We start from the raw sequence: 57671 nt of genomic DNA on the forward strand, positions 1-57671 counted from the left end.
TTGCGCCGAAACCTTTTACATATAGACTGTCCAGTTGTCCCGACTGTTAAGAAAATGTAAAGGCCCGCAATATAGCGGGCATTCACATTTTGTGGGACGTGTTCTTCCGCCCAGCCCCCAATTTAGGGCTTTGTGTTGTGGTGGGAATCAAGGAACGTTGACCCAGCCTATAACCAAAGCCCAATTGAAAAACTAAAGATAAGCTGATTGTGCCGCCGGGAACTGCAACATTACATACATTACAAAGTCTTCAGCAAATGCTTCCGTTGCCTGCTTACAGGTACATTCATACCGTTTTGCATACGCAGATACCCTCCGTCTTCCCGTTTGTAACTTTCAAGTTTATGAGTGTTCACTAACCACGACTGATGTACCCTGAAAAAACCGTAAGGCTGCAGCAGCGTTTCGTATTCTGCAATAGGTTTGGAAACAATGACCCCCTGCTTACTGTCACCAATGTAAAAAGTGGTATAGCTGTTTTCTGCTTCGCAACATACGATATCGTTAATGAGTACATATTTTATTTCGGTTTGGTCGGCAAGTGCTATGCGTTTCTGCTGGCTATTCGGCAGCATGTGCGATTGTAAAAGCAGCTGCATTTGTTCCAGTTGAATCTGTTTGCGTGTTGTCACTTTGTGAATAGCAGCAATAAGCTCCTGCGGATTCACCGGTTTCAGCAGGTAGTCAGTTGCCGAAAACTTAATAGCCTTTATGCCATACTCATCAAATGCAGTAACAAAAATCAAATGAAAGTTCGGTTCTTTCAACTGCTTCAAAAGGTCAAAGCCTGTTTCTCCCTGCATTCGTATATCAAGAAACAAAACATCAACTTCCTCTTTACCTAAAAATGCAGCTGCATCAGTTGCATTAGTGGCACTACCTTTTATATGCAGCAAAGGGCAATAAAGTTCTATCAGCTTAGCGAGACTTTCAATAGCCGCTGGTTCATCGTCGGTAATAAAACAGGTTAAAGATTTCATGCAAGCCAGTTTTTAAATGTAAAAGTAGTGGTTGTACCTTCGCCGGGTATTGATCGTATGTTCATGTCAATACGCATGTTCTGCATTTTCTCGTTGATCAGTTCAATTCTTTTTCTCACCAGTCCAAGTCCGTGGCCTTCTTCTTGTTCGTTTAAATTCCAGCCTTCACCATTATCGGTAATAGAAATGACAAGGTTGTGCATAACCAGAGATACTTTGATGTGTAAAATAGGCTCTTTATTTTTTCCAAATGCATGACGGACACTGTTTTCCAGTATTGGTTGTAGCAGTAGTGGCGGAAAATCGATTTGCGAAGCATTTATTGCTTTATCAATAACGAAATCAAATGAAAAATTTTTACGCCTTTGTTCCAGTTGCAGGTAATCTGTTTCAAGATGCAGCTCTTCCTGTAAGGAAACGAATTCTCTTTTACCATAGTCCATGCTATTGCGCATAAACCGGGCTATATCGCCAATATAATTATTCGCTTCGCTGATGCTATTGCTGTTAATGGTTCCCTGTATGGCATTGAGTGAATTAAAAAGAAAATGGGGGTTCAACTGACCGCTTAATAAAGATAAACGTGTTTCAATGTCTTTGTTTTTTCGGTTGAGTGCTGCCACCTGTTTTTTATGCCTGCGCCGTTTTAATAAATACCATCCTGCAAAAAAAAGTAAAGCGAGCATAAAGCCCGCTGTTACTTTGAAAAAAGAGGTTTGTGTAATGTCGGATACGCCTTGTATTTCTATTTTATGAATTGTTACCGGCTGGTCTTTATACCTCAGGTAGAGCACTTGTGTTTTCCCCGGTGGTATGTCATTGTCGTCAAGTAGCAGAAAAGACCCTTCCGATATTGATTGTTGCGGGCGCTGAATGGATTGCCAGTTGCTGGTTCCTGTGAATGAGTATTCGATCTCTTCCCCGGTTTGAAGCGATTCAAACAGCAGCATACCTATGCTTCCTTTGTTCAGTTTAAACTGGGCGACTGAATCGCCACGCAAAAGATCTGCCTTGTTTAATTGCACACCCAGGAAATCACGGATCACTTTTTTTACATTCGATGAAGTGATCTCTGTTTGCAAATAGAAAAAGTGTACAGGCCGATCCAATTGTCGTTTAATGATGAACTTGCGCAGAATTTCCTTTGATTTCTTTTTGCGAAGTGTTATTTCAACAACATCGTTATACATGAAATGGAGTTCGCCGGTTTGGTGACTGCTTTTCCATTTTCCGATGATAAAATCCTGTTTTTCCTCGCTGTAACTGATGCGGTTGATCCTGTAGTCTTCAACAGGTTTTAAATTACTGAGTACCTGCCAGCCAGCGTGTTGTTTATTATTTTTATTGATATTTATTTCAATTTCGTTGTAGTCGTAATTTTTATCCCATTTGAAGGATGAATTTGTGCGCCATGCACTTTCATCCTCTCCTGTAAGAAAAATGACATTCACAATACTGTCTGTAATCAGGAATGCGTTTTGCTCGAATGGCTGATCGGGGATCGATTTTTTGAACGCATAGTATTCGCTGTATAGCCTGCTGGGATTGGGTGTGGCTCCGATCAATGCATAAGGAAGCACATTGGAATAACTGAGGTTATATTTTACAACACAAGTATCGCAGGGATTGCCGTCAATAAGCTTTTGCACGGTTTTATCCTGTGCAAACAACAACATGGGGAGTAATGCCAGGAGAAATAGGATCGTTTTTTGTTTCATTGTATAGTTTTCATGCAAGATGCTTACAACAACAGCGCTAAAAATACAAAAATTGAATCCGGTATGTTTTTAACTGAATTTAGCAGCGAAGGGCCACAATCACCGAATCGGCCACGTGCAGCCGTATCTTTCCCAATAAATCAGCTTTTTATCGGAAGTCTGTCACTCAATAGATCCTGGAACAGGCGTCGCTGTATCACTGTATACCGGTTGATGATAATTCGTCAACTTTTCCAAATAATTCCCGACCTCATCTCGTCTCCATTTATTTGTAGACGTATAAATGACTGTACTATTATTATCATATTTCGCTTTATCAATTTTTATTTCAAAGGTGTCTTTAGTAGTTGTTATAAAAATCATTTTTGTTTCCCAGGCGCTAAATTTATTACCTGCGAAACGCACCTCTGTCTTTCTTAAAAACTGAGTAATTGAATCGATCTGGTTTTTGTTGGAAATAATAAAATCCCTGCCAACTAAATTTACCTTCCAGTTTGGCTCTGAGGGCTGCAGGTGTATTTCCAAAACTTCTTTGTTATTCAATGTTGAAATGGAATTCCATTTTCCCAACAATTGTCTCGGAAAAAAGGGAAGTAAAATTATGATGATCGCTATAGCAACAAGTACTATCTTAACTTTTTTAGGCAATATGCCATGTAACAACATAATTGTGACGACCAGGATCCAAAGTATTATAGGATAACCCATTCAATTTTTATTATGCGAAGGTGAAACCTCCTTCAGATTTAAACTTTTAAAATATGCGTAATTTTTTGAATTTTCAATAAATCCTCGATTCCAAACAATGTCAAAAGAGAATCGATTTCTTCTTCGCATCTCAGGGGCTCGTATAAAAGACTTCCTGCGTGATAACAAAGTGAAAGTTCACCTATGCTTATATCTTCTTTGGCTTTTTTTATTGCTTTTATACAAGTGGTATCGGTTGAGGAAATATTATCAAACTTGCTTTTATTGTCAGAATTGGTGCAACTCCCAAATGCTAAAATGAAGGGTCCAGCAAAGAATATTTGTCGCATTTAAGATTTATAGTAGGATGCAAATTCGGAAAAAGTTCATAAAATAGTAGCCAACGTCCGACGAAAATTTCCTGTGCACTACAAGTAAAATCGAACTTAACAATACAAAAAGAAGTATACTTTTCAGTTTGTTTATTCCGATTTTGTCATCCCAAATTAGACTGGCAACATTACGGCTTACAAATTCTCCTAAAGCCTTCAAATCTTGTATCAGTAGGTTCGAAATTCGTCCGGTTGTCCCGATAAAAAATAGAACCCTTAATTCTTCATTTAAAACTTCAGGGGAGAGGATAGAAAGGCAATCTGTCATCGTCCAAATCGATCCATATTCATTTGTAACTCTGGTAGCAATGATGATTTGTTTGGGGTAAAGTGTTGCAGCAATTGATTTCTCCATGTCGCTTATATTCGTCAGTTTATTCCTTTTAGGCTTATTTGTTCATCAATGCTGCATTTTTTTTACTCAGGCAAACTATCAAGAAATTGTGTGGTATTTCCATTCCAGAAACACTTGATACATCGCCCGTTTTCAAACTTGTGGGAACAATTGTCATAGCCATAAAGAAGAAAACTACAGTTAGGGCATAGTGATTCCATTTTGGATGTCTGTGAATAGTATTCACTTGCACATTCATCGCATATAGTTATTGCTTTTCCCATGATGCTTAGCTTACCAACTCGTGGCTTGCAATGGATTGCAGCTTTTCGTTCGGGCAGGCTTTTTACAGCTACCGCTCAATCCAGGCCGAATAGGTCAAATTTAATAATTAGAATGAGAAACAGGCAAGAATGCAGGTAATTATATACTTCATACCGCAGAGGCGCAAATATTGGGTGAATCCACATGGATGCTTATATTATAATCAATAAATGATATACAAAATTATGACTCATCCTGCATAGCGCATGACTTCACCCGTAGGGTATACGCTTCAACCAGGCAGGCAACTGCTTCTAACTGACCAGCAAATGACGCCACCTTCCGAGCTAATGAAACCGCCTGCCGGGTATCTGATTCCTCCTGCGTGGTGTATGATTCCACTTGCCGGGTATTCGCTTCAATCGCTCCGTCAACAGCTTCTTCCTTCCCGCCCAATGACTATTCCTTTCGTGCCAATGAAACCGCCTGCCGGTTATTTCACTCCCCCTGCCTGGTAGATGACTCCATCCGCAGGGTATACGCTTCAACCACGCTGGCAACAACTTCTTCCCGCCCGCCCAATGACTATTCCTTTCGGGCAAATGAAACCGCCTGCCGGGTATCTGACTCAGCCTGCCTGGTGTATGACTCAACCATTGAGGTATAAGCTTTAACCGTGCAGGTAACAGCTTCTTCCCGTCCGGCCAATGACTCCGCCTTTCGGACAAATGAAACCGCTCGCCGGATTTTTGACTTTTCCTACCAGGTTTGTGACTCCATATGCAGGTATAGTGATTACTCCTAACGGGCAAACGAGTCCTCTCGCCGGGCCATCGCTTCCGCCTTAAAGGCAAAGGCATCATCCTGCCCGGTCAACACTTCCATACACGTGGCCGACATTTTAAACCGCCTGGCGCTCGCTTAAAATCGCCTGATATACATTGTCTTTAAGATGGTGATCAATTCCATTCAAATGGTAATCGCTTCAGTTTACGCGGCAAGGGGGCGCACTTGTACCACAAACCCTTCAATCAGGCCTGGTGACACATTGCAGGCGAATGTTTAACATTGCAAATTAGCCTGCCAACCATATAAATATATTTCCACGGCTGCAGACCGGCCAGTACAGCGGCTGATCACTTTTACAATGGATATAGGTTGTGTGTAAATGACATGTTCATGACCGTTGAACGACTTATACCTCTTCAAAATTTCAACATGCAGGCTTTCCCGGGGTTTTATGATTTGTAAAAATTACGCGAAGCAGATAGGCTTTTATTAAAAGAAACATAAAAAGAGGCAAACTGTAACGAACATGGATAAATATAGCTCAACCTGATAATCTCGTGAACCTGTTTGCCATGTCATTTCATTTGATAAAAGTCAAATTCTAAAAGAAAATACGACACTTACGACACATGCGTCACTTGCGACAATCTCCATTTGGATTTGCCTTTCTGGCCATATTATATTTGTAATGAATAGCGGAAACCGATATGAACAAACGCTTTTGCCGGTATTGTTAATTGCATGCAAACAATACAAGGATCCTCAGCAAATCGTTTGCTTCAAACAGAAACTGCTGTTCGGGGCTAATACAATCTGCCTGTTGCGTCTTGCTATAAAATGGTCCGATGCCGACAGCCGTTCACTAAAAGCTAAAACTTTTGGGGAAGGCATCCGGCAAAAAGTAAATGGCATCGCAGGGAGCTCCGGCCTTAACGCCCAATAGCTTATGCGATAGCGTTGCATAGCTTCGGCAACAGCGCCGGCAGGCAGGTTGTTTAGTTCACTGGTATTTCAATTGTTTAACTTCAAATTCTTTTTATATGGTTATTAAAATTAAATCTACCTACCGAAAAAGCAGTGATGGTAATCTGCTTAAGTTAGGTTTTCGCGTAGTGCAAAACATGAAAGACAATGCGCACTTTCCAAATCCCAACCCGGCTATGTCTGTTATAGAAGTAGCCTGTTTGGATTTATCGATGGCCGTATCAAAAGCCGGCCGGAACGACAGAACCCTGTCATCAGCTAAAAACGACAAAAAAGCTGTTTTTATCAGGTTGCTGAGCGAACTGGCTGAATATATAACTGCGACCAGTAAAGGTGATAAAACCATGCTGCTGAGCAGTGGCTTCGATATCACAGGAATGAAAATGGAGGCGCAGTTGCTGCAACCGATCGATGAGCTTACCGTTGAAATCGGGCCGCCCGGTGAGGCTACTACCCGCGTTAAAAAAATAGCCGGAGCGCGGGCTTATATTCATCAGTATACGTCTCATCCGGTTACGCCCGATAGCGAATGGATAAGCGAAACCATTACCGAACGCCGGCATACGTTCAGCAACCTTCAATCAGTTGCCAAATACTGGTTTCGTGTAATTGCCATTGGTCGCGACCGGCAAAAAGTGTATTCGCCGCCTGTTTCAAGGGTGATTCAGTAACCGGTAATTCTTACATATTATCCCGCATTAGCTGAACACTGACGAAGTGCATCAACTTTGTAATAGTTCCACGAGCGAACATCATGCAACCCCGCATTTCGCGGGGTTGTTTTTTAGCACACTTTCAGGGCATTAGTATACCGGAAGTATGCTTTATGTATATTTTATGTATGCGAGGAGTATTTAAGGAGTATTCCAACAGTATATTTCATCTATACCTCCGGCAAGGTTCCGGTATGTCATAAGTATGCGAACAGTATCCCAACAGTATATAAACAGTATATATTTCATACGGAGCATATACTAAAAGCATACATGGTATATACATCCACACGCCCTGTTTCAGCTGAAACTTAAAACTTACTACTTAATACTTACTACTAAAAAAAAGAACCCCACCTCGCGGCGGGGCCCTTGCTTGTCATGTCAGTATACCTTCTTTATGATGAAGCTTTCCTTCCTCCCTCTCTTTCAGGAGAAGGTTGGGGTGAGGAGCTTATCTTAAAAACAACATTTCGCGGTATTTTGGTAAAATCCAGTATTCATCACCTACCAGCAGTTCAAGCTTGTCGGCGCTGTAACGGATCTTATCAAAGTATTCGCCTTTGATCTGGTCGCAATAAGCAATTGCCTTTTCGCGGGTATCGCCGATAGCATTGGCTTTTTTGCGGGCCTGAATCATAGCTTCAACAGCTTCGCTCATTTTGTTCACATGCTCAGATACTTTCTCAAGGATCTGTTTCTGATTAGCATATGCCTCTTCTTTCAGTCCGATCTCTTTCAAACCTTTGATGTTGGCGATCAGCTCATTCTGATATTTGATAGCAGCCGGTAAAATGTGGCTGGTAGCCAGCTCTCCCATGATACGGGCTTCGATCTGTACTTTCTTAATATACTTTTCAAGCTCAATTTCATGACGTGCTTCCAGCTCAACATGGGTCAACACACCATTGCTTTCGAATAAGTGTTTTGCTTTGTCGCTAACCATAGCATCCAATGCCTGCGGTGTAGTGCGAACGTTAGGTAAGCCGCGTTTTGCAGCTTCTTCGTGCCACTCATCGCTGTAACCGTCGCCTTCGAACAATACTTTTTCGCTGCTTACGATGTACTCGCGAATTACGTGCATGATAGCGATCTCTTTTTTCTCGCCTTTGTCGATCAATACATCTACATCTTTCTTGAAGTTCTTCAGCGTTTCGGTCATGATGGTGTTCAATGCCGTCATCGGGTTGGCGCAATTGGCAGTAGAACCTACAGCACGGAACTCGAATTTATTACCGGTGAACGCGAACGGTGAAGTACGGTTACGGTCGGTATTATCAAGCAACAGTTCAGGAATGCTTCTGTGCAGATCTAATTTTAAGATGGCTTCATCCTGTTCGTCGAATTTGCCGCCTACTCTTTCTTTTACATCGTTCAATACTTTAGCAAGGTATTGACCGGTGAATACAGAAATGATAGCAGGAGGAGCTTCGTTGGCGCCTAAGCGGTGATCGTTACCGGCAGATGCGATAGAAGCACGCAGAACGTCGGAATATTCGTATACAGCTTTGATAGTGTTTACGAAGAAGGTGAGGAACATGAGATTGGTCTTGGGCGTTTTACCGGGCGCCAGCAGGTTAATGCCGGTGTCGGTAGCCATGCTCCAGTTATTGTGTTTACCACTTCCGTTGATACCGGCAAATGGTTTCTCATGCATTAACGCTCTTAATTTATGACGGCGGGCAACGCGATCCATAATATCCATCAACAGGGTGTTATGGTCAACGGCTACGCTAACTTCTTCGAAAATGGGGGCGCACTCGAACTGTGCAGGAGCCACCTCATTGTGACGGGTTCTTAAAGGAATACCCAGTTTGTATGATTCTTCTTCGAAATCACGCATGAAAGCGTAAATTCTTTCAGGAATAGAACCAAAATAGTGGTCTTCCAATTGCTGGCCTTTGGCAGGTGAGTGACCAAATACAGTACGGCCGCTCATTACCAGGTCAGGACGGGCATTGAACAATGCTTCGTCAATTACGAAATACTCCTGTTCCCAGCCGAGGGTAGCAGTTACTTTGTTTACGTTCTTATCAAAGTAATGACAAACCTCAACAGCTGCTTTATTTAAAGCTTCCAGCGATTTTAACAAAGGAGCTTTATAGTCGAGTGTTTCGCCGGTGTATGAAACGAAAATGGTAGGAATACAAAGAGTTTTACCATGACCGATCTCCATGATAAAGGCAGGAGAAGAAGGGTCCCATGCAGTATAACCACGCGCCTCGAAAGTTGCACGAATACCACCGCTGGGGAAAGAAGAAGCATCCGGCTCCTGTTGAATCAATGCATCGCCGTCGAAAGTTTCAATAGCGCTGCCATCGCCTTTGATAGTGAAGAAAGAGTCGTGTTTTTCTGCAGTGGTGCCGGTTAAAGGCTGAAACCAGTGTGTAAAGTGTGTTACACCCTTGCTTTCTGCCCACTGACGCAGTCCGGCAGCAATCTGATTGGCCATCGCGCGGTCAATTTTTTTGCCACCTTTGATAGAGGCGGTCAGACTTTTGTACGCTTCATCACTTAAAAACTCACGAGCGGTTTTTAATGTAAACACATTATCACCAAATATGGCGGTAATTTTGGTTGAACCTTCAACGGCCAGTCCATTAGACTGGGTGCTGAGGTCGTTGATTGCTTTAAAACGTAATGATTCCATCACTAAAATTTTTGCTTTTTGCAAATAAACGACATATTCAGGTTCAAAAAAAAATTTTGAACTTACCCAGATGTTTTTTTGATAAAATATTAAAAAAGTGGCGTCGGTGGCGGGTTTTAGGCCAAAAAAAGGTCGAAAACTGCGATTTTTTTAAATATGTATATTTTTGTTAATTAGATGTTTTGTACGCCTTTTTAAGCCATTCGTCTGCTTTTATATAAATTTTTGTTTGCCGCAGCTGGTACAGGGCCATTGCCGCTAAAAAAGGTAAAAACAGGCTTCTGTACCTTATAATAGCGCCAATAAACGGTACAATAAAGCCAATCAGTAACAATTGAATGGTGGTAAGCAGCAGGCAAAACCAGCCAAAACCCGATATCGTTTGGTAAGCTTTGTGTTGAACAGTGTAATAAACGGCCATAATAACAAGGAGCCAGATCAATAACAATTCTACCGAAAAAGCATTGTATATAACCTGTCCGCCCTGGCCGGGCAACGGTTGAAAAAATCCGTTTATAACAGCAAAGGGTAGAGCCTGTAAAAAACTCCACGCATTGGGTTGTAACAACGGAATAAAAATGCGCGATTTCCCCTGCAGATAATAAAACTCATGCTGCCGTTGACTGATAGCGGTAAAAAAATTATAGGCAGGCTGCACCATGCCGGTTATAAACATCAGTAACAATACCACCGATGTGGTGATCAGCATATTCATCCATGTTTTATAGTTGGTTTTTGCTGTGAGTGTCCACATAAGCACGCCGGGTAACAGGCCGAATACCAGGTTTACCCGCGTTAATAAAATACCTCCGAAAAGTAATGCGCAGGTGATTATGCCGCGCACGGTAAACCGGCTGTGTAATTGCTTTTGCCAGTACCACAAAAAAAATCCCAGCAACATGTACAATACGCCGTCTTTATGTATGCAGGCGGTAAAAAACAATGCAGAAGGTATTAGTAGCGTAACAAGAGCGCAAATCAGCTGCTCCTGAAAAGCCTTTATAAAAACCCTGTACAGGGCAATGCTTCCGATGAATATGAAAAATGAAAACAGCAGCGAGTTGATATAAAAATTATCAAACGAAAAAAAGTTAAGCACCATGTTTATCCCTGCTATTAAACGGAAAGATATTTCGCTCCACAAAGCGGCCCCTGAAAGACTTGCCTGATAACTGCCCAGAAATTGCGGCATAAAAGTTTCGGGCGCATGCAACAGCACGTTTTTCATTTGCTTACCGGTTTCAAAATAATCCCATATATCGCCATGATTCGGGTAAAACCGGTAGGCTATTATATTATGTATCCAGGAAGTAATGCATCTGAGCCAGAAAAAGATCAGCAGGTAAACGGGTTTTATCTGGCTTTTTTTTATAAAGGGAATGCAAATCACTGCAACACTCAGCAATAAACCGTATGCAATCAGCAGTATTAAATGCATAGAAATTAAAAATTACAAATTAAAAATTAGAAATGAGAAAGTTGGAACCCGCGAAGCAGTTTTTCTTACTTTTTCATTTAACGTTTTTAATTTTTCATTTCTCATTTCTCAATCAGTTCTTTTATTTTATCGTGGTAAATTCCTGCTATTATTTTCTTCTCATACCGGTTAATGATCCTTTCCCTTCCTTTTAATCCCATTTCTTTTTTTTGCTGCGGGGTAAGGTGGTAATAGGCTTCCATTTTTTCGGCCAAACTTTCTGCGCTTTTTTTACCACATAAAAAGCCATTCACGTTTTCTTCAACCAGCTCGCGGCATCCGGCCGTATCGGTGGTGATAATGGCTTTGCACATGCTGGCAGCTTCGAGCAAACTCAAGGGCAACCCTTCGCTGTACGAAGGCAGTATAACGCAATCAGCGGCGGCAATATGTTTTATTACATTATCGGTTTCGCCAATATAGGTGATCAGCTTTTCGGCTACCCAGGCGTCGAGCTCATTTTTAGATACAGCACCCGGTGATTCGGCGTCGAATTTTCCGAGCAACAGACACTGCACAGGCAGTTGTTTTTTTCGCAACGTACGCATTGCATCTATCAGTTCATAAATGCCTTTATATTTTATGAGCCGGCCAATCATCAGGTAGGTAACGGGTTGGTTCGATGGTTCGTAAGGCGCCGGATAAAAAGTTTGGGTATCGATGCCTTCGCCCGGCAATACGAATGTTTTGCTTTTATCAACCAGTTTATTTTGGGTGAAAAGCTGCAGGTCGTCGTTGTTCAGGAACCATACCTGCCGGGCACTACGCAATGAAAATTTGTATAATCCGCGGGCTATTTTTTGTATTGAAGAATCTTCCATAAAAGCATATCCCAAACCGGTGATCACGCTAACCGAAGGCACCCGATTGCCAGCGGCGATGGTGCCGAATATATTGGCTTTTATGGTATAGTGAAATATTAAGTCGGGCTTGATTTTGTTGTAGGCTTTTTTTAATTCGAAGTACAATTTCAGGCCTTCGAGCGGAGAAATTTTTTTGTTTTCGAAATGCTTTAATGCTGTGAAATGAACACCGGGCAGGTTTTCGAATTGTTTGGTGTAATGATCCCGGGGAGCCAGAATAAATATGTCAAAACCGCTTTCAAGCAACTCCTTTATTATATATAACCTGAATTTATAAATACTCCAGCTTGTATTGGCCACAAAAGCGATTCGTTTATTTCCCGGCATAATAAGTTAATGTGCAAATTTGCAAATTTGAAAATTTGAAAATGCGCTGATTCTCAAACCTTCGGCATGGGATACATTTTTTAAAAGGGCGAATATAACTTATAAATTATGACCATGCAATTTGCACATTATCAACCTGGCCCGTTAATTTGAAAATGCAGGTGCGGATATTGTATTGACTTTCAGAATTTCAACAGCCAATTTTCAAATTTTCAAATTGATTAATTTTCAAATTAATCCTAAAAACTTAAGAATACCCGAACTGCGAATCTGCTTTTCCCACGCCCAATTGGAGGTGTCGGGGTGCGAAAAGGCAAAACCGCTTATATTTTCCCAGGTAAAATTCGAAAGGCCGGGTTGCAGGTAAAAATAGTTGCCGCCGTATTGCTTTTGAAAATCGCGCACCCAGGCATAATCGGTGGTGATAACAGGCAGGCGGCAGGCCGCATAGTCGATGAATTTTGCACTTGTTTGCCGGTTATAGGGCAAAATATCGGGCATATAATTAATGCCAAACCGCGCCTGTTGTATATGCGCATATATTTCATGATAAGGCACGGGGCCTTCAAAAATGATATTGCGGGCGCTGGCATATTCTTTTTGCAATGCATCGTAATTGCGCGACAGCACCAGTAATGAATGATCTTTTAACGCACCACCGGCAAAGCAGTTTAACAACAATTCGGGTTGCCGGCCTTTATCGACTGTGCCTACATAAACAAAATCGTATTTTTTTTCAATGGCGGGAAGTAAATAAGCATTCCCCGATGGAATTCCGTAATTGCGTATGCCATACGGCACTTTATCGTTGTTCCTGAATTGCTTCAGTACATATTCATTATTAAAAATGCGGTAATCGGGCCTGGTGTTGATGAGTTGTTTGATGCGATCTTTTACAATACTAAAAGGAGGAACCGATGCCGAGGCATATTCATGAATGATGATGCGGTTTTTATGGCGGCGGGTATGCCGGCCCATAAAATGCCACTCCACATCGCATTGAATGGCATCAACCTCCTGCGGTTTAATGACCCGTGTTGTTACGCCCATTGCCGAAAAAAAATCAACATAGGCTATTATTTCGGGCATGAACGCTTTATGGGGATGAATGAATGCGATGGTCATGGAAATGAAAAATGTAAAATGAAAAATGAGAAATAAGAAAGGAAAATGAGAAATAGGGTACTTGTATTCACTTTTTCATTTTTAATTTCTCATTTAACGTTTCTAATTTCTAAAATTTAAGCTCCTGAAACTTCGATTCCAAAAACTCCAGCACCCCCGATCCGCGGATCTGTTTTTCCCAGGTCCAGTTGCCGAGATCGGGTGGTGAATAAGAAAAACCGGTAATATTTTCCCAGTTAAAATTACCCAAACCAGGTTCCAGGTAAAAATAATTGCCCCCGTATTGCTGCTGAAATTGTTCTATCCAGCCATACTGCGTGCTTATAACGGGCAATCCCAAAGCCGCGTATTCAAGCAACTTGACCGACGTTTGCCGGTTAAAAGGCTGTATGTCTGGCACATAATTAATACCAAAACGGGCCTTTAATATATACGAATCCATGGTATGATGGGGCAGGGGACCCATGAACACGATATTGGTGTACCGGGCGTATATTTCTTCAAGATATTCGTATTGCTGGCCTATCAGCAGCAGGGTCCTGTTTTTTAATAAACCGGTGGCGAAGCAGTTCAGCAGGGGTTGCAGGTTGCGAACGGGCGAAAAATCGCCGGTATATACAAAATCATATTCTTTTTCGTGTAAAGAGGCATCGGCGGCAAGCCATTCTTCGGGGATACCCATATCGCGAAATCCAAAAGGTATATGGTCGTGAATACTATAAGCTTTTTTTACATATTCGCTTAAAAAAAGGCGAAAGTCGGGTTGCGCGCTAAAAAAGCTTTTCGACCAGTTTTTCCATCGGCGCCAGGGAGGTAAAGAAGAGGAAAAATAGTCATGTATCTTAAAAATGCCCTCTTTGGGTTTGGTAAGATCGGTACCCATCATCCACCATTCAACATGACGGTGCAGCAGTCCCAGATCATTTTTGTTAACTAATTCACACGTTATATTGTAGCCCGAAAAAAAACGACTGTAGGCGTCTATTTCGGGCAAAAAGGCTTTATGGTTATTGACAAAGGCTATTATCATACGAGCTGGTAAATCGGGATAAATTTATCAATTAGATGACAGACTGTTTGTACTTTTGCGCTTTCTTTTAAAAAACAGGTGCGGTAATCAGCATTTTACATCTATTTATCATGGAAATAACAGTAAAAACGGCTCAGCAACTACGTCTTACCGAAGAAGAATTTGAACTGATCAAACAAAAATTGGGTCGCACGCCCAATTTTACCGAATTGTGCGCCTTCAGTGGTATGTGGAGTGAGCATTGCAGTTATAAAAACTCTATTAAATGGTTGAAAACCTTGCCGCGCGAGGGCCAAAAAATGCTCGTAAAGGCCGGTGAGGAAAATGCAGGATTGATGGATATTGGCGACGGATTCGGCGTTGTATTTAAAATTGAATCTCATAACCACCCTTCGGCCATTGAACCCTTTCAGGGCGCTGCCACCGGCGTAGGGGGTATTCACCGCGATATTTTTACCATGGGCGCAAGGCCTATTGCCTCGCTCAACTCTTTGCGTTTTGGTAATTTAAAAGAAGCCAAAACCCAGCACCTGCTGGCCGGTGTGGTGCATGGCATTGGCCACTATGGCAATTGCTTTGGCGTGCCAACCGTAGGAGGTGAAATTTATTTTGAAAAATGTTATCATACCAACCCGCTCGTAAATGCCATGAGCGTGGGCATTGTGAAAAACGGCGAAACCATTTCGGCCACTGCAAAAGGCATCGGCAACCCCGTGTTTTTTGTAGGATCGGCTACCGGTAAAGATGGTATTGGCGGCGCTTCCTTTGCATCGGCCGATATTACCGCCGAAAGTGCTGAGGAATTACCCGCTGTACAGGTGGGCGACCCTTTCCAGGAAAAGAAACTGCTCGAGGCCTGCCTCGAAGTAATAAAAACCGGCGCAGTAGTGGGCATGCAGGATATGGGAGCTGCCGGTATTATTTGTTCTACAGCCGAAATGAGCGCCAAAGGCGAAGTAGGTATGCGCATCGATTTGGATAAAGTGCCTACCCGTCAAAAAAATACCGCCGATGGCGGCACAGGTATGAAGGCCTGGGAACTGCTGCTGAGTGAAAGCCAGGAAAGAATGTTGATGGTGGTTGAAAAAGGCCACGAAAGCGAAGTGCAACAGGTGTTCGATAAATGGGACCTGCCATGTTCTGAAATTGGCGAAGTAACTGCCGACGGCATGTTGCGTTTTTATATGCACGGCGAACTCGAAGCCGAATTACCTGCCAACGACCTGGTACTGGGCGGCGGCGCTCCTCAGTATACCCGCGATTATAAAGAGCCTGCTTATCTGGCCAAAATAAAAGCTTTCAATGCCGATAGCATTGAAGTGCCTGAAAATTTAAAAGCCGTTGCCGAGCAAATCATCAGCATTCCCAATATTGCCAACAAACGTTGGGTATATGTACAATACGATAGCATGGTAGGCGCCGGAACTGCAACGACCAATACGCCGAGTGATGCTGCCGTTGTAATTGCCAAACCTACCAATAAAGGACTGGCATTAACAACCGACTGCAACAGCCGGTATGTGTTTGCCGATCCGTTTACAGGCGGTATGATCGCTGTAGCCGAAGCTGCCCGCAATATTGTTTGCAGTGGCGGCCAGCCGTTGGGTATTACCAACTGTTTGAACTTTGGCAACCCCTACGATCCGCAGGTATACTACCAGTTTGTATATGCCTTAAAAGGTATGAGCGAAGCCTGTAAAAAATTCGATACACCGGTAACCGGCGGTAACGTGAGCTTTTATAACCAGAATCCCGACGGTGCGGTATATCCTACACCAACCATTGGTATGGTAGGATTGCTGGATAGTGTTGATGATAAAATGACGATGGACTTTAAACATGCCGGCGACCTGATATTCTTAATCGGAAAAAGCCGCGGCGATATCAATTCATCGGAGTATCTGCATAAGGTGAAACAGGTTGAATACAGTCCGGCCCCGCATTTTGATCTTGAAGAAGAAGCAACGCTGCAGAATAAAATTGCCGAACTGATAAACGCCGGCGCCATTGAATCGGCCCACGACGTAAGCGAAGGCGGTTTGTTTGTTACACTGGTTGAATCGGGCTTTAATCGCAACCTTGGTTTTGATGTGGTAGCTTCTGATATCAATATTCGCAAAGATGCCTATTGGTTTGGCGAAGCCCAAAGCCGTGTGGTAGTGAGCGTGAACCCTGCCAAAATTGAATTGTTTAAAAGAGCGCTTGGTAACCATCCCTGCGAAGAGCTGGGTGAAGTAACCGTGGGCAGCATTGAAGTAGATGGCCTGAACTGGGGTTCAATTCAATCGTGGAAAGATAAATACGATACCGCCATCGAGAATTTGCTGGCAGGTCACGAGTCGGAGCATGCATTAAGCGCATTATAAGCTTAACGCTGAACGCGAAACGCAAAACGCTCCTATGAGGTGTATTAGCGTTAGGCATTCAGCGTTCTGTGTTTAGCGTATTCACCATTGACCATTCACCATTCACGAAAAAAATGAAGAAAGATAGTACCATCGTGGTCACCGGCGCCGCCGGATTTATTGGAAGTTGTTTAACCGGGTTCCTGAATGCAAAAGGATTTACGCAGCTTATACTGGTAGATGATTTCAGCGAGCCTGAGAAAATGAAGAACCTGCAGGGAAAACAATTTCAAACAAAAGTTGAGCGTGAGGTGTTTTTCGACTGGCTGGCTACAGAAAAACCTGCTATTGATTTTATTTTTCATATTGGCGCCCGTACCGATACTACCGAGTTTGACTATTCAGTGCACCAACACCTGAATGTTGAATATTCGCAAAAGGTATGGAACTACTGCACTGCGAACAACGTTCCGATGGTATATGCTTCTTCAGCTGCCACATACGGATCGGGCGAAGAAGGCTATAATGATGACCATGCAGTGGTATATTCATTAAAGCCATTGAATCCGTACGGTGTTTCGAAAAATGAATTTGATAAATGGGCACTGCAGCAAAAAGATCAGCCGCCGTTTTGGACGGGATTGAAATTCTTTAACGTGTATGGTCCTAATGAATATCATAAAGGCCGTATGGCCAGTGTTATATGGCATTCGTTCAACCAGATTAACCAGCAGGGAAAGGTGAAATTATTTAAATCGCATAAGGAAGGATTTAAAGATGGACAGCAACTGCGCGATTTTGTATATGTGAAAGACGTGCTGAAAATTTGTTACTGGCTGATGGAACAGTGGGCAATCGGCAATCGGCAATCGGCAATAGGAAAAGTACCAAGTGGATTATATAATTTGGGAACGGGTAAAGCTCGCAGCTTTGAAGATCTGGCAAAATCAACTTTCAGAGGGCTTGATAAAGAACCGGTCATTGAGTTTATTGATATGCCCGAAGATATTCGCGACAAGTACCAGTATTTTACCGAAGCGAATATGCAAAAGCTGAAAGATGCTGGCTATAGCGAACCATTTTATTCGCTCGAAGAAGGTGTGAATGATTATGTGCGGAATTATCTGGCGAAAGGAAACTATTATTAAAGTCGGTAAGTCCGAAAGTCCGAAAGACAAATGCATCCATAGAAAAATTCTTTCTGACTTTCCTCCCGATAGCTATCGGGACGGTTTTTCAGACTATTAAAGAAAGTATATGAACAAAAAGATTGCTATCATCGGCGGCGGTAACCTGGGAACGGCCATTGCAGAAGGATTGTTGAACAGCGGATTTGCCCAGCCCGAACACATTCTGATAACCAAAAGGAATATCAAAACACTTTTGTCGCTCGAACAAAGAGGCGTGCTCATCAGCGACAATAATGTTGAAGCGGTTCGCTTTGCCGATTTGATCATACTGGCTGTAAAACCTTTTCAGGTAGATGATATATTGAGTAAGCTGAAAGCCATGCTGAACCCCGAACGGCATGTATTGGTCTCTGTTATAACAGGTGTTACAATTAATCATATGCTGCAGGCAGTTGGTAAAAAACTGTCGGTAATAAGAGCTATGCCCAATACCGCTATTGCCATTCAGCAAAGCATGACCTGCCTGGCATCGCATGAAGCAACAGGTGAGCAAATTGCCTATATCGAAGATTTGTTTAACCAGCTGGGAAAAGTAACATGGATTGATGAAAAACTGATGGATGCTGCTACTGTGCTGGGCGCATGCGGTACAGCGTATGCCATGCGCTATATACGTGCAAACATACAGGGCGGAATTGAAATTGGTTTTGATGCAGCTACTGCCAGTTTAATTGCTGCTCAAACTGTAAAAGGCGCTGCAGAATTATTATTACAAAAGAAAACGCATCCCGAACAGGAAATTGATAAAGTAACTACACCTAAAGGTTGCACCATTGCAGGATTAAACGAAATGGAACACCAGGGTTTCAGTTCTTCACTTATAAAGGGCATTGTTGCCAGCTACGATAAAATTGCCAAAGACAGTTAGTACCAGGCTGTGTCATGACGCATTTGCAAAAAAAATATATGTGTAATTGATTGTGTTATTATAACGATAAGTAGGGAATCTGCTATAGGTGTACGTAATTTTACGAATATGACATAATACTCATATATTTCCTTGCATAAACAGTAATTATTTCGTTCTTTTGCTACGCGAAAATGCTTATCCGTACCCCAAAACTCAAACCATTATAAACTTATGAAAAAAGAACGTTATAGTTTTTTCATACTATTTGTTGAAATCGCAGCTATTGTTTTTTTACATTCAGCCAAAAGCAAGCAGGAATTAGGAAATAAAGCATTTAGCGAAAAGAAGCCTGTAGTATCCACCCCCTATCAGTTAAAAGCGCTTTCAGTGACACAAATGAAATAATAGAAATTTTCATTTGTTATTTACATAATTATAAACCTCGCAACAGCGGGGTTTTTTTGTTGGGTGTTGCTTCGCCCCCCTTTGTTGTTTCAAAAACCTGTATTGAGGCATCCAGACGTAGATGAAGGATAGCTATCAGTTTAGAATTTCATATTTAGGGTTTATCTGTGTTCATCCGTGCAATCCGTGGCGAACGTGTTTTCCGCCGAAGGCGGAACTATAGAATCCCTAACAAAAAATGCATTCCCGGCCGGCGCGAAGCGGCGGCACCCCTTTTTAATCAGTTTTTAATCAACTAATCCACAACCAGCTGCCGGGTTTTCCACAACCCAAAAAGGGTTTGTTTGAACGGAACAATTTGCCGTAACTTTGCACGACCTCCCGGAATTATTCTTCCAAATAAGAGTTATAAGTTTCCGCTGGTCAAATAATATAGTGGATCAGGATAATCAGTAAAAATGTGTGTAGAAAAAGACGTGCAACGTCGGGCTAACGATGTGATGGAATGATATTTATACTCCTGATCCAATTATTTTTTAGAGGCATCCGATGGGTTTATTCAACAGGAAAACCTCCGCGGAAAATCCATCGGGTGCCCTGGTAAGCTTAAGAAACTGACTAAATAACCATACATATGGCCAAACATATTTTTGTTACCGGTGGGGTAACTTCTTCGTTAGGAAAAGGAATTATTGCAGCCTCGCTTGCAAAATTGTTGCAGGCAAGGGGATTGAAGGTAACAATTCAAAAGTTCGATCCTTACATAAATGTCGATCCGGGTACCCTCAACCCGTATGAGCACGGCGAATGCTATGTTACTGAAGATGGCGCCGAAACAGATCTCGACCTCGGACACTACGAGCGTTTTTTAAACATATTCACTTCTCAGTCTAACAACGTTACTACAGGCCGCATTTATCAAACCGTAATTAATAAAGAGCGCGAAGGGGCTTACCTTGGTAAAACCGTACAGGTAGTGCCGCATATCACCGACGAGATTAAACGAAGAATGTTGTTGCTGGGACAAACCAACGAATTTGATATTATAATTACCGAATTAGGTGGTACTGTAGGCGATATTGAAAGCTTGCCTTTTATTGAGGCGCTGCGCCAGTTGCAATGGGAACTGCCCGAAGAAGATACGGTAGTGGTGCATCTGACCCTTATTCCTTACCTCAAAGCCGCCAAGGAATTAAAAACAAAACCTACCCAGCACAGCGTTAAAATGCTTAGCCAGGAAGGCGTGCATCCCGATATAATCGTGTGTCGTACCGAAAAAGCCATGACACCCGATCTGCGTCGTAAAATTGCCCTGTTTTGTAATGTAAAACAGGAAGCGGTGATCGAGGCTGCCGATGCGCCAACCATTTATGAAGTGCCGCTGGCCATGATGCGCGAAAAGCTTGACCTTATTTGTTTAAAGAAACTGAATATTAATAGTTTTAAGGAACCCGATCTGCAGAAGTGGAAGGAGTTCCTCGATAAACTGAAATATCCGAAAAGCCAGGTAACCATCGGCCTGATCGGAAAATACATCGAGTTACAGGATGCTTACAAGTCGATTCTGGAAGCATTTGTACATGCCGGCGCCCTGAACGAATGCAAGGTGCAGATCATAAACGTGCATAGTGAATTTATTACCACAGATAATGTGAGTGAAAAACTGGCTAATCTTGATGGTTTGCTGGTAGCGCCCGGTTTTGGACATCGTGGGGTAGAAGGGAAGATCCTTGCCGTAAAATATGCCCGCGAAAACAAATTGCCATTCTTTGGAATTTGTTTGGGTATGCAAATGGCCGTTATTGAATTTGCCCGCGATGTATTGGGATTAAAAGATGCCCATTCAACCGAAATGAATGCCGATACACCCGACCCGGTTATTGACCTGATGGAAGAGCAAAAAGAAGTTACTTCAAAGGGCGGTACCATGCGTTTGGGCGCTTATTCGTGCGAAACAAAAAATGGCAGCCTTGCCCGTCGTATTTACGATAGCGAAATGATCAGTGAAAGGCATCGCCACCGCTGGGAGTTCAACAACCGCTATCTTGGCCAGTTTCAGGAAGCCGGTATGGTCGCAAGCGGAAAAAATAACGAAAGCGGACTGGTAGAAATAGTTGAACTGCCGGCTCATCCCTTCTTTATTGGCGTTCAGTACCATCCTGAATTAAAAAGTACTGTCGAAAACCCGCATCCCTTATTTGTAAATTTTGTAAAAGCAGCCAAAGAATACGCCGAGCAAAAAAATGCGGCAAAGAACCCTTTATTGCAAAGTGAAATGATATAGGTTTCTGGTTTGTGGTTTGTTGTTTGTGGTTACCAGCTGCAGGAATTCTATTAGGCTGTTGTTGCGTCGCACTCTTGTACGCCTGAATCGCTATTCAGCCAATTCGCTATTTATGCAACACATTGCAACCTGATGTTAAATTTAAGAAAAGCTTTCTGTAAAAAAATTTCAAGGATCTGATACATAACGAATTGGAATATAATAGTGACAGCTCAAATCGCGGAGCAACTACAAACTATAAACTACAAACCACAAACTGATTTGGAGCAACCACAAACCATAAACTACAAACCACAAACCAAAGAACCCCTATCTTTGCACCTCTTCTAAACTTTTAGTATAATGAATTTTGACCGCAATACGGTGATTGGCTTTGTGTTGTTAGCTTTATTACTGTTTACATATCTTTTTATTTCTACCAAAAACAGTCGCGAATTACAGGCGGTGCAACAGCGCCGGACCGATTCGCTTGCCCGGCTACAATTTGTACGCGACTCCACAGCTAAACTGAACGATACCGCAGTTGCAGCCAATGCAGTGCCCGACTCGAACCAGTTAGCTACCCGCGGAACAGAACAGTTAACAGTTGTTGAGAATGACGTAGTTAAAATTTCATTCACCAACAAAGGCGGGCAGCCTGCAAAAGTTGAACTGAAAAAGTATAAATCGCTCAACTCCAATCAGCCGGCTTTTTTGAACAATACCCCGTTTGATAAAATATCATATGGCATTAATACAGGTAACAACCAGGGTGCTCAGGTAACCGACCTGTATTTCAAAGCCCCCCGGATAGTACGTAATGCCGATAACAGCCAAACGGTTATTTATCAGCTGCCTGTGCCTAACTATGGAATGGTTACCCACCAGTATACCATTCGCCCCGATGATTATCTGATCGATTGGACGGTGCAATTCGACGGGGCCGACAAACTGTTAACCCAGGGCAATTTTAACCTGGTTTGGCAAAATCAGCCCATGCAGCATGAAACAGATGTGATTTATGAACGGCAGCAGACTACCGTTTGCTTTTATGAAGAGAACAGTTTCGACTACATGATGTCGAAATCGGGCCGAACCTTCGAAAAACCGGTACAATGGGTAAGCGTTTCGCAACAGTTCTTCAACACTACTTTAATAGCTAAGAATAAGTTCACTTCGGGCGAAGTAAAATGGACGAAGAACTTACAAGACACAACTGCAAAAATCGCCGAAGTAAGCACCGCTTTACAGGCCCGGTTACCACTGGGACCCCGCACTGAGTTCCCCATGTCGTTATACTTTGGTCCAAACGACTATAACATACTTAAAAAGCATAGAGACCAGGTGCCCGAAATGGATAAGATCGTTAACCTGGGCCGTGATATGTATGCCTTTGTGCGTCCGATCAACAAGTACATCGTAATGCCGGTATTTGGGTTATTCAGAAGTTTTATCGGCAGTTTGGGTATCGCCATTGCGTTGCTTACCTTATTCATCAGGTTGTTTACATCGCCATTGGTATACACCAGCTATCTCAGCGGCGCCAAAATGAAAGCCCTGCGGCCCGAAATTGAAAAGCTGAAAGAGAAATACGGCGGTGATCAGCAACAGGTAGGGGTTGAACAAATGAAATTATTCAGGGAAGCAGGGGTAAATCCGCTCGGAGGTTGTATACCGGCCCTGTTGCAGATTCCTATCTTCTTTGCCTTGTATAGTTTCTTTAACTCAAATATTGCTTTGCGTGGAGTAGGCTTTTTATGGGCCGATAACCTCGCTTCGTACGATATTATTGCTCATTTTCCATTTAGCATCTGGGGGCTTGGTAATCATTTAAGCTTATTTACGCTTACGGCTGTTAGTACCAGTTTTCTGATATCAATTTATAATATGAACATGACGCCCGATCAAAACAATCCGGCGCTCAAGTACATGCCGTACATCTTCCCGTTCGTATTATTATTTGTGTTCAACCGGTTACCCGCAGCCTTAACCTGGTATTATACCGTTTCTAACATTATAACCCTTATATTACAGTTTGTAATTCAGAACTATATCATCGATCACGATAAAATTCTGGCTAAAATTGATCTGAACCGTAAAAAGCCAAAATCCAAATCAAAATGGCAGGAACGGTTAGAGCAGATGCAGGAGGCACAGAAAAATGCCCAGTCTACCCGTGAAAAAGGCCAGAAGAAGTAGTAAGTTTTAAGTTGTAAGTTTTAAGTCGTTGATAATAAGTTATATGCAAATCAGCAGGGTTATAAAATGTAGTTAAAATCAAACCCTGGATTATACCTAATATAAAAAGGTGGGTCTTCTTATAAAGGAGGCCCACCTTTTTAAGTTTTTAAGTAATATGTTGTACGTAATTAGTAATAAGTCGAAGAGAAAGTAGTAATAAGTCGAAGAGAAAGTAGTATTAAGTCGAAGAGAAAGGACTTATTACTTACAACTTATTACTTAAAACTGTATTTTAGGCAGCAACTATTCTGAACCTTTATCCATCTTTATAATACAACCCTGGATTACATGAAAAAAGTTATTGTTTTACTGATGGTTAGCCTGTTTGGTATGCTGGTTACCGCAAGCGCGCAGCGCAAGGTTTCGGAGCTTACCCTCGTATACGATGCAAGTATTTCGAGCGGCAGCAATGAGCCTAAAATGGCCGATGCCCTCGACGGACATACAAAAACCATATTTATCAAAGGAAACCTGAGCCGGGCCGAAATGACCAGTGCCCTGTTTTCGTCGGCCACTATTCATGACTCAAAAGCCGGTACATCGGTTGTTTTAAAGGAAGTGAGTGGTCAGAAATTACTGATCAGGATGACCAATGAGAACTGGATAGAGAACAATAAGCGATACGAGGGCATTACTTTTACCAATACGAGCGAAACGAAAACCATAGCCGGTTATAACTGTATAAAAGCTACGGCTACCTTGCCCGAAGGCACTACTTTCACAGTATATTATACACCCGACCTTGTTCCTGAAAACAAGGAATACGATTATCAGTTTAAAAACCTCAATGGATTACCGCTTGAATATGAACTGGTTCAGGGTAAATTGACCATAAGATACACAGTATCAAAGATCAATATGAACCCTGTGCCGGCATCAAAATTCGACATACCCAAAACAGGCTATCGCGAAATGACATATGAGGAAAGTAAGAAAATGAACGTAAGTAATTGATCGGGTTATTTACGTAACCTGATCTTTAAATCGATGACGTTCAGATTGTTACGAAAATACGATCTATCAGGAGTAATATTCACCCGTGGTTTGTACGGTAAAATGAATACTTTATTACCCTGCTGATAAGTAACTACCGTATTTACGTAGTTGGTGTTGCGTTCATTGCTGAATATATGACTGCCTGTATAAACAGGGCCAGCCTTCAGCGTGAAGCCATTAGTAGTTCGGATTGGTGTGAAATCGGGTTTGCGAAGCGACTCCGCTCTTTTTTTATCACCACCCCCGCTACTGGCAATTGCAAGCGCAACAGCCCCTATCATCGCACAACTGATGACGGTTTTTTTAAGCATGTGGTTAAGTTTTAGAGTAGAGTTCACTTGCATAGTTAAAAACAAAAGTAATTAAAAAAATTTAGAATTCTTTAACCGTCTGTCCGAAAGTTTATAATTCCCTTAACGGTTAAGACTCATAAATGTTACGGATTTCATAACAAAATGGTTGGTTTTTTTTCTCACACCAGACCTTATTTTATAAAATATTGATAATCATTGGGCCCAACTTGTTCACAGATGTCAAAAATTAAAATTGGAATCCATCGTCGAATATCCTATTTTACATTAACCTACTATTTAAATTCATGAGAGAAAATCCGTTTCGACAGGATAATGAAGAAATCAGGGAGTTAGTGAAGCAATTTCAGAATCTCAAAGCGGGGCGCGGAAATTCCTTCCTGGAGGAGGAGGCTTTTGAAAAAATAATCGACTATTTTGATGATGTAGAGGACCTTCCCCAGGCTTTGGAGGCTGCCGAAATGGGCATTGAGCAATATCCCTATTCCTCGGTATTGCTCATAAAAAAGGCCGACCTGTTAATTGCCACCCGCCACTACAACGATGCGCTGAAAATACTCAACCACGCCGAATTGCTCGACAGCAACGATATCAACCTGTACATATTAAAAACCGATGTATATCTGGCGCTCGACCAGCAGGAAAAAGCAGTAGAGCTGCTTGAAAATGCCCTGCAGCTGTTCGACGGACAGGAACGCATTGAATTGCTGTTTGAACTGGCTGATGTATATGACGATTATGAAGAGTTTGACAAGATATTCGATTGCCTGAAGCTGATCCTTGAGCAGGAGCCCAATAACGAAGAGGCTTTATATAAAATTTGTTTCTGGACCGATTTCACCAGCCGCAACGAAGAAAGCATTCTGTTGCATCAGCGCATCATTGAAGAATACCCGTACAGCGAACTGGCCTGGTTTAATCTGGCCGCGGCTTTTCAGGGTCTGAAGCTATACGAAAAGGCAATTGATGCCTACAAATATGCAGTGGCTATCGACGAAAAGTTCGACTATGCATACCGCAACATGGGCGACGCCTATATTCGTTTGCGTAAATACAAAGATGCTATTGAAGTTTTGGAAAAGGTGCTGGAGCTGTCGCGCCCCGAAGATGTTATTTACGAGGCTATCGGCCATTGTTTCGACCGGTTGAAGAACTATGCGCAGGCACGCTTTTATTATCGCAAAGCCTCGCATCTGAACCAGGGCGATAGCAAACTGTATTATAAAATTGCCTGCACTTATATTCATGAGGAACAATGGTCAATGGCGGTGAAACAGCTTGAAATTGCCATGCAGATACATCGCCTGCAACCCGAATACAACCTCGCAATGGGCGAATGTAAAATGCAGTTGGGCGATTATAAAGAAGCTATACAATATTTTTCTAATGTGGTGCGCCAGCGGCCGCGCAATATATCGAGCTGGGAAGCGCTGATACGCTGTTTATACCAGGGCGAATTTTTCGAAGAAGCACTGGAACAGGTGAAGGCGGCTATTAAAATTACCGAAGCCAAACCCATATTCATATATTATCTCAGTGCCATTTACCTTGCACTGGGCAAAACCAAAGAAGGGTTGATACAACTCGAAGCAGCGCTTACTGCTTCGCCCAAATTGCTCAAAAAACTCATTCAACTCAATCCAGCCTTATTACGGCATCAGCTTGTTGTAGATGTAATTGCACGTTGTAAAAGAAAAGGCAACGAGGATACAAAAGGCAACAAGGCATAGAGGCACAAAATACAATAGTCAATAGTCAATAGTCAATAGGCAATAGGCAATAGGCAATAGGCAATGATAAAGCCCGGCCAATGGCTTTCTGTCTAAGAGTTTAACTTGCTTTTAATAACCGTTTTGTTTATTGCCAATTGCCTGTTGCCCATTGCCAATTGATACTGATTGTGGTCAGTTGTGCCAGGAGGCTGTTCCTTGTAACCTGTTTTCTCTTATTTTTGCGGCGGCTATAAAATTGTTGCACAAAATACCAAGGAATGAATTTTAACCTCACACAGATCCCTGACAGGATAAAGAAACCACGCAACAGCGGTATTACGATGGTAATGGATAAGGGCCTGAGCATTCCCGAAGCGCAAAACTTTATGAGTGTTTCGCACCCTCATGTAGATGTTGTAAAGCTTGGCTTTGGAACTTCATTTGTAACACCCAACCTGCGCGAAAAAATTGAAGTTTACAGATCCTATGATATTCCCGTTTATTTTGGGGGTACTTTGTTTGAGGCATTTTTGATCCGTAACCAGTTTAATGATTACATCAGTGTTTGCAAGGATTATGAGATATCTTATATGGAGGTGAGCGATGGTTCGATCAATATACCCCATGCCGAAAAATGCGGCTATATCGAAAAGCTGGCCAAACATGGCACTGTGTTAAGTGAAGTGGGCAGTAAAGATGCCGCTCACATTATTCCCCCTTATAAATGGATCGAACTGATGCGGGCCGAACTGAACGCCGGTTCATCGTATGTTATTGCCGAAGCTCGTGAAGCTGGTAATGTGGGTATTTACCGCGGAAGCGGCGAAGTACGCGAAGGCCTTGTACAGGAAATTCTCACCCAGATTCCCGGTGAAAAAATATTGTGGGAAGCCCCCCAGAAAGCACAGCAGCTTTACTTTATCGAACTGCTGGGCTGCAATGTAAACCTCGGTAACATTGCTCCAACTGAAGTAATTCCACTCGAAACCATGCGTATAGGTTTGCGGGGCGATACGTTCAATTTGTTTTTGAACGGCAACTCAAAACATTAGTCGGCAATCGTGAATCGGCAATCGGCAAAATGAGGTTTTCATTCACGATTGCCGATTCACGATTCACGGTAAATTACGGAGGGACAAAAATTAAACGAAAACGATGAGAAAGTACGGCCTGATTGGCTATCCGTTAAGCCATTCATTTTCTCAGAAATATTTTACTGAAAAATTTCAGCGGGAGCATATTGCCGGTTGTTTATACGAAAATTTTCCGCTGGCCGATATCAGTGAATTTCCGGCGCTTATTCAACAGCACTCCGATTTATGCGGACTGAATGTTACCATTCCTTATAAAGAAAAGGTAATTCCTTTTTTATCGGCTCAAAGCGAAGTGGTGCAGGCAATCGGCGCCTGTAACTGTATTAAGATCGAAAATGGTTTGCTTACCGGTCATAATACCGATGTGGTGGGTTTTGAAAAGAGTTTATTACCGAAGCTGCAACCGCATCATAAAAAAGCCCTGGTACTGGGCACCGGTGGCGCTGCCAAAGCGGTGCATTATGTGTTGAATAAACTGGGTATTGAATATATTGAAGTATCGCGAACAGCATCGGGCAGCAAAAAGATTTCGTACGGGCAGGTTACCGAAGCTGTTATAAAAGAACATCAGCTGATTATTAATACAAGTCCGTTAGGCATGTATCCCAACGTAGATGAGTGTCCGTTGTTGCCCTATCAGGCACTCACTTCACAACATTATTTATTCGATCTTATTTACAATCCTGCCAAAACATTATTTCTGCAGAAGGGGGAGGAGCGGGGCGCTGCCATTGAAAATGGCGCCGATATGCTGGTTATTCAGGCAGAAGAGAGCTGGAGGATTTGGCTGACCAGTTAACATGTTAACCAGTTGACAAGTTGATTAGTTAACTTGTCAACAGATCAACTTGTTAACAGATCAACTTGTTAACTTTTCAACTGCTTAGTCAACTTCTCAACTACTTCAGAGGGAACAGCCGTCACTCTTTTCTTATCATAATCATAGCACACCATGCCCGTTTTGGCAATGGCAACCAGTTGTTTGGTATCGCCTTTGTTTTTTTCGAGTTTATAATACAGGTCGAAGGCTATTTTCGAAAAGTCGGCTGCAACCACCGATACGGTCACCACATCGCCATAAAACAATTCGCTTTTAAATTCAATGGCCACATCGCTCATGATGAGGCCGGCGCCTGCGAGGGTCAGTTCGCCATAACCATAGCTGGCAAGGTATTGTACCCGCGCTTCATGTATCATCGAAAGAATGGTATCATTGCCAACATGTTTACCATAATTTAAATCGGTTATGCGAACCGGTATAGTAGCGGTAAAAGAAAAATGTTCAGGGAGCTCAACTTTAATTCGTGCCATTCTGTATTTGATTATTTGTTTCGCGCAAAGGCTAAGCCGCAAAGGTATTTGTTTTGCCTATTGCCTGTTGTCCATTGCCTATTGCCTATTGCCTATTGCCTGTTGCCTGTTGGTATCAGTTTTCCTGCAGCAGGTCCTTCAACTCCAGTATATCGGTCAAACTGGTAGCGGTTGGAATAAACGACGACTGGTTCAGCAGTTTGGTCTTCCATTCGCGAAAACGCATTTTCCACAGGCTGTTTTCCTGCATCATAAAATCAAAATAATCCTGCGGCTCCACATCATCGTTCAGCGAACTGATGATATGCACGAATTTGGAAGAGATGCGTGTTTGCTCACCATTGGGGCCGGTAATGGTAATATAACAGTCATCGGGAGAGGTAATGAGTTTTTTATCCAGAATGACCTGACCGTTGGCATCGCGAATAAGCGGCCCTTCCACGCTTGGTAAATCACTTTTGGTAAAGGGTACCGCCTGCACATCAGTTACGCCTGCATAACTGGTGGCTATGGGCTGATAATCGCTGATATATGGAGCCGGTTGAGAAGCAGTTCTGTTTGCATAACGGTTCACCATTCGGACCGGCACCAGCGATGAAAGGGCTGCACCGGATGATTTTGGCGCCGGTTCATCAGCCTGCTGATCATTATTTTCGGGAATTGCGGGTTCAGCCTGTTGCTGAGGCGTTGTATTATTGTTAGTTGATGGAGTGGTGAAAGTTTGTTTGGCAACTACTTCATTGCTGTTATTATTAGAAGAAGAATTGTTCAGAAAATACCAGGCGCCCAGAGTAATTAATACCATGGCGGCAGCAACTGCAATAGCTTTACGAACCGGAAAGGCAATTACTTTGGCCGGTTGCTGAACAGGCTGTTGTTGCGGCAGGGCAGCAGCAATATTGTTCCATGCGGCGGCCGGCGGGGTTACTTCCAGATCATACATCTTTTGAGCAACCGGTACTTCGTCTGCATCAAATTCAGTATTCAACCGGGCCGCTATTTCGGGCCACACGCCAGGCGGGGGTTGTACTTCAAGGTGAAGAAGCGTATGTTGAATATTTGTAGCCATATTACCGGGTATAGGATTTTTGCGTATCGCTTAAATATTGGGTTATCTTTTTTTGTAAAACTGATTTCGCTCGCGCCAGTTGCGACTTACTGGTGCCTTCGCTGATTCCAAGCATATCACCTATTTCTTTATGCGAATATCCCTCAACTACATACAGGTTAAACACTGTTCTGTAGCCGGGTGATAATTCCTGTACAATTTTTATGATATCTTTTTGCGCCAGGTTTTCAAGGGCCGAAATATCACTGTCTTCAATAGTGCTTTCTTCCTTTTCACTGACCATCGACAGTTTGGCCGATTTTTTACGAAAATGTTCAATAGAAGTATTTACAAATACCCGTCTGATCCATCCTTCAAAAGAACCCTCTGCCCTGAAATGGTGTAAATTCCTGTATACTTTTATAAACCCTTCCTGAAGCAGATCCTGTGCATCTTCGGCATTATTGGCATAGCGCAAACAAACTGCATACATTTTGGGAGCAAACCGGTGATACAGTTCTTCCTGCATTCGCCTGTCTCCCGCAATGCATCCCTTTATTAAGTCGGATTCAGAAATGGTATAGTTGCTTTTTTGGTTCAAAAAAACTTTTTTCTATGTATTAAAAAATTAAGCCCTGTTCAGGCATCCGATGGGTGGGTGTGTTCAACGGGTTAGTTTCCGCGCGCGTAACCCTTCGGATGTTTTTATGCATTTACCTGTTCTTTTAAAAACAACACCAGTTTGTCGGCTGCTTTTTTACGATGGCTGATGGCGTTTTTTTCGTTTAACGTCATTTGGGCAAAGGTTCTGTTGCTGCCGGCCGGTGTAAAAACGGGGTCGTAGCCAAAGCCGCCGTCGCCATGCCGTTCGCCCGAAATGGTTCCCTCACAGATACCCTCAAAAAGCCGTTCCTGACCCTGCCATATTAAAGAAATAACGGTACGAAAACGTGCCTGACGGTTGCTGTTATTGCCCAGTTTATGCAACAATTTATCAATATTTTTATCAAAAGCCTTGTCTTCACCGGCATATCGAGCGCTTTTTACCCCCGGTTCACCGTTCAGGGCGGCTACTTCGAGGCCTGTATCTTCACTAAAACAATTTTCACCCGTTAACTGATAAATGGTACGCGATTTTTCCGATGCATTTGCTTCCAGCGTATCATGTGGCTCTGGAATGTCGATATCGATACCGGCCTGTTTTAAACTGATAACTTCCAGCGCATGGCCTATGGCCGCCTGTATTTCCTGTACTTTATGATCGTTATTTGTTGCGAAAATTAACTTCATGGTGAATATGCTAAATGCTGAACGCTTAATGCTTAACGCAAATACTCCTCGTTTTAGGAGTTCAGCGTTTTGCGTTCCGCGTTCTGCTTTTTGTGAATATGCTAAACGCCGAACGCTTAATGCTTAACGCAAATACACCTCGTTTTGAGCGTTTTGCGTTCAGCGTTTCGCGTTCTGCTTTTTGTGAATATGCTAAATGCCGAACGCTTAATGCTTAACGCAAATACACCTTCATTTTGAGCGTTCTGCGTTAAGCGTTTCGCGTTCTGCTTTTGTGAATATGCTAAATGCCGAACGCTTAATGCTTAACGCTGAATACACCTCTGGTTTAAGCGTTTCGCGTTCAGCGTTCTGCGTTTCGCGTTCTGCTATAAAAACATTCTCTTTAAACAATCCCACAGCTTCCTTTTCAACAGCTTTGCGTCCTCATTTTCCTGGTTCAGCTCGTTCAACCCGGGGGTAAATAAATACGTACTGCCGGCATAAGCCTGCTCTTTAAAAGCCGGAAAACTGATGGGCAGCTGAATGGTCCCCGGTTCAACCCCGAATAACAACACGTATTTTGGCTGCAATTGCTGTTTTAACGGCTCTATAGCCACCTGAGCCACCGCATGATTTACGATGGCTACATCGGCCATATTCAGCTTGCATGCGCTTAACATTTTGGTAAGGAATTGTAAATCGGATTCCGGCAAAAACACTTCGTTCGGAAAATTTACCACAATGGCAATTTGTTGCTTATTGTTTCCAAGCGTTTTATAGCTAACCGGTTGCTGAGCCCCCGGTTGAATAGTTTCAGGCTGTTTTACAGATCCGGGTTGTTTTACAGGTTCGGGCTGTTTAACAGGTTCCGGGGTCTTCGGTTCAACAGGCGGCGGGGTTGCAACAGTATTCGTTTCAACCGCAGCAGGCCGGGAGTCAGTAGTTATTTCGCCATCGTATTCAATTAACGAATGCCGGTACAAATCAGCAATAACTATATCGGGTAATTTGATGTTTTTCAAACTCATTGAGTACAAACTGTTCTTTTAAATGGCGATAACTATATCAGTTACAAGTGAATAGAAATCGTCTTCTATTAATGCTAACGAATGTTAGCAATATTTTTGACGGCCAGAAACTTTCTTTGTTTATTTGTGCCTCAAAAATACTGGATTATGGTAGAAGCATATAGCATCCCTGTAACAAAAGTTGACCACAGCAGGTTGTCGGGGGTAAATCTTGAAAATATTCCCTTTGGCAGAACCTTTACCGATCACATGCTTGAAGCGGATTTTGAAAATGGTGAATGGAAAAATGTAGAAATAAAACCCTATCAGCCGTTGGTATTAAGTCCGTCGGTAGCGGCTTTGCATTACGGACAGGCGATTTTTGAGGGTATTAAAGCCTACAGGAGCAAATCGGGGGAGGCTTTTATTTTCAGGCCATATGACAATTTTAAACGATTCAATATATCGGCCGAACGCATGCAGATGCCTTCGGTTCCCGAAGAAATTTTTATGGAAGGGATGCGCCAGCTGGTAGCGCTTGATAAAAACTGGATACCCGCCCGGGAAAATCACTCGCTGTACATTCGTCCCTTTATGTTTTCATCCGATGAAATGATAGGGGTGCGACCGTCGGAAAATTATAAGTTCCTCATTATCATGAGCCCCACCGGGCCTTATTACAGCGCCCCCATGCGTATTTACGTTGAAGAAAAATACACACGCGCAGCGCCGGGCGGCGTTGGCTATGCCAAAGCGGCCGGTAATTACGGGGCCAGTATGTTTGTAACAGCCGAAGCTAAAAAGCAGGGATACGACCAGGTTTTGTGGACCGATGTATACGAGCATAAATATGTGCAGGAAATAGGCACCATGAACGTGTTTTTTGTGATTGGCAATAAAGCTGTTACACCCGATCTGAGCTCAGGAACCATTCTGGCCGGCGTTACCCGCGACAGCGTGATGACGATACTCGAAGAAATGGGACTTACCGTAGAGGAGAAACCGGTTTCGGTTGATAGTTTGATCGAAGCTTACCGCGCCGGCGAATTACGCGAAGTATTCGGCACAGGCACAGCCGCCACAGTTTCGTTGATCAGGGAATTGAAATACAAGGATTTTGTGATGACTTTCGATACCGACAAATGGCAGGTAACCCCCGAAATAAAAAAGCGCCTCGATGCCATACGCGAAGGGAAAACCGCAGATAAATATGGGTGGATGTACAAAGTGTAAGGTAAAAATCCTGCTTTTTAGCCTATTTTTCAGGTAATTAACATCTAAAATGAATCAATGTGAAAAAGTATCCCGCAATTTTTTGGTTATAAAATTAATACGCTTACCTTTGCCGTCCCAAAATCAAAAGGTTCATAATGCCTACTATTCAACAATTGGTAAGAAAAGGAAGAGAAATCATCAAGGCTAAAAGTAAATCAAGAGCTTTAGACTCCTGTCCTTTCCGTCGTGGTGTTTGCACCCGTGTATATACAACCACTCCCAAAAAGCCTAACTCGGCTTTGCGTAAAGTGGCTAAGGTTCGTTTAACAAATAAAGTTGAGGTGATTGCCTATATACCCGGTGAAGGTCACAACCTGCAGGAGCACTCAATTGTGCTGGTTCGCGGCGGTCGTGTTAAAGACTTACCAGGTGTACGTTACCATATCGTTCGCGGTAGCCTGGATACGGCCGGTGTAAAAGACCGTAAACAAAGCCGTTCTAAATACGGAACTAAAAAGGAAAAAGCTAAAAAATAATCGCTGACGCTCACAAATCTTTATAAATGAGGAAGACAAAAGCCAAAAAAATTCCCTTAGCGCCTGATGCAAGGTATAATGATGTGCAGGTTACAAGGTTTATCAACAACCTGATGTGGGAAGGAAAAAAGAATACAGCATTCGAAATATTCTATACTGCATTGGAGCGGGTTGCTAAAACAACCGGCGAAAATGGGTATGAAGTATGGAAAAAAGCCCTGAACAATGTTACGCCTGCTGTAGAAGTACGCAGCCGTAGAATTGGTGGTGCTACTTTCCAGATTCCTGCAGAAGTTCGTGCAGAAAGAAAAATTTCCCTGAGCATGAAGTGGCTGATTCGCTATAGCCGTGATAGAAACGGTCGTAGCATGGCTGAAAAACTGGCTAACGAAATCGTTGCTGCCAGCAAAGGTGAAGGCGGTGCTTTCAAAAAGAAAGAAGATACCCACCGTATGGCTGAAGCCAACAAGGCTTTTGCTCACTTTAGAGTATAACGCTTACTACAGCATATCTGATTATACACCCATCGGTTACGTGCCGGTGGGTTTTTTTATATCAATGGTGAATGCCCGCCCGGATGACCCGGTCGGACGGGGTCAATGGTAAATGCGCCTTCGCTACTGCTCGCCTCCGTGTTTCTGTACTAAGCTATAACACCGGCGCCTAAAGCTTCAGCTGCACACGAACAGCGGATAAAGTCGTGAAACGCCAAACGGTCCCGCTAAGGCGGGATGAATCGGCAATTACTTCTGCTTCAGTTAACCTGTTAACTTTTTAACTTGTAAACCTTCCAACTCCTGATGCCTGCTTATTACTTCATCATTCGACATTCAATATTCGACCTACTGCACCATTACCCTGCCCGCAAAATCCTTCTTCCCGTTTTTGAGTATCAGTATAAAATAGATTCCACCTTTAAGTCCGCTGAGCGGAACGTAATTTGCCGTTTCCTGTAAGTTGTATTGCAATACCTTTTGACCAGGTGAATTGTATAAAATCACCTGGGTATTGACTGGTTCTTCTTTGGTAAAAATCTGCAATGAACCGGTAGCTTTTGCCGGGTTGGGGAAAATGATATACCGGGTGGTGAGGAAATAATAAACACTTTGCTGACTGCTGTAAATGACCAACCCATTGGTTAGCTCAATTTTTAAGCGATAGGTGTTGGTGCCATCGGTGAGGTTATTATCAAACAACAGGTAATCGAGGGCGGTTACAGGTTGAACGATCTGCAGGGTTTGAAAACCGTTTTTGGTTAGCTTTTCAACCGTTAAGCTCTTAACGTTATAAAACGAACCTATTTCAATAGTAAGCTGCGCCGCCGGTGAAGATCCACCGCGATCGTCGAGATCGGCCAGGAATGTTTTCAGGTAGCAATCTACCCCCTGCATTTTGTAATTGAGGGTGTATGCTTTCAGGCCTTCTCTGTTGCCGATTACCGGTGCTGCTGTATACCAGTTGAACGAACCGGGTTGATGAATGATGAGGAAAGTATCGGTTAAGGTTGTAACACGCTGCAGGTATTTATCGCCCAAACGGTACACATTATACGCACTAACAGATGGCGCACGATTCCAGTATAACATCACTGAATCGGGACAGTTAAAACCAACTTTCACCTGAACGGGTGTTGAAATGGTAAAAGTATCGGATATAAAAGATTGACCGTTGATGGTCATGCGAAGCAGGGCCGTGCAAAAAGTATCAGGTGCATTCCAGTACGTGGTATGCGCATTCAGCGGTGTTGCATTATTGATCGCCTGCCAGGTAACACCTTTGTTTACACTGTATTCCAGAACGCCGGTGGTATTGCTGAAGGTCGATGACCAGCGAAGCAGGTTGGGGTTTGTCCCGGAGATATAGTCGGTTGCCACCGGAAACTGCCATTGAAACTGATCGGCTGCATCGGTTTGCCATGCTATAAAAAATGACTGGTTACCGGTAACGGCGAAACCTTTAACCCGTATGGTATAGGTTCCTGCGGGGGCGTTATCGATCGTTATCTGTTCAACATTATTGAGCGTATCTTTTTTACGAACAGCCGGTAATAGCAGCGAATCGATGATCGGGGCTGCACTCAGCACCCAGGGTTGCCATACCTGTGTGGTGCTGTTATTCACCAGTTCAAGATCAAGATCATTGATCAACGCTTTGGAGGCATTCGCTGCTGCAGCGGGATCGTTCCAGCACAACAATATTTTTAATAAGCGGGTATTGCCAGGTACGGTGAGTGAAAAAGTTTGGGTACCGCCCTGTGCTACTGAACCTGCATAATAGTTTCCACTGGCCAGTGTTTGTAAAGCTTTATAAGTATTCAAAATTCCGAAGCCCGATTGATAGTCGGGGCCTTTGGGGCCTGTATCATCGGCACTGTTCAGCAAAGCCGCTTTTACCAATGCAGAAGAGGGAAGTGTTCCGCTGTGTTGATTTTTATATTGTTGTTGCAGTAAAAGCACAGCCCCCGAAGTAAGGGCGGCGGCGCCTGAGCTGCCGTCCTGGCCAAAGGCAACCAGTTCGGGTTTTATCCGTCCGTCGTAAGCAGGGCCTTTTGAACTAAGAAAAGCCACAATTCCGAAAGAATCGGTAGCACCTGCGGTTATGATATTCTTAGCCATTTTAAAACTGCCCGTAATATTGGCCATGTTCATTATACCGGCATAAGGTCCCGTACTGGCAGCATTGCCCGAATTGCCGGCTGAAAAAACATGCAGTAACCCAGGATTGTTAATGGTGCTGGCATCATAGGCGGCGGCATCGGCGCCATAATAGTTTTCAATGCCCGTTCCATACGAATGGTTCTGCACCGAAATGCCGTATTGCCGGTAATCATTATCGGCATCGGGTAAAAGATTGGCAAAATTCGAAGAGGTAAGCTGTGCAGCCGGAACAGCTCCGCTGCCGGTATAAAATGAGTTTTCTCCGCCGGCAATAATGGTTGCCATAATGCTGGCGTGCGATGTAATGGCTTCAGCCGCCAGGGGGGTAGAAAGATATCTTCCTGTAAAATCAATATCCGCGGTATCGGGCTTGTTTTCTTTTACCGAAACAACCATTGAGTTACCGTTCAACTGTGGAAATTGCGCATGTACCTGGTTAATGGTGTTGAGGCTGTTATCGAACGATCCTATGGCCAGCTCTTCGTGCGGTTGGCGGGGAATATCTACAAAACGAATAAACGGTAAGGCAGCTGTGAGCGAGTCGATGGTTTGCCAGTTGCTTTTAACAATCAGCAAACCGCCGGTATATTCACCTGTAATCTGCAGCGGTAATTGCTTTTGACTGAAATATTTTTTGGCCGAATCGGTATTCGAAGTAACGATCCAGAATATTTGTTGCTGGTTTTTCGAAAAAAGCGTTTTGCTTTTTTGTAACACAGGCGAAAATTTCCGGTTAACCGGCTGAAGTGTTGGCTGTGCCTGTACGCCATGCATCAGTAAGAATAAGATAAGCAGGAAGAGCCCGGATGATTTCATCTTCACGTATTTAGGTTGTTTTGGCCCGATGAATTTTCGTATGCACAATCTACAATTTTTTACCACCTGATTAACCAAATAGCACAGTAAGTTCTTTGTGTAATATCTAACTACATGGCATAGGGTAAATTGACTATGAACAATTTCTTTCCACATATATGGATTATTCTGCAGGTTTCTGGGTAAAATGGGGGTGTTCTGCAACTATGTTGCTATTTTATGAGCTATACACTTTATGATTTTACTTAAATTGAAATAACTATTTAATTGTAAACCGTTAAATGTTGTGATTTGCTTTCAATTATTAACTGTTAAATCAAAACACTCATGAGAAATGCCCTCATCAAAACTACTGTTGTACTTGTAGTATGCGTTTTTGCACTGTATTCCTGCCGAAAAAATGCCAGTACCGGACAAACTGCGTCCATCTCTGAAGAAACCCTTGGTCAGATTTATAATCTTGGGTTTAGTAACAAAAATGTATCGTTGAACGAAGACGGAAATTATGTGGTGGAAGGCGATATTGTGCTTAGTAAAGCCGATTTAACCTCCGTTCCGTCGATGCAGTTTTTCAGAGTAGGCTCTGTTGAGCAATACCGCACGTATAACCTGGTAACAGGTTTACCACGTGTTATCAAAGTAAGCATATCCTCGCAGCTGCCTTCGTCGTATGTGGCAGCGCTTGATGAAGCGATTGGCCGTTACAATGCCCAGAACCTGCAGATCACTTTTCAGCGTGTTTCTTCGGGCGCTGCTATTTCAATTGTAAAAGGCAATGGAAGTTATCTGGCCTCTGCCGGTTTCCCTACCTCATCAGGAGATCCGTACAACCAGATAAAAGTAAATTCAAGGGCCATTGGCAATCAGCCGCAATATACCGTTGCCTCTATTCTGGCGCATGAAATGGGCCATTGCATAGGCTTCCGTCATACCGACTGGATGGATCGTTCGTATAGCTGCGGCGGAGCTGCCACAAATGAAGGAGCCTCAACTATTGGTGCTGTACAGATCCCGAATACGCCTTCTGGTCCCGATGCCGGTTCGTGGATGCTGTCGTGCATCGGTTCAGGCGATAACCGTCCGTTCAACAGCAACGACCAGGTGGCGTTAAATTATTTGTATTAAAAACTATTCTGATAATAATAAAGGTTATTAAGGCAAAACCCGCTGGTGAAGCGGGTTTTGTGTTTATGTGGGTTTTCGTAAAAATCCGAAATTACATACGTACTGTTTCGATATACTAACCTTGTTGTATAGAGTATTTTTTTAATGATTGAAAAAAGTTTTCCACCAAAAACGTTTATACTTCTGGGTAATTGGGTAAAAATGCGTTTTTCTGCGGGTGATAGCCAATTGGGTATCAAATGAACAAGATAATTTAGTAAATTGACAATTAGCGCGTGTAGTAACCATACCATTAACCACCATTAAATCTAAAAATGCACATGAGAAAGTTAATTTTCAAAACAACCGCTATTGCAGCAGGTTGTGCTCTTCTGTTATTTGCTTGTCGCAAAAATGCAAAAAATGAAAGCTCTTCAACTGTTTCAGATGAAGCACTTGCCAAAATTTACAACCTCGGATTCAGTAATAAAGACGTAATTTCTGACGGAAAAGGAAATTACATTGTTGAGGGAGATATTCTGCTTAGCCCGGCCGATCTGAATGCAAAAGCCGATGTGTCGCTTTTGCGGGTGGCCGGTGAAGAGCAGTATCGTACCACAAACCTCGTAAGAAGTTTGCCGAGAAATATTACGGTGAGCCTTGCTTCCAGCTTGTCTACCTGGTCAACAGCCCTGAATACCGCGTTGGCTCGCTACAATGCACTGGGGCTCACGATCACTTTTACGCGTGTTACCTCGGGCGCCAATATTTCCATCGTAAACGGTACAGGCAGTTTCCTGGCCTCATCGGGTTTCCCTACTTCATCGGGTAATCCCTACAACCAGGTTATTCTTGTTTCTACCGCTGTTGCAGGGCAGCCACAAAATACGGTTGCCAGCATTTTAGCGCATGAAATTGGCCATTGTATTGGTTTCCGCCATACCGACTATTTTAACAGATCGTACAGCTGCGGCGGATCTGCTGTAAATGAAGGTTCTGCCGGAGTGGGCGCTATTAACATTCCGGGAACGCCAACCGGCGCCGACCCCAACAGCTGGATGCTGAGCTGTATAGGTTCTGGCCAGGACCGGCCGTTTAACGCAAACGATAAAATTGCTTTGAACTACCTGTATTAATTTTTTATTACCAGGTTGGTTACTGCACCCAAAAAGTCCTGTCTCCGGCTCAACCGGCGCAGGACTTTCTTTTTTACCCTTCAAACCGGCGGTGCAGCTTTATTTTTACCCCCGTTCCGCTTCAAATTCCGTGGAATTGCATACCTTTGCGAACTTCATTTTCAGGGCATTTTTCCCTGGATAAAAAAACAAAAGAAAATTTAACAAGTCATGGCAGACTTACGACTACAAAGAAATTTTGGTATTGCGGCACATATTGATGCCGGTAAAACAACTACTACCGAGCGTATTTTGCGCTATACCGGTATGATCCATAAAATTGGAGAGGTGCATGACGGAGCGGCCACTACCGACTGGATGGAGCAGGAAAAAGAAAGAGGTATCACCATTACCTCTGCTGCTGTTAGCTGCCAGTGGAACTTTCCTACCGTAAAAGGTAAGGCAGATGCAAATACAAAAAAATATTATTTCAACATCATCGATACTCCGGGACACGTTGACTTTACTGTAGAAGTAGAGCGTTCAATGCGTGTACTGGATGGTTTGATCGCACTGTTCAGTGCCGTTGATGGTGTTGAACCTCAGTCTGAAACCGTTTGGCGTCAGGCTAACCGCTATAAAGTTCCCCGTATCGGTTTCGTAAATAAAATGGACCGTTCAGGTGCCGACTTTTTAATGGTGGTTAAACAGGTTAAAGAAATGCTGGGTGCAAAAGCAGTTCCCCTGCAGTTGCCCATCGGCGCCGAAGATGATTTCAAAGGCGTGGTTGACCTGATCAAAATGAAAGGTATCATCTGGCATATGGAAACAGAAGGTATGACCTTCGATGAAATTCCTGTTCCGGCTGATATGCAGGCAGAAGCTGAAGAGTGGAGGCAAAACCTCATTGAAGCAGTAGCTGAATATGATGACAAGCTCATGGAAAAATTCTTTGATGATCCAAATACGATCTCAGAAGATGAAGTACACGAGGCTATTCGTAAAGCTACCATCGACCTCAGCATCGTTCCGATGATGTGCGGTTCTTCTTTCAAAAATAAAGGCGTACAAACTGCATTGGATGCTGTTTGCCGTTACCTGCCTTCACCCGTTGATATTGAGGATACAGTAGGTACTGATCCCGATAGCGGTGAGCCGGTAACCCGTAAGGCTGATCCTAAAGCTCCGTTTGCGGCGCTGGCATTCAAAATTATGACCGATCCGTTTGTAGGTCGTTTGGCCTTCTTCCGCTGTTACAGCGGCCACCTCGATGCCGGTTCGTATGTAAAGAACATGCGTAGTGGTAAAAACGAGCGTATCAGCCGTATCATGAAGATGTTTGCCAACAAACAAAACCCAATCGATTTCATCGAGGCTGGTGATATCGCTGCAGCAGTTGGTTTCAAGGAAATCAAAACCGGTGATACCCTGTGCGATGAAAATCATCCGATCGTATTGGAAAACATGTTCATCCCCGAGCCGGTAATTGCCATTGCCATTGAGCCTAAAACACAGGCCGACGTTGATAAAATGGGTATGGCCATTGCCAAGCTGGTTGAAGAAGATCCTACATTACGCGTAAATACCGATGAAGAAACCGGTCAAACCATTTTACGTGGTATGGGTGAGCTTCACCTTGAGATCATCATCGATCGTATGAGACGTGAGTTTAAAGTAGAAGTTAACCAGGGTGCTCCCCAGGTTGCTTATAAAGAAGCTTTCAAGAAGTCGATTGAACATCGCGAGATCCTGAAGAAACAAACCGGTGGTCGGGGTAAATTCGCCGACATCATTTTTGAATTAGGACCCGCCGATGAAGAGTTCCTGAAAGAAAATCCTGATAAACGCTACCAGTTCGTGAACGATATCTTCGGTGGATCAATTCCCCGTGAGTTTGTTCCTGCTATTCAAAAAGGTTTTGAGCAGGCCATGGGTACCGGTGTACTGGCCAGCTACCCCATGGAGAATATGAAGGTGCGTGTATTTGATGGTAGCTTCCACCAGGTTGACTCTGACGCCATGTCGTTCGAGTTGTGCGCCAAGAGTGGTTTCCGTGAAGCAGGCCGCAAAGCGCAACCTACCTTACTGGAGCCTATCATGAAAGTTGAAGTAATTACGCCTGATCAATACATGGGTGATGTTACCGGTGACCTTAACCGTCGTCGTGGTATGCTCGAAGGTATGGACAGCCGCGGTGGTGCCCAGGTGATCAAAGCCAAAGTGCCGCTGAGCGAAATGTTCGGTTATGTAACTCAGTTGCGTAGCTTATCTTCAGGCCGTGCTACCAGCACCATGGAGTTCAGCCACTATGCTCCTGCACCCAACAACATCGCTGAAGAAGTGATTGCCAAGGTGAAAGGAAAAGTGAAAGTGAACGATTAATATCGGGTTCATATCTCTTATTATAGAGCCCTTCTGCCAAAAGCGGAGGGGCTTTTTTGTGTTTGCCATCTGTACTGAGCGAAGCCTGCCCGACTATTGGCGGGTTGAATTACACGGCTATTGGCAAAACTGCACGGTTATTGGTCATATTAGCGCACTTATTAATTTGTTCCTTAGCTCATAGATACAAGTGTTATTTTGCACCTGTAATAACCCAAATTACCTGATTTTTTCCCGGAGGGAGTAGCATCGACTATTAAACACTATAATCCTTTGAATCCATGCGGTACCCCTGTTGCACACAGGGGTATTTTATTTATCTGTCAGGATATAAAGAATATTCCTTTTAAACATGTTGGTTCTTTGGGTTAAATGAAATAGCATAAGGAGTCAAAGAGGTTGAATGACCTGTTTGACTCCTTTGACTTTTTTGACTGTTTTCATTTTTTTGACCTGATTGCCGTTGTTTTTATTTACGGTAATGTTTGTTTGCGTTCAATGTCTTAATTTCCTGCACCAAAATTTTCAGCATGCATTGTCAATCAGTATCGTACATGAAATGGTTATTTGTTATCATTATCGGGTTTGCTCCTTTTTCGCTGTTAGCTCAGGGAAATATAAAATGGGCTAAAACTGGTAATGGTTATTATCGTATAGAGGGAGGAGAACTTGCTTTATATACGCTTCCGCAAAATGCAAAAACGACTGTTATTTCAAAAAGCCAGTTAACGCCCCAGGGAGGCCATGCCCCCTTGTCGGTTCGCAGTTTTAGCTTTTCGGGCGATGAAAAAAAGGTGCTGCTGTTTACCAATTCTAAAAAAGTATGGCGCCTGCAAACAAGAGGCGATTACTGGGTTTTCGACAGCAATACCGGTTCACTGACCCGTATAGGCAAAAACAGGCCTGCTTCATCACTGATGTTTGCCAAATTTTCGCCCGATGGCTCCAAAGTAGCCTATGTAAGTGAATACAATTTATATGTTGAAGAGCTGGCCAATGGCACAGTGCAGCAACTTACCAAAGATGGTAACCGCAAATTCATCAACGGAACCTTTGATTGGGTATACGAAGAAGAGTTTTTTTGCAGAGATGGATTTCGCTGGAGCCCCGACAGCAAACATATTGCCTACTGGCAGATCGATGCACGCAAAACCAAAGATTATCTGATGGTGGATAACACCGATTCAGTTTATCCCTTTGCCGTGCCCGTTGAATACCCCATCGCCGGAGAACCACCTTCGCCTTTTAAAATAGGGGTGGTAGATGTTGCTTCTGCCCAAACACAATGGATGGATATTGCTACCGACCCCGTTTTACAAAGCTATGTACCCCGCATGGAATGGGCCGCCAATAGTAATGAACTGATTGTACAGCACCTGAACCGCAGGCAAAACCAAAGCGACCTGTTAGTATGCAATGTGCAAACCGGCGCTTCGCAAATCATTTATACCGAAAAAGATTCTGCATGGATTGATATTCTTCCTCTGTGGGACAACGATTACATCTGGGGTGGCTGGGACTGGATCAACGGAGGTAAAGAATTTATCTGGGCTTCGGAAAAAGACGGCTGGCGCCACCTGTATCGCATTACCCGCGATGGCAAAAAAGAAATACGCATCACCAATGGCAACTACGACGTAATGGAAATTTCAGCCATCGATGAAAAAAGCGGTTATGTATACTTTATGGCCTCGCCCACCAATGGAACCCAAAAATATTTGTATCGCACAAAGCTTACCGGTAAAGGAAAAGAAGAACTGGTATCACCGGTTGGCCAGACCGGTACCCATGAATATGCTGTATCGCCCAACGCCACTTTTGCCCGCCATGTTTTTTCGAACTATTTCACACCCTATACCGATGAATTTGTTTCGTTGCCTGATCATAAAGGATTGAATGGCGAAAACAAAGTGACCGACGCCATTGGCAAGGCCGATAAAGCTACCGGCCTGGAGTTTTTTAAAATAAAAACCGAAGAAGGCGTTGAAATGGACGGGTGGATGGTAAAACCGCTCGACTTCGACAGTACTAAAAAATATCCTGTAGTATTTTATGTGTATACCGAACCCTGGGGACAGAATGTAAGGGATCAGTATGGGGTTGAAAATAATTTCCTGTACAGAGGCAACATGGCTGCCGACGGCTACATTTATATTTCAATCGATAACCGTGGAACACCGGTGCCCAAAGGCCGTGCCTGGCGAAAAGTGATTTACCGCAAAATAGGCGACGTGAATATTCGTGATCAGGCGCTGGCCGCCAAAGAAGTGTTGAAATGGACTTTTGTTGATACTTCACGAATTGCAGTTTGGGGATGGAGTGGGGGAGGATCGGCTACCCTTAACCTGATGTTCCAGTATCCTGAAATTTATAAAACAGGAATTTCGGTTGCCGCAGTGGGCAGTATATTCACCTATGACAATATTTACCAGGAACGGTATATGGGATTGCCCCAGGAAAACAGCATTGATTATATAAACGGTTCACCCATTGCCCATGCTAAAAATTTAAGGGGCGACTTATTGTATATTCATGGCAGCGGCGACGACAATGTGCACTATCAGAATGCCGAGCTTTTATTGAATGAACTGATCAAATACAATAAGCAGTTTCAGTTTATGAGCTATCCCAACCGCACCCACAGCATATCCGAAGGAGCCGGCACATTTGAGCATTTAAGCACCTTGTATACCAATTATCTCAAAGCACATTGCGAACCGGGAGGCAGGTAAGAATTTGGGTTCAGGATACAAAACAAGGTACAAAGACACAAGCGTTAAAATCAGAAATGTTCAACATGTCTATAAAAGCGAAGCAACGGATTTACGGATTAGTGATATTGACAGGGGTTATTGTTTTGCTGTTTATTTTCCGGCTCGAAATATTATTTGCATTTCAGCGAAGTCGTTTAAATAGTTTAGGTTGTAGCCTCAGGCAAAGAACTTCACTTACAGGAGGGTTACAGAATGTACCTCCATGCGAAAAACTGTGGGCTCACCGGATTGATAGTTATGAACGGTTTATGTATATGAAGGATTATTTTGCAGGGCTTGAAACAGACGTAGTATTTGATACTGCTGCACAAAATTTTAGAGTATACCATCCACCGGCTCCTCCAATTGATTTGTTTTTAGACACCTATTTTAAAGAGCTAAAGCAGGGGAATAAAGGATTGTGGATAGATGTAAAAGAAATAGATACTTCGTCTTTTGATAATGCAGCTGATTTTTTTTCAAAATGCCATGCGTTATATGGTATTAAAAAGTACGTTGTTATTGAATCTTCGAGGATTGAGTTTATTAATTTACTGGCTCAAAAAGGCTTTGTATGTTCCTATATGGTACCTATCGAATATTTAAAACCAGGAACATCTGAACGTGTTGTTGATTCAATAAAACAAAAACTGATGCCATCTGTACAATTCGTTTCACAGGAAGATACTTTTTTACCTTACCTGAAAAAGCGATTTGGCGAGAGAAAACAAATTACATGGGCGCTGACATTTACAAACTATTTAAACCTGTCGTATTTTAAATCATTAATTAACGATACCAGCATAAGTGTGGTATTAATAAATTGTAAAAGCAAGGGGTATTTATAAGCAATAGCATTATTTGTATGATTAAAAGAACAAGATTTTTTTTTCTTTTGTATTTATGTTTGCTGGCCATTTATACGCTACTGCGAATATGTTTTTATCTTTTGTATTTTAAAGGACACGCTCAGGGTGCTAACCTGGCAGGAATGTTTTATTGGGGTATACGATTGGATTTTACTGCGTTGTTTTATATAAACCTGCCCTTTGTTTTTTATTATTTTTTCATTCATTATTGGCTGCCAGTTAAAATAAAAACAAATATTGCAGTAATATTATTGTTGTTATTGAATATTCCTTTTTTGGCTATTAATTTCATTGATCTCGCTTATTACCGGATTAATAACCGCCGTAGCACCCTTGATCTTTTATTCGTTTTTAATGATTCACTAAGTGCTGTTTCCACATTCATAAAATTGTACTGGTACCTTGTTGTATCATTTGTGGTCGTAATAGTTCTGTTAGCTATTTGCGCAAAAAAAATATTAAACAGAGAATCTGTTGTAGCCCGTAAAAACTGGTATTTGCATTATACGGCTGGTATAATTACCATTGCGCTTTTTGCTTTATTTGCCCGCGGTACGGCAGCAAGACCCATATTCCCTTCTACTCCTTTACTATATTTTGACGCAGAATATCAGCCACTGGTCGACAATTCAACCTTAAACTTTCTGTATTCGATACGTATGCGGCAAAAGCAACTAAGTATAAAGAACTATTATGAAAAGCATGAACTGGATTCGATATTTACGATACAACGTCAATATAATCAGGTAGAACCTTTTCGCCGTAAAAACGTAGTAATATTTATCCTGGAAAGCTTTTGCAGGGAGCAATTTGAACAAGGCAGCCCTCATCGGGCTAAAACGCCTTTTCTTGATTCGATTATTAAACAAAGTACCTGGTGCAGCAATGCTTTTGCCAACGGAGTAGCTTCCAATCAGGGAATTGTTTCAGTTTTGGGAAGTATGCCACCGCTGATTGACGAACCGTATTATCATTCAATTTATAGCAATAATAAAATACGGGGAATAGGTACTATTTTAAAGGAGCAGGGATATTCAACTCATTTTTTTATGGGTGCCGGACCTGATCATTTTGGTTTTGGTAAGTTTTGCAGAATGGTAGGTATTGACCATTATCATTCCCGCAAAGATTTTAATGACGACAGGTATTTTGATGGTACCTGGGGCATTTACGATCACCGGTTTTTGCAGTATGGTGCTGAGGTTATAAAAAAAGAAAGAGAACCTTTTCTGTCTGTTTTTTTTAATCTGTCTTCCCATATGCCATTTACCATTCCACCTGAATTACGTCAGCAATTTAAGTATGCCGGGAATACTCCTTTTCTCAGAAGTGTAAGTTATGTGGATTATAGTCTGCGTTTATTTTTTGAAAGTATTCAGCATACCAACCTGTATAAAAATACAATCTTTGTTTTTACGGCAGATCACTCAACAATCGGATATATTAAAAAATCATTTGATCCATTTTCCATTTACCGCATTCCTATCTTCATGTTCGATCCGTCGGCCCCTGTATACAGGGAAATCAGGAAACCGGTTCAACAAACTGATATTGTTCCTACCATATTGGATAAACTGGCCTATCGGGGCGCTTTTATGTCGTTCGGACGTTCAATAAATGATACAGTGGAAAGTTATGTGGTTAATAAGTACCAGGGTATGATTCAGGTAACCGACAGCAGTTTTGTGTTAGGGTATAACAACGCAATGGAACAACCTGCATACCTGCTGAACACCAGTAATGATAGTACATTGAAAATTAATTTGCTTGATTCCCTGAAATATGCCGGGGTAAAAAAACGCCTGCTTCGATATGATAAAGCCGTTATACAACGGTACAATAATGCGATGATTCAAAATGATATTTATGTTAAATGATATACAATAGAACTACAATTCATTTTTTATTAACCTTTTTTGCCTGTTCGTTACTGTAACTTAGGGAAAAAGTTTATGCCAATACGTTTACCCTTATCTGGTGTTATTTTACTTTTTGCTTCCTGCACCACCTACCAGTATGCCACCATTAACAGTTCTTCCATTGGTAAGAACGAAAAACAGGAGTTTATAATCGAGAACGACAGCCTGCAGTTAGTGTATAATTTTAACGGCCCTAATGCGCCGGTGAATATTACCATTCACAACAAGCTGAATGTGCCGATGTATATCGACTGGCAGCGATCGGCCATTATCGTTAATGAAAAAGCCATTAGCTATGTGCCTGATAGAGTTCATATAGAAGGCGGCTTTAGTGGTACCACCAGTACATACAATATTCCTGCAAACAACAGCAAAACCTATACTTATCACTCAGGATATGCGTCAACTTCAGGAAATATTCATGCTACCGCAGGTGTGCCCGAGCAAATTGCATTTGTGCCTCCCCAAACCTTTGTTACCAAAACGCCAACGGGTGTTACCTGTCAGCTTATGAGTGTACCCGATTCGGCTTACCATAAGATACATTATCAACTGGTTGAAGGAGCGACCGTACCTATAAAAAAAGCCACCTTTACCGAAAGCACCTCACCCCTTAAATTCAGAAGTTACCTTACGGTGATAGTTGGTGAAAGCACCGGAAAGCCGGTAATTTATGAGCATTCCTTTTATATATCTGAATTATTAACCACTACACAGGGGCCTGAAAATATTTGGCTGGCCAATGTTTACCGGGGCAATCAGTTCTATGTTTTTGGCGACGGATCAACAGCAACTAATACTGTACCGCCTTCTGGTAAGCCAAATGTGAGTGGAAGCGGCCAGTAGTTGATTGAGTATGAACCGGATAGACATTTGTTTGCACATTTTGATGTTTATTTAGTTGATATTCAGTGAATTATAAGCCAATGACGAGTGGTTGTTGCCCTTTTGGTGCCCCCTCGTTGCCCTCATGGTGCCCTTTTGGTGCCCCCGGCTTGCCCTTTTGATGCCTTCCTGTTGCCTTCCGCGTGCCCTCGCGGTGCCCTCCTGTTCGTATTTGGGTGCTTTTGCCGTGCCCTTTTGTTGCCCTTTTTGTGCCCTAAGGGGGCAGGAAGAGGGCAAGCCAATACGACCACAATACGACCACAAACCCACGGAAACCCCACCAATGTACTGAAACCGGGGGCAGAGGGTATGAGGTAATTGTGAATAAATGTTATGAAAAGCGGACTATCCGAAGTGAACAAAAAATGGCCTGCGTATGTTCCAATATCTGCTTCAAAGGAGGTCAATGTTGGGGTAGAGGTGCCAAAAAGGGCTGAAACGGTGAAAATTTTCCTCTTTTCTTTAAAATTTTATGATAATTCTTTTGCTTAATAAATATCAACCCCTACCTTTGCATCCCCATTGGAAAAAATGGGTTTTGCAATATGTCTCAGCGAATCAGAATAAAATTACAGTCTTACGATCACAACCTGGTAGATAAATCTGCCGAAAAGATCGTAAAAACCGTTCGCAGCACTGGAGCTGTGGTAACAGGACCAATTCCCTTACCTACGCGTAAAAAGATTTTTACCGTATTGCGTTCACCCCACGTGAATAAGAAAAGTCGTGAGCAATTTCAATTATGCACCCATAAACGGTTACTGGATATTTATACATCATCCAGCCGTACAGTGGATGCACTGAGCAAGCTGGATTTACCCAGCGGCGTTGAAGTTGAAATTAAAGCATGATAGTATTTGAGTGAACCCTGTCAGGGTTCTAAAAATCCTGACAGGGTTTTTTCATAAAGTTCTTTCAATCCCATCTGTAAACTCTGTTTCCTTAACCGGGCAGATAAAACAGCGCTGGGTTGTATAAAATCGGGAAATGTGAAAGGTGAAACGTGAAAATAGCTGTGAATTATATTTCACGTTTACCGTTTGCCGTTTCACGGTCAAAAATGAGATTTTAAAATTTTTAAAATATGAACTAGCCCTTCGAGGTTAGTTTACTGCCGGTACTTCTTATTCATCCCGCAGGTCGGGACATCAGAAAAGATGACGAAGAACAGGTGAAAGTGACTCCAGGGTCACCTACGCTAAAGCTTCGGTGGCTAACAGAAAAGGTCGGCAGCAAACGGAGATTGAAGTTGCTCATGGTTGTGTGCCTGTCCGCCGCCTGGTGGATAAGCTCCTTACAGAACGCCGGTTCTGCAATCATTTCGCAAATGTCTCTTCAACCACGAAAGGCACAAACCGAACAACGATGAAAGGAATCATTGGTAAAAAAATCGGGATGACCAGCATCTTCAGTCAGGATGGCAAGCAAACTGCCTGCACCATCATTGAAGCGGGTCCCTGTATTGTGACCCAGGTTAAAACTACCGAGTCAGATGGATACAATGCGATCCAGTTAGCTTTTGGAGATAAGAACGAGAAGCACACAAATTCTGCTGAAAAAAATCACTTCGCAAAGGCCAATACAGCCGCAAAGAAATTTGTAAAGGAATTCCGCAATTATTTTACTGAAAAGAATTTAGGCGATGCCATTACTGTTGACATTTTTGCCGAAGGCGAAAAAGTTGATATCGTAGGCACCACAAAAGGTAAAGGTTTTCAGGGTGTGGTAAAACGCCACGGTTTTAGTGGTGTTGGTGAACAAAGCCATGGCCAGCACGACCGTCAGCGTGCTCCGGGTTCAATCGGTAACTCATCCGATGCTTCGCGCGTATTCAAAGGTATGCGCATGGCAGGCCGTATGGGTCAGGACCGCGTGAAAGTAAAAAGCCTGAAGATTGTAAAAGTATTTCCTGATAAGAATTACATCCTGGTAAGCGGATCAGTTCCCGGCCATAACGGAGCAATAGTATATATTCAAAAATAATTCTGTTGATTAAGATTGCGATTCAGTTTTGAAAAGATCGGCAATCGGCAATTTTAAATATAAAGTACGATGCAAGTAGATGTTTTAAATATAAAGGGTGCAAAAACCGGTCGTTCTGTTGAATTACCCGATGATATTTTCGGAGCAGAACCGAATGATCACGTTGTATACCTCGCAGTAAAGCAATATCTGGCTGCACAGCGTCAGGGTACACACAAAGTGAAAACCCGTTTGGAAGTAAAAGGTTCAAGTAAAAAACTGCACCGCCAGAAAGGTACCGGTGGTTCACGTAAGGGTAACATTCGTAACCCGTTGTTCAAAGGTGGTGGTACTATTTTTGGTCCCAAACCCCGCAGTTACGATTTCAAACTGAACCGTAAAGTGAAGGATCTCGCCAAGATCAGTGCACTGGCTTACAAAGCAAAAGAAAATGCAATTTTCGTAATTGAAGATGTTAATCTCGAAGCTCCCAAAACAAAGCAGTTTATTGCTATTATGGAAGCTCTGAAGATCGATGATAAAAAAGCACTGGTAATATTACCTGAGTATAACGACAATCTGCAGCTGAGTGTTCGCAACATACCGAATGCTTTAAGCACGCTGATCGCCGATATGAATACATATGATATTGTGAATTCACAGGTGCTGGTATTGACCGAAAGCGCTGCCAAATTGTTCAGCGAAGAAGAAGTAGAAGCATAATTAATGTGCTAATGTGCAAATGAGAAAATGTGCAAATGCAAAAGCAGAACAGGGGTTGAACCAACATTTTCAAATTTGCTAATTTTCAAATTTTCAAATTTGTTTTCATGAAACTCGCAGAAGTACTGATAAAACCTATAGTTACCGAAAAAAGCAATAAGCTGTCTGATGCTAAAAGAACTTTTGCTTTTCGTGTAAACCGTAAAGCCAATAAACTGGAAATTAAAAAAGCTGTTGAAAGCTTTTACGGTGTTACAGTAACAGAAGTAAATACGGTAGTGGTTCCCGGTAAAGCAAAAAACCGGTTCACCAAATCGGGATTTATTTCAGGTACTAAACCGGCTTATAAAAAAGCGTACGTAAAAGTGGCCGAAGGCGAAAGCATCGATCTGTACGCAAATATTTAAGCGCTCCGCCCCCGAAAGGGCCGGATAAGAATGGCGAGTCAATCGCCGCAAAGAATTGACAAAAGATTTTTAAACAGTATAAGAAGTTAACAATGGCACTTAAAAAATACAAACCAATTACAGCCGGTACACGCTGGAGAATTGGTAATGCATTTGCTGAAATAACTACCGATCAACCTGAAAAAAGCCTGCTGGAGAAAACAAAATCAACCGGTGGCCGTAACGTTCAGGGTAGAAGGTCAATGCGCTATATAGGCGGCGGACATAAAAAAATGTTCCGTATCATCGACTTCAAACGCGATAAGAAAAACATTCCCGGTACAGTTGCATCTATCGAATACGATCCAAACCGTACTGCATTTATCGCGCTGATCAATTATAAAGATGGCGAGAAAAGATATATCATCGCTCCCCAGGGTTTGCAGGTAGGTGCTACCATCGAGTCGGGCGACAGCGTTGCTCCTGAAATTGGTAATGCGCTTCAAATGAAGAGCATGCCTTTGGGTACCAATGTGCACAACATCGAAATGCAGCCTGGTCAGGGTGGAAAGCTGGTACGCAGCGCCGGTACATCGGCTCAGCTTACCAACAAGGAAGAAAAGTACGCTGTATTGAAAATGCCTTCAGGCGAACTGAGAAAAGTACTGATCAATTGCTATGCTACTGTTGGTATAGTAAGCAACAGCGACCACAACCTCGAAATGATGGGTAAAGCCGGTCGTAACCGTTGGAGAGGTATTAAACCCCGTAACCGTGGTGTTGCCATGAACCCTGTAGATCACCCGATGGGTGGTGGTGAAGGTAAAGCTTCAGGCGGTCACCCACGTTCAAGAACCGGTAAATACGCCAAAGGTCTGAAAACACGTAAAAGAGGCAAAGGAAGCGATAAACTGATCATTCAACGTAAAAACGGTAAGAAATTAGCTCAGTAATGCGCTAATGTGGATGAAAAAGTGCGAATGAGTTCTCTGAGTTATATAGCGTTTCATGGTTTTCTCATTTGCTAATTTTCAAATTTTCAAATTTTCAAATTCAAGATATGGGTCGTTCAATTAAAAAGGGTCCTTATGTAGCCGCCAAGCTGGAGCAAAAAGTACTTGGTATTAACGAAGGCAAAACAAAGAAAGGTGTGATTAAAACCTGGAGCCGTCGTTCAACCATTACTCCGGATTTTGTAGGTCATACATTTGCTGTGCACAACGGCAACAAATTCATACCGGTATATGTAACCGAATTTATGGTTGGACATAAACTGGGCGAATTTGCACCTACACGCCAGTTCAAAGGACACTCAAGTAAGAAAATCGCTTAAAGCAGTTTATGGTTTTTAGTTTTTAGTTTCTGGTTGATTCCAAAACGATAAACGATAAACAATAAACGATAAACTTAATATAATGGAAGCTGTAGCTAAACTTAAAAATTATCCCACATCACCCCGCAGAATGCGTTTGCTGGCTGATGAAATACGTGGCGTAGAAGTGGAAAAAGCACTGGCGTTGCTGGAGTTTCACCCGCAACACTCAGCCACTCCTCTGTATAAATTACTGAAGAGCGCCATTAATAACTGGGAGCAGAAAAACGAAGGACAAAGCGCTGCTGATGCCAGCCTGATTGTGAAAACGATTTTTGTAGATGGCGCACGTACTTTGAAAAGAATGTTGCCCGCTCCGCAGGGAAGAGCTTATCGCCTGCGCAAGCGTAGTAACCACGTAACTATAATTGTAGACGTTAAATAATTAGCAAATTTTCAAATTATAATAAATGGGTCAGAAAACGAATCCTATTGGTGCCAGGTTAGGGATTATCCGCGGTTGGGAATCTAACTGGTATGGTAACAAAAAAGATTTTTCTACCAAGTTGATTGAGGATAACAGGATCAGAACTTATCTGAACGCCCGTATCAACAAAGGTGGCATATCAAAGATCGTTATTGAGCGTACGCTGAATAAACTGATCGTTACCATTCATACTTCCAAGCCTGGTATTATCATAGGTAAAGGTGGGAACGAGGTAGATCGCATTAAAGAAGAGTTGAAGAAGCTCACCGGCAAAGAAGACGTACAGATCAACATCCTTGAAATTCGTCGTCCCGAACTGGATGCCATGATCGTAGGTGATACCATTGCCCGCCAGATTGAAAATCGTATTAACTACAAACGTGCTATCAAAATGGCGATCGCTTCTGCACTTCGTATGGGTGCTGAGGGTATCAAAATAAAGATCAGCGGTCGTTTGGGTGGTGCTGAAATTGCCCGTACAGAAGAAATTAAACAGGGTCGTACGCCATTGCATACACTGCGTATGGATATCGATTACGCAAACGTATTTGCGCTGACTGTTTACGGTAAGATCGGTATTAAAGTATGGATCTGTAAAGGCGAAATCCTGGGCAAGAGAGATCTGAACCCCAACTTCGTAGGTGGTAAGAGCGATGTAAGCGACAGAAGAGACAGAAGAGAAGGTGGTGGTGAGCATCATCGTGAAGACAGAAGAGGTGGCGGCGGCGGCCGTGGTGGCGACAGAAGAGGCGGTGGCGGCGGTGGTCAGCACAGAGGTGAAAGAAGACAACAGGACTAAACCAAATTTGAAAATGTGCAAATTTGAAAATTTGAAAATGAAGTCACTGATAGTTTAACTGATTCAGAATTTTCATTTTCATGTTTGCCGGTTTGCTAATTTTCAAATTAACTAATTTTCAAATTTTCAAATTAACAATAAATGTTACAGCCTAAAAGAACGAAACACAGGAAAGCGCAGAAAGGCCGCATCCGCGAAGTAGCCAAGCGTGGTACTACCATCGCTTTTGGTTCTTTCGGTTTGAAAGCTCAGGAAGCGATCTGGTTAACCAACCGCCAGATAGAAGCAGCCCGCCAGGCTATGACCCGTGCTATGAAGCGTGAAGGTAATGTTTGGATCCGCATATTTCCTGATAAACCAATTACCCGCAAGCCACTTGAAGTGAGAATGGGTAAAGGTAAAGGTAACCCCGAATTCTGGGCTGCTGTAGTAGAACCAGGACGTATCTTATTTGAGTGCGATGGTGTAACCGAAGCAGTAGCAAAAGAAGCGCTGGAACTGGCCGCTCAAAAACTGCCTATCAAAACAAAGTTCATTGTTAGGCGCGATTATACAGCATAATGTACTAATTAGCCAATGTGCTGATTTGCTAATGGTTTTTTGATTATCACATTAGCTAATTATCAAATTATCAAATTAATTATATGTCAAAGAGAATTGATTTTGTAAAAAGCCTGAAGGATATGAGCGAGGCAGATCTGAAAGCCCGGGTAGGGGAAGATGAGATGAGGCTTAAAAAACTGGAGTTTGCGCACGCTATATCTCCATTGGAAAACCCAATGAGTATTCGTGACCTGCGCAAAGATGTAGCCCGTTTAAAAACCGAATTAAGAAAAAGAGAGCTGGTGAAATAAATGAGCTAATGTGCCAATTTGCTGATGTGCTAATGAGGTTGCTGCGGGATGAATTGGTGTTTAATTATCACATTAGCTAATTAGCAAATTATCACATTAATGAATTTTCAAATTTTCAAATTAAGATAATGTCTGATAGAAATTTGCGTAAAACAAGAACCGGGGTGGTTACCAGCAACAAAATGACCAAAACCATTACTGTTGCGGTAGAAAGAAAGGTAAAGCACCCCATTTATGGTAAGTTCGTAAAAAAGACTACCAAATTCCACGCTCATGATGAAAAAAATGAGTGCACCATCGGCGACACAGTTCGTATTATGGAAACCCGCCCTATGAGCAAAACAAAAAGGTGGAGACTGGTAGAGGTAGTAGAAAAGGCGAAGTAATAAAGCTGTTAGCTGCAGGTCAAAAGCTGTGAGCTAACGACGTTTGAAATATATTTTTAATCATTCGCTATAGTTCCCGATCACAATCGGAGCTAATGGCCGAGAGCTAAAAGCTAATACAATGATTCAGCAAGAGTCCAGATTAAATGTAGCTGATAACAGTGGCGCCAAAGAAGTACTGTGTATTCGTGTACTGGGAAACAGCGGCCAGGATTACGCCAAAATAGGCGATAAGATTGTAGTAACCGTAAAGGATGCTATTCCTGCCGGTGGTATTAAAAAGGGCACTGTTACCAAAGCGGTAATTGTACGCACTAAAAATAAGTTGCGCCGCAAAGACGGATCTTATATCCGGTTTGATGATAATGCCGTAGTGTTGTTGAATCAGTCAGATGAACCCCGTGGTACCCGTATTTTCGGCCCCGTTGCCAGAGAGTTGCGTGATAAAGGATACATGAAGATCATTTCACTGGCTCCGGAAGTACTATAAACGCTATACGCTTAAGGCTAAACGCAAAACGCTTAAAGCATATGCGCAAAGCCCGAAGCTTTCAATAAAAATAAATTGGTAACTGCGTTATGCGTTCAGCGTTCAGCGTTCTGCATCTCGCGTTAAGCTTTAAAAAAATGAGCAACAGATTTAAACCGAAGTTTAATATTAAAAAAGGCGACACCGTTGTGGTAATTGCCGGCGATGATAAAGACGCTAAAAAGCCCCGCAAAGTACTGGAAGTATTTCCCGAAAAATCGCGTGTGCTGATTGAAGGCGTAAACATCGTTACCCGCCACACAAAACCTTCGGCTCGTAATACCCGTGGTGGTATTGTGAAAAAAGAAGCCGCTATTCACATTTCAAATGTGATGCTGTGGGATGCCAAAGCCGGCGCTGCCGTGAAAATAAAACGCAGCCGCGAAGAAGGCAAACTGGTGCGCGTGTCAAAAAAATCAGGAGAAGTAATAAAATAAATGCTAAAGGCTAAACGCTCAACGCAAAACGCAGAAAGCGGAAAGCCTGAAGTGATAGATAACTATTGTTTTTAATTGCGTTATGCGTTCAGCGTTCCGCGTTAAGCTTTTAAAAAATGAGTACAATAAAATATAGCCCAAGGCTGGCAGATAAGTACAAAAAAGATGTTGTACCTGCTTTAATGAAGCGTTTCAACTATGGCACTGTGATGCAGGTTCCTCGTTTGGAAAAAATTTGCATCAACCGCGGTGTTAACGGAGCCGTTTCTGATAAAAAGCTGATTGATGTGGCCATTGACGAACTGACCAATATATCGGGTCAGAAGGCTGTTCCTACAATGTCGAAAAAAGACATTTCGAATTTTAAGTTGCGTAAGAACATGCCCATCGGTGCCCGCGTTACTTTACGTGGTACTAAAATGTACGAATTCCTCGACAGGCTGATTGCTACCGCACTGCCTCGTGTACGCGACTTCAAAGGTATCAATGAAAAAGCGTTCGACGGCCGTGGTAACTATACACTGGGTATCACCGAGCAGATCATTTTTCCTGAGATCGATATCGACAAGGTAAATAAGATCACCGGTTTGGATATCACTTTTGTAACCACTGCCCAAACAAACGAAGAGGCATTTGAATTGTTGAAAGAGCTGGGCATGCCGTTCAAAGGAGTGAAGAAAGAAGTAGAATAATTATTGCTCCGGCCTTTGGGCAAAGGATGCAGAGGATGAGGGAATAAAATCCCAAAACCGCAAAATTCAGAAATCTCAAAATTGTAAATAAATTATGGCTAAAGAGTCAGTAAAAGCCAGACAAAGAAAAAGAGAACGTATGGTAGCGCAGTATGCCGAAAAACGTGCTGCATTAAAAGCTGCCGGCGATTACAAAGCTTTAGATGAAATGCCGAAGAACTCTTCGAAAGTTCGTCTGAAAAATCGTTGCCAGTTAACCGGCCGTCCCAAAGGATATATCCGGTACTTCGGCGTAAGTCGTGTTACGTTCCGTGAAATGGCGTTGAACGGTAAAATCCCGGGTGTAAGAAAAGCATCCTGGTAAAAAAACAAAGGCACAAGGCACAAGATACAAGGCACAAGAAAGTCCTGGTAAAGTGCTTGTTGTAATTAAAAATTGTATAACTGTTATAATTTAAAATAAACATGGTAACTG

55 protein-coding genes (1 of these 55 running past the window's edge) are annotated in these 57671 nt (G+C 42.7%); 38 read left to right on the top strand and 17 right to left on the bottom strand.

All coding sequences use genetic code 11. From position 1 onward, the window contains the following. Positions 1-239: 239 nt before the first annotated feature. The 5 genes from AC59IL_RS22670 to AC59IL_RS22690 form a co-directional block, all read right to left on the bottom strand. The gene (locus AC59IL_RS22670; RefSeq protein WP_496554486.1) at positions 240-980 is read right to left on the bottom strand and encodes a LytR/AlgR family response regulator transcription factor; all 741 of its coding nucleotides are present in this window, start codon (positions 978-980) and stop codon (positions 240-242) included. Beyond that, entirely contained in the window at positions 977-2698 is a 1722-nt protein-coding gene (locus tag AC59IL_RS22675; protein WP_496554487.1) for a sensor histidine kinase, read from the bottom strand. The genes AC59IL_RS22670 and AC59IL_RS22675 overlap by 4 nt, the downstream gene beginning before the upstream one ends. A 162-nt stretch (positions 2699-2860) precedes the next feature. Further along, positions 2861-3406 carry a hypothetical protein gene (locus tag AC59IL_RS22680; protein ID WP_496554488.1) on the bottom strand — a complete coding sequence of 182 codons (546 nt, stop codon included), beginning with the start codon at positions 3404-3406 and terminating at the stop codon, positions 2861-2863. A gap of 38 nt (positions 3407-3444) precedes the next feature. Beyond that, complete coding sequence (locus AC59IL_RS22685) at positions 3445-3735, bottom strand: hypothetical protein (RefSeq protein WP_496554489.1); 291 nt, start codon at positions 3733-3735, stop codon at positions 3445-3447. 7 nt (positions 3736-3742) lie between these two features. Further along, entirely contained in the window at positions 3743-4132 is a 390-nt protein-coding gene (locus AC59IL_RS22690; protein WP_496554490.1) for a hypothetical protein, read from the bottom strand. A gap of 631 nt (positions 4133-4763) precedes the next feature. Here AC59IL_RS22690 and AC59IL_RS22695 point away from each other — a divergent pair. Both AC59IL_RS22695 and AC59IL_RS22700 read left to right on the top strand, forming a co-directional pair. Then, positions 4764-5042 carry a hypothetical protein gene (locus tag AC59IL_RS22695; protein WP_496554491.1) on the top strand — a complete coding sequence of 93 codons (279 nt, stop codon included), beginning with the start codon at positions 4764-4766 and terminating at the stop codon, positions 5040-5042. 1162 nt (positions 5043-6204) lie between these two features. Then, positions 6205-6819, top strand: a complete 615-nt coding sequence (locus AC59IL_RS22700; RefSeq protein WP_496554492.1) for a fibronectin type III domain-containing protein — start codon at positions 6205-6207, stop codon at positions 6817-6819. A 496-nt stretch (positions 6820-7315) separates the two neighbouring features. Here the strand turns inward: AC59IL_RS22700 and AC59IL_RS22705 are convergent, their stop codons facing one another. The 5 genes from AC59IL_RS22705 to AC59IL_RS22725 form a co-directional block, all read right to left on the bottom strand. Further along, positions 7316-9511, bottom strand: coding sequence for a glutamine synthetase III family protein (locus tag AC59IL_RS22705; protein WP_496554493.1), 2196 nt, complete (start codon positions 9509-9511; stop codon positions 7316-7318). A gap of 169 nt (positions 9512-9680) precedes the next feature. Continuing rightward, positions 9681-10949, bottom strand: a complete 1269-nt coding sequence (locus AC59IL_RS22710; protein WP_496554494.1) for a hypothetical protein — start codon at positions 10947-10949, stop codon at positions 9681-9683. A gap of 101 nt (positions 10950-11050) precedes the next feature. Beyond that, a complete protein-coding gene (locus AC59IL_RS22715) occupies positions 11051-12178 on the bottom strand; it encodes a glycosyltransferase family 4 protein (protein ID WP_496554495.1) in 1128 nt (375 codons plus the stop codon). Between the two features lie 228 nt (positions 12179-12406). After that, complete coding sequence (locus AC59IL_RS22720; RefSeq protein ID WP_496554496.1) at positions 12407-13303, bottom strand: glycosyltransferase family protein; 897 nt, start codon at positions 13301-13303, stop codon at positions 12407-12409. Positions 13304-13412: 109 nt separating this feature from the next. Continuing rightward, the gene (locus AC59IL_RS22725; protein ID WP_496554497.1) at positions 13413-14333 is read right to left on the bottom strand and encodes a glycosyltransferase; all 921 of its coding nucleotides are present in this window, start codon (positions 14331-14333) and stop codon (positions 13413-13415) included. A 110-nt stretch (positions 14334-14443) separates the two neighbouring features. Here AC59IL_RS22725 and purL point away from each other — a divergent pair, with 110 nt between their 5' ends. The 7 genes from purL (at position 14444) to AC59IL_RS22760 (ending at position 24581) form a co-directional block, all read left to right on the top strand. After that, positions 14444-16699 (top strand): phosphoribosylformylglycinamidine synthase subunit PurL, encoded by a 2256-nt coding sequence (gene purL / locus AC59IL_RS22730; protein WP_496554498.1) that lies wholly within the window; start codon positions 14444-14446, stop codon positions 16697-16699. 113 nt (positions 16700-16812) lie between these two features. Further along, a complete protein-coding gene (gene rfaD, locus AC59IL_RS22735; RefSeq protein ID WP_496554499.1) occupies positions 16813-17826 on the top strand; it encodes an ADP-glyceromanno-heptose 6-epimerase in 1014 nt (337 codons plus the stop codon). 109 nt (positions 17827-17935) lie between these two features. Next, positions 17936-18736, top strand: a complete 801-nt coding sequence (proC, locus tag AC59IL_RS22740) for a pyrroline-5-carboxylate reductase (RefSeq protein WP_496554500.1) — start codon at positions 17936-17938, stop codon at positions 18734-18736. Positions 18737-18949: 213 nt separating this feature from the next. Then, positions 18950-19123, top strand: a complete 174-nt coding sequence (locus AC59IL_RS22745; RefSeq protein WP_496554501.1) for a hypothetical protein — start codon at positions 18950-18952, stop codon at positions 19121-19123. A 634-nt stretch (positions 19124-19757) separates the two neighbouring features. Next, positions 19758-21407: a CTP synthase gene (pyrG, locus tag AC59IL_RS22750; RefSeq protein ID WP_496554502.1), complete on the top strand. Its 1650-nt coding sequence runs from the start codon at positions 19758-19760 to the stop codon at positions 21405-21407. 342 nt (positions 21408-21749) lie between these two features. Further along, positions 21750-23585, top strand: a complete 1836-nt coding sequence (gene yidC, locus AC59IL_RS22755) for a membrane protein insertase YidC (RefSeq protein WP_496554503.1) — start codon at positions 21750-21752, stop codon at positions 23583-23585. A 330-nt stretch (positions 23586-23915) separates the two neighbouring features. Beyond that, the gene (locus AC59IL_RS22760; RefSeq protein ID WP_496554504.1) at positions 23916-24581 is read left to right on the top strand and encodes a hypothetical protein; all 666 of its coding nucleotides are present in this window, start codon (positions 23916-23918) and stop codon (positions 24579-24581) included. Positions 24582-24586: 5 nt separating this feature from the next. On the opposite strand, the gene AC59IL_RS22765 is transcribed toward AC59IL_RS22760, so the two are convergent. Further along, positions 24587-24934, bottom strand: coding sequence for a hypothetical protein (locus tag AC59IL_RS22765; RefSeq protein ID WP_496554505.1), 348 nt, complete (start codon positions 24932-24934; stop codon positions 24587-24589). A 287-nt stretch (positions 24935-25221) separates the two neighbouring features. On the opposite strand from AC59IL_RS22765, the gene AC59IL_RS22770 reads away from it, so the two are divergent. The 3 genes from AC59IL_RS22770 (at position 25222) to AC59IL_RS22780 (ending at position 28539) form a co-directional block, all read left to right on the top strand. After that, positions 25222-26664, top strand: a complete 1443-nt coding sequence (locus AC59IL_RS22770; RefSeq protein ID WP_496554506.1) for a tetratricopeptide repeat protein — start codon at positions 25222-25224, stop codon at positions 26662-26664. Positions 26665-26924: 260 nt separating this feature from the next. Beyond that, positions 26925-27698 carry a phosphosulfolactate synthase gene (locus AC59IL_RS22775; RefSeq protein WP_496554507.1) on the top strand — a complete coding sequence of 258 codons (774 nt, stop codon included), beginning with the start codon at positions 26925-26927 and terminating at the stop codon, positions 27696-27698. Positions 27699-27801: 103 nt separating this feature from the next. After that, positions 27802-28539: a shikimate dehydrogenase family protein gene (locus tag AC59IL_RS22780; RefSeq protein ID WP_496554508.1), complete on the top strand. Its 738-nt coding sequence runs from the start codon at positions 27802-27804 to the stop codon at positions 28537-28539. Between the two features lie 68 nt (positions 28540-28607). Here AC59IL_RS22780 and AC59IL_RS22785 read toward each other — a convergent pair whose 3' ends face one another. The 5 genes from AC59IL_RS22785 to AC59IL_RS22805 form a co-directional block, all read right to left on the bottom strand. Continuing rightward, on the bottom strand, positions 28608-29051 hold the full coding sequence (locus tag AC59IL_RS22785; RefSeq protein ID WP_496554509.1) for an acyl-CoA thioesterase: 444 nt from the start codon (positions 29049-29051) through the stop codon (positions 28608-28610). Between the two features lie 115 nt (positions 29052-29166). Then, on the bottom strand, positions 29167-30120 hold the full coding sequence (locus AC59IL_RS22790) for a hypothetical protein (protein ID WP_496554510.1): 954 nt from the start codon (positions 30118-30120) through the stop codon (positions 29167-29169). A gap of 1 nt (position 30121) precedes the next feature. Further along, positions 30122-30700 carry an RNA polymerase sigma factor gene (locus AC59IL_RS22795; protein WP_496554511.1) on the bottom strand — a complete coding sequence of 193 codons (579 nt, stop codon included), beginning with the start codon at positions 30698-30700 and terminating at the stop codon, positions 30122-30124. Between the two features lie 104 nt (positions 30701-30804). Next, a complete protein-coding gene (gene rdgB / locus AC59IL_RS22800; RefSeq protein ID WP_496554512.1) occupies positions 30805-31389 on the bottom strand; it encodes an RdgB/HAM1 family non-canonical purine NTP pyrophosphatase in 585 nt (194 codons plus the stop codon). Positions 31390-31757: 368 nt separating this feature from the next. Continuing rightward, the gene (locus AC59IL_RS22805) at positions 31758-32399 is read right to left on the bottom strand and encodes a hypothetical protein (protein ID WP_496554513.1); all 642 of its coding nucleotides are present in this window, start codon (positions 32397-32399) and stop codon (positions 31758-31760) included. A gap of 147 nt (positions 32400-32546) precedes the next feature. Between AC59IL_RS22805 and AC59IL_RS22810 the strand changes: the two genes are divergently transcribed. The 3 genes from AC59IL_RS22810 to rpsG all read left to right on the top strand — a co-directional run bounded on the left by AC59IL_RS22810 (position 32547) and on the right by rpsG (position 34623). Next, positions 32547-33611 carry a branched-chain amino acid aminotransferase gene (locus AC59IL_RS22810; RefSeq protein ID WP_496554514.1) on the top strand — a complete coding sequence of 355 codons (1065 nt, stop codon included), beginning with the start codon at positions 32547-32549 and terminating at the stop codon, positions 33609-33611. Between the two features lie 137 nt (positions 33612-33748). Continuing rightward, positions 33749-34129, top strand: coding sequence for a 30S ribosomal protein S12 (gene rpsL / locus AC59IL_RS22815; RefSeq protein ID WP_014220863.1), 381 nt, complete (start codon positions 33749-33751; stop codon positions 34127-34129). A 26-nt stretch (positions 34130-34155) separates the two neighbouring features. After that, positions 34156-34623, top strand: a complete 468-nt coding sequence (rpsG, locus tag AC59IL_RS22820; RefSeq protein ID WP_496554515.1) for a 30S ribosomal protein S7 — start codon at positions 34156-34158, stop codon at positions 34621-34623. 348 nt (positions 34624-34971) lie between these two features. On the opposite strand, the gene AC59IL_RS22825 is transcribed toward rpsG, so the two are convergent. Beyond that, positions 34972-37602: a S8 family serine peptidase gene (locus AC59IL_RS22825; RefSeq protein WP_496554516.1), complete on the bottom strand. Its 2631-nt coding sequence runs from the start codon at positions 37600-37602 to the stop codon at positions 34972-34974. Positions 37603-37929: 327 nt separating this feature from the next. Between AC59IL_RS22825 and AC59IL_RS22830 the strand changes: the two genes are divergently transcribed. From AC59IL_RS22830 to rpsH, 23 genes are all read left to right on the top strand, one after another. Beyond that, positions 37930-38727 carry a M57 family metalloprotease gene (locus AC59IL_RS22830; RefSeq protein WP_496554517.1) on the top strand — a complete coding sequence of 266 codons (798 nt, stop codon included), beginning with the start codon at positions 37930-37932 and terminating at the stop codon, positions 38725-38727. A gap of 320 nt (positions 38728-39047) precedes the next feature. Next, positions 39048-39842: a M57 family metalloprotease gene (locus AC59IL_RS22835; protein ID WP_496554518.1), complete on the top strand. Its 795-nt coding sequence runs from the start codon at positions 39048-39050 to the stop codon at positions 39840-39842. Between the two features lie 210 nt (positions 39843-40052). Continuing rightward, positions 40053-42203: an elongation factor G gene (gene fusA, locus AC59IL_RS22840; RefSeq protein ID WP_496554519.1), complete on the top strand. Its 2151-nt coding sequence runs from the start codon at positions 40053-40055 to the stop codon at positions 42201-42203. Positions 42204-42757: 554 nt separating this feature from the next. Continuing rightward, the gene (locus AC59IL_RS22845; RefSeq protein WP_496554520.1) at positions 42758-44935 is read left to right on the top strand and encodes a S9 family peptidase; all 2178 of its coding nucleotides are present in this window, start codon (positions 42758-42760) and stop codon (positions 44933-44935) included. A gap of 65 nt (positions 44936-45000) precedes the next feature. Continuing rightward, positions 45001-45804 carry a hypothetical protein gene (locus tag AC59IL_RS22850; protein ID WP_496554521.1) on the top strand — a complete coding sequence of 268 codons (804 nt, stop codon included), beginning with the start codon at positions 45001-45003 and terminating at the stop codon, positions 45802-45804. A 17-nt stretch (positions 45805-45821) separates the two neighbouring features. Then, positions 45822-47702, top strand: a complete 1881-nt coding sequence (locus AC59IL_RS22855) for an LTA synthase family protein (protein ID WP_496554522.1) — start codon at positions 45822-45824, stop codon at positions 47700-47702. Positions 47703-47777: 75 nt separating this feature from the next. Continuing rightward, positions 47778-48590, top strand: a complete 813-nt coding sequence (locus AC59IL_RS22860) for a hypothetical protein (RefSeq protein WP_496554523.1) — start codon at positions 47778-47780, stop codon at positions 48588-48590. 584 nt (positions 48591-49174) lie between these two features. Continuing rightward, positions 49175-49480 carry a 30S ribosomal protein S10 gene (rpsJ, locus tag AC59IL_RS22865; RefSeq protein WP_014220852.1) on the top strand — a complete coding sequence of 102 codons (306 nt, stop codon included), beginning with the start codon at positions 49175-49177 and terminating at the stop codon, positions 49478-49480. A gap of 514 nt (positions 49481-49994) precedes the next feature. After that, the gene (rplC, locus tag AC59IL_RS22870) at positions 49995-50612 is read left to right on the top strand and encodes a 50S ribosomal protein L3 (RefSeq protein WP_496554524.1); all 618 of its coding nucleotides are present in this window, start codon (positions 49995-49997) and stop codon (positions 50610-50612) included. Positions 50613-50681: 69 nt separating this feature from the next. Next, positions 50682-51314: a 50S ribosomal protein L4 gene (gene rplD, locus AC59IL_RS22875; RefSeq protein ID WP_496554525.1), complete on the top strand. Its 633-nt coding sequence runs from the start codon at positions 50682-50684 to the stop codon at positions 51312-51314. A 107-nt stretch (positions 51315-51421) separates the two neighbouring features. Then, positions 51422-51721, top strand: a complete 300-nt coding sequence (gene rplW / locus AC59IL_RS22880) for a 50S ribosomal protein L23 (protein ID WP_496554526.1) — start codon at positions 51422-51424, stop codon at positions 51719-51721. Positions 51722-51813: 92 nt separating this feature from the next. Further along, on the top strand, positions 51814-52653 hold the full coding sequence (gene rplB / locus AC59IL_RS22885; protein ID WP_496554527.1) for a 50S ribosomal protein L2: 840 nt from the start codon (positions 51814-51816) through the stop codon (positions 52651-52653). A 107-nt stretch (positions 52654-52760) separates the two neighbouring features. Beyond that, a complete protein-coding gene (gene rpsS, locus AC59IL_RS22890; protein ID WP_496554528.1) occupies positions 52761-53033 on the top strand; it encodes a 30S ribosomal protein S19 in 273 nt (90 codons plus the stop codon). An 82-nt stretch (positions 53034-53115) separates the two neighbouring features. After that, the gene (gene rplV, locus AC59IL_RS22895; RefSeq protein WP_496554529.1) at positions 53116-53457 is read left to right on the top strand and encodes a 50S ribosomal protein L22; all 342 of its coding nucleotides are present in this window, start codon (positions 53116-53118) and stop codon (positions 53455-53457) included. 25 nt (positions 53458-53482) lie between these two features. Continuing rightward, the gene (gene rpsC, locus AC59IL_RS22900) at positions 53483-54298 is read left to right on the top strand and encodes a 30S ribosomal protein S3 (protein WP_496554530.1); all 816 of its coding nucleotides are present in this window, start codon (positions 53483-53485) and stop codon (positions 54296-54298) included. A 141-nt stretch (positions 54299-54439) separates the two neighbouring features. Next, a complete protein-coding gene (rplP, locus tag AC59IL_RS22905) occupies positions 54440-54859 on the top strand; it encodes a 50S ribosomal protein L16 (protein WP_496554531.1) in 420 nt (139 codons plus the stop codon). Between the two features lie 83 nt (positions 54860-54942). Beyond that, positions 54943-55152 (top strand): 50S ribosomal protein L29, encoded by a 210-nt coding sequence (gene rpmC / locus AC59IL_RS22910; protein ID WP_496554532.1) that lies wholly within the window; start codon positions 54943-54945, stop codon positions 55150-55152. Positions 55153-55280: 128 nt separating this feature from the next. After that, positions 55281-55538: a 30S ribosomal protein S17 gene (gene rpsQ, locus AC59IL_RS22915; RefSeq protein WP_496554533.1), complete on the top strand. Its 258-nt coding sequence runs from the start codon at positions 55281-55283 to the stop codon at positions 55536-55538. Between the two features lie 121 nt (positions 55539-55659). Continuing rightward, on the top strand, positions 55660-56028 hold the full coding sequence (gene rplN / locus AC59IL_RS22920) for a 50S ribosomal protein L14 (RefSeq protein ID WP_014220841.1): 369 nt from the start codon (positions 55660-55662) through the stop codon (positions 56026-56028). 137 nt (positions 56029-56165) lie between these two features. Further along, on the top strand, positions 56166-56504 hold the full coding sequence (rplX, locus tag AC59IL_RS22925; RefSeq protein ID WP_496554534.1) for a 50S ribosomal protein L24: 339 nt from the start codon (positions 56166-56168) through the stop codon (positions 56502-56504). A gap of 116 nt (positions 56505-56620) precedes the next feature. Beyond that, on the top strand, positions 56621-57196 hold the full coding sequence (gene rplE, locus AC59IL_RS22930) for a 50S ribosomal protein L5 (RefSeq protein ID WP_496554535.1): 576 nt from the start codon (positions 56621-56623) through the stop codon (positions 57194-57196). Between the two features lie 94 nt (positions 57197-57290). Further along, a complete protein-coding gene (rpsN, locus tag AC59IL_RS22935; RefSeq protein ID WP_496554536.1) occupies positions 57291-57560 on the top strand; it encodes a 30S ribosomal protein S14 in 270 nt (89 codons plus the stop codon). A gap of 101 nt (positions 57561-57661) precedes the next feature. Beyond that, positions 57662-57671: the 5' end (the start) of a 30S ribosomal protein S8 gene (rpsH, locus tag AC59IL_RS22940; protein ID WP_496554537.1), read on the top strand. The gene runs 389 nt beyond the window's last position; the window shows 10 of its 399 coding nt (coding positions 1-10); its start codon is at positions 57662-57664; its stop codon lies beyond the right edge, outside the window.

It is taken from the genome of Niastella sp. sgz303648, from assembly GCF_059587045.1.

Coding starts and splice junctions, on each gene's coding strand:
- AC59IL_RS22670 (WP_496554486.1), bottom strand. CDS start 980: ATGAAATCTTTAACCTGTTTTATTACCGACGATGAACCAGCGGCTATT.
- AC59IL_RS22675 (WP_496554487.1), bottom strand. CDS start 2,698: ATGAAACAAAAAACGATCCTATTTCTCCTGGCATTACTCCCCATGTTG.
- AC59IL_RS22680 (WP_496554488.1), bottom strand. CDS start 3,406: ATGGGTTATCCTATAATACTTTGGATCCTGGTCGTCACAATTATGTTG.
- AC59IL_RS22685 (WP_496554489.1), bottom strand. CDS start 3,735: ATGCGACAAATATTCTTTGCTGGACCCTTCATTTTAGCATTTGGGAGT.
- AC59IL_RS22690 (WP_496554490.1), bottom strand. CDS start 4,132: ATGGAGAAATCAATTGCTGCAACACTTTACCCCAAACAAATCATCATT.
- AC59IL_RS22700 (WP_496554492.1), top strand. CDS start 6,205: ATGGTTATTAAAATTAAATCTACCTACCGAAAAAGCAGTGATGGTAAT.
- AC59IL_RS22705 (WP_496554493.1), bottom strand. CDS start 9,511: ATGGAATCATTACGTTTTAAAGCAATCAACGACCTCAGCACCCAGTCT.
- AC59IL_RS22710 (WP_496554494.1), bottom strand. CDS start 10,949: ATGCATTTAATACTGCTGATTGCATACGGTTTATTGCTGAGTGTTGCA.
- AC59IL_RS22715 (WP_496554495.1), bottom strand. CDS start 12,178: ATGCCGGGAAATAAACGAATCGCTTTTGTGGCCAATACAAGCTGGAGT.
- AC59IL_RS22720 (WP_496554496.1), bottom strand. CDS start 13,303: ATGACCATCGCATTCATTCATCCCCATAAAGCGTTCATGCCCGAAATA.
- AC59IL_RS22725 (WP_496554497.1), bottom strand. CDS start 14,333: ATGATAATAGCCTTTGTCAATAACCATAAAGCCTTTTTGCCCGAAATA.
- purL (WP_496554498.1), top strand. CDS start 14,444: ATGGAAATAACAGTAAAAACGGCTCAGCAACTACGTCTTACCGAAGAA.
- rfaD (WP_496554499.1), top strand. CDS start 16,813: ATGAAGAAAGATAGTACCATCGTGGTCACCGGCGCCGCCGGATTTATT.
- proC (WP_496554500.1), top strand. CDS start 17,936: ATGAACAAAAAGATTGCTATCATCGGCGGCGGTAACCTGGGAACGGCC.
- AC59IL_RS22745 (WP_496554501.1), top strand. CDS start 18,950: ATGAAAAAAGAACGTTATAGTTTTTTCATACTATTTGTTGAAATCGCA.
- pyrG (WP_496554502.1), top strand. CDS start 19,758: ATGGCCAAACATATTTTTGTTACCGGTGGGGTAACTTCTTCGTTAGGA.
- yidC (WP_496554503.1), top strand. CDS start 21,750: ATGAATTTTGACCGCAATACGGTGATTGGCTTTGTGTTGTTAGCTTTA.
- AC59IL_RS22760 (WP_496554504.1), top strand. CDS start 23,916: ATGAAAAAAGTTATTGTTTTACTGATGGTTAGCCTGTTTGGTATGCTG.
- AC59IL_RS22765 (WP_496554505.1), bottom strand. CDS start 24,934: ATGCTTAAAAAAACCGTCATCAGTTGTGCGATGATAGGGGCTGTTGCG.
- AC59IL_RS22770 (WP_496554506.1), top strand. CDS start 25,222: ATGAGAGAAAATCCGTTTCGACAGGATAATGAAGAAATCAGGGAGTTA.
- AC59IL_RS22775 (WP_496554507.1), top strand. CDS start 26,925: ATGAATTTTAACCTCACACAGATCCCTGACAGGATAAAGAAACCACGC.
- AC59IL_RS22780 (WP_496554508.1), top strand. CDS start 27,802: ATGAGAAAGTACGGCCTGATTGGCTATCCGTTAAGCCATTCATTTTCT.
- AC59IL_RS22785 (WP_496554509.1), bottom strand. CDS start 29,051: ATGGCACGAATTAAAGTTGAGCTCCCTGAACATTTTTCTTTTACCGCT.
- AC59IL_RS22790 (WP_496554510.1), bottom strand. CDS start 30,120: ATGGCTACAAATATTCAACATACGCTTCTTCACCTTGAAGTACAACCC.
- rdgB (WP_496554512.1), bottom strand. CDS start 31,389: ATGAAGTTAATTTTCGCAACAAATAACGATCATAAAGTACAGGAAATA.
- AC59IL_RS22805 (WP_496554513.1), bottom strand. CDS start 32,399: ATGAGTTTGAAAAACATCAAATTACCCGATATAGTTATTGCTGATTTG.
- AC59IL_RS22810 (WP_496554514.1), top strand. CDS start 32,547: ATGGTAGAAGCATATAGCATCCCTGTAACAAAAGTTGACCACAGCAGG.
- rpsL (WP_014220863.1), top strand. CDS start 33,749: ATGCCTACTATTCAACAATTGGTAAGAAAAGGAAGAGAAATCATCAAG.
- rpsG (WP_496554515.1), top strand. CDS start 34,156: ATGAGGAAGACAAAAGCCAAAAAAATTCCCTTAGCGCCTGATGCAAGG.
- AC59IL_RS22825 (WP_496554516.1), bottom strand. CDS start 37,602: ATGAAATCATCCGGGCTCTTCCTGCTTATCTTATTCTTACTGATGCAT.
- AC59IL_RS22830 (WP_496554517.1), top strand. CDS start 37,930: ATGAGAAATGCCCTCATCAAAACTACTGTTGTACTTGTAGTATGCGTT.
- AC59IL_RS22835 (WP_496554518.1), top strand. CDS start 39,048: ATGAGAAAGTTAATTTTCAAAACAACCGCTATTGCAGCAGGTTGTGCT.
- fusA (WP_496554519.1), top strand. CDS start 40,053: ATGGCAGACTTACGACTACAAAGAAATTTTGGTATTGCGGCACATATT.
- AC59IL_RS22845 (WP_496554520.1), top strand. CDS start 42,758: ATGAAATGGTTATTTGTTATCATTATCGGGTTTGCTCCTTTTTCGCTG.
- AC59IL_RS22850 (WP_496554521.1), top strand. CDS start 45,001: ATGTCTATAAAAGCGAAGCAACGGATTTACGGATTAGTGATATTGACA.
- AC59IL_RS22855 (WP_496554522.1), top strand. CDS start 45,822: ATGATTAAAAGAACAAGATTTTTTTTTCTTTTGTATTTATGTTTGCTG.
- AC59IL_RS22860 (WP_496554523.1), top strand. CDS start 47,778: ATGCCAATACGTTTACCCTTATCTGGTGTTATTTTACTTTTTGCTTCC.
- rpsJ (WP_014220852.1), top strand. CDS start 49,175: ATGTCTCAGCGAATCAGAATAAAATTACAGTCTTACGATCACAACCTG.
- rplC (WP_496554524.1), top strand. CDS start 49,995: ATGAAAGGAATCATTGGTAAAAAAATCGGGATGACCAGCATCTTCAGT.
- rplD (WP_496554525.1), top strand. CDS start 50,682: ATGCAAGTAGATGTTTTAAATATAAAGGGTGCAAAAACCGGTCGTTCT.
- rplW (WP_496554526.1), top strand. CDS start 51,422: ATGAAACTCGCAGAAGTACTGATAAAACCTATAGTTACCGAAAAAAGC.
- rplB (WP_496554527.1), top strand. CDS start 51,814: ATGGCACTTAAAAAATACAAACCAATTACAGCCGGTACACGCTGGAGA.
- rpsS (WP_496554528.1), top strand. CDS start 52,761: ATGGGTCGTTCAATTAAAAAGGGTCCTTATGTAGCCGCCAAGCTGGAG.
- rplV (WP_496554529.1), top strand. CDS start 53,116: ATGGAAGCTGTAGCTAAACTTAAAAATTATCCCACATCACCCCGCAGA.
- rpsC (WP_496554530.1), top strand. CDS start 53,483: ATGGGTCAGAAAACGAATCCTATTGGTGCCAGGTTAGGGATTATCCGC.
- rplP (WP_496554531.1), top strand. CDS start 54,440: ATGTTACAGCCTAAAAGAACGAAACACAGGAAAGCGCAGAAAGGCCGC.
- rpmC (WP_496554532.1), top strand. CDS start 54,943: ATGTCAAAGAGAATTGATTTTGTAAAAAGCCTGAAGGATATGAGCGAG.
- rpsQ (WP_496554533.1), top strand. CDS start 55,281: ATGTCTGATAGAAATTTGCGTAAAACAAGAACCGGGGTGGTTACCAGC.
- rplN (WP_014220841.1), top strand. CDS start 55,660: ATGATTCAGCAAGAGTCCAGATTAAATGTAGCTGATAACAGTGGCGCC.
- rplX (WP_496554534.1), top strand. CDS start 56,166: ATGAGCAACAGATTTAAACCGAAGTTTAATATTAAAAAAGGCGACACC.
- rplE (WP_496554535.1), top strand. CDS start 56,621: ATGAGTACAATAAAATATAGCCCAAGGCTGGCAGATAAGTACAAAAAA.
- rpsN (WP_496554536.1), top strand. CDS start 57,291: ATGGCTAAAGAGTCAGTAAAAGCCAGACAAAGAAAAAGAGAACGTATG.